44 protein-coding genes and 2 pseudogenes (2 of these 46 only partly in view) are annotated in these 57671 nt (G+C 59.9%); 24 read left to right on the top strand and 22 right to left on the bottom strand.

The window, feature by feature from the left end:
• Positions 1 to 430 carry the 5' portion of a LacI family DNA-binding transcriptional regulator gene (locus MUN79_RS15960; protein ID WP_244673671.1) on the bottom strand. It extends 620 nt beyond the left edge of the window, so the window shows 430 of its 1050 coding nt (coding positions 1-430); the start codon lies at positions 428 to 430; its stop codon lies off the left edge, out of view.
• A 396-nt stretch (positions 431 to 826) separates the two neighbouring features.
• Here MUN79_RS15960 and MUN79_RS15955 point away from each other — a divergent pair, with 396 nt between their 5' ends.
• The 5 genes from MUN79_RS15955 to MUN79_RS30130 all read left to right on the top strand — a co-directional run bounded on the left by MUN79_RS15955 (position 827) and on the right by MUN79_RS30130 (position 5055).
• Positions 827 to 2938, top strand: a complete 2112-nt coding sequence (locus tag MUN79_RS15955; RefSeq protein ID WP_244673670.1) for an alpha-L-arabinofuranosidase family protein — start codon at positions 827 to 829, stop codon at positions 2936 to 2938.
• 12 nt (positions 2939 to 2950) lie between these two features.
• A complete protein-coding gene (locus tag MUN79_RS15950; RefSeq protein WP_244673669.1) occupies positions 2951 to 3727 on the top strand; it encodes a glycoside hydrolase family 43 protein in 777 nt (258 codons plus the stop codon).
• A 5-nt stretch (positions 3728 to 3732) separates the two neighbouring features.
• Positions 3733 to 3933 carry a hypothetical protein gene (locus MUN79_RS15945; RefSeq protein WP_244673668.1) on the top strand — a complete coding sequence of 67 codons (201 nt, stop codon included), beginning with the start codon at positions 3733 to 3735 and terminating at the stop codon, positions 3931 to 3933.
• 127 nt (positions 3934 to 4060) lie between these two features.
• Positions 4061 to 4678 carry a family 43 glycosylhydrolase gene (locus MUN79_RS30135; protein ID WP_262922878.1) on the top strand — a complete coding sequence of 206 codons (618 nt, stop codon included), beginning with the start codon at positions 4061 to 4063 and terminating at the stop codon, positions 4676 to 4678.
• Positions 4639 to 5055, top strand: a complete 417-nt coding sequence (locus MUN79_RS30130; RefSeq protein ID WP_262922877.1) for a family 43 glycosylhydrolase — start codon at positions 4639 to 4641, stop codon at positions 5053 to 5055. The genes MUN79_RS30135 and MUN79_RS30130 overlap by 40 nt, the downstream gene beginning before the upstream one ends.
• 82 nt (positions 5056 to 5137) lie before the next feature.
• On the opposite strand, the gene MUN79_RS15935 is transcribed toward MUN79_RS30130, so the two are convergent.
• The 15 genes and pseudogenes from MUN79_RS15935 to MUN79_RS15870 form a co-directional block, all read right to left on the bottom strand.
• Positions 5138 to 5494, bottom strand: coding sequence for a hypothetical protein (locus tag MUN79_RS15935; RefSeq protein WP_244673667.1), 357 nt, complete (start codon positions 5492 to 5494; stop codon positions 5138 to 5140).
• Positions 5449 to 7188 (bottom strand): glycoside hydrolase family 127 protein, encoded by a 1740-nt coding sequence (locus tag MUN79_RS15930; protein ID WP_244673666.1) that lies wholly within the window; start codon positions 7186 to 7188, stop codon positions 5449 to 5451. The genes MUN79_RS15935 and MUN79_RS15930 overlap by 46 nt, the downstream gene beginning before the upstream one ends.
• 462 nt (positions 7189 to 7650) lie before the next feature.
• Positions 7651 to 9414, bottom strand: coding sequence for a family 43 glycosylhydrolase (locus MUN79_RS15925; protein ID WP_244673665.1), 1764 nt, complete (start codon positions 9412 to 9414; stop codon positions 7651 to 7653).
• Positions 9415 to 9580: 166 nt separating this feature from the next.
• A pseudogene (locus MUN79_RS15920) lies at positions 9581 to 11280 on the bottom strand (sodium:solute symporter family transporter).
• Positions 11281 to 11474: 194 nt separating this feature from the next.
• Positions 11475 to 12965, bottom strand: a complete 1491-nt coding sequence (gene araA, locus MUN79_RS15915; RefSeq protein WP_244673664.1) for an L-arabinose isomerase — start codon at positions 12963 to 12965, stop codon at positions 11475 to 11477.
• 130 nt (positions 12966 to 13095) lie between these two features.
• Complete coding sequence (locus MUN79_RS15910) at positions 13096 to 13797, bottom strand: L-ribulose-5-phosphate 4-epimerase (RefSeq protein WP_244673663.1); 702 nt, start codon at positions 13795 to 13797, stop codon at positions 13096 to 13098.
• Positions 13794 to 15506: a ribulokinase gene (locus MUN79_RS15905; protein ID WP_244673662.1), complete on the bottom strand. Its 1713-nt coding sequence runs from the start codon at positions 15504 to 15506 to the stop codon at positions 13794 to 13796. Before MUN79_RS15905 ends, MUN79_RS15910 begins: the two co-directional genes overlap by 4 nt.
• 143 nt (positions 15507 to 15649) lie before the next feature.
• On the bottom strand, positions 15650 to 16594 hold the full coding sequence (locus MUN79_RS15900; protein WP_311136495.1) for an aldose epimerase family protein: 945 nt from the start codon (positions 16592 to 16594) through the stop codon (positions 15650 to 15652).
• On the bottom strand, positions 16591 to 16833 hold the full coding sequence (locus MUN79_RS31120) for a hypothetical protein (RefSeq protein WP_311136494.1): 243 nt from the start codon (positions 16831 to 16833) through the stop codon (positions 16591 to 16593). Before MUN79_RS31120 ends, MUN79_RS15900 begins: the two co-directional genes overlap by 4 nt.
• A 335-nt stretch (positions 16834 to 17168) precedes the next feature.
• Positions 17169 to 18842 (bottom strand): family 43 glycosylhydrolase, encoded by a 1674-nt coding sequence (locus MUN79_RS15895; protein WP_244673661.1) that lies wholly within the window; start codon positions 18840 to 18842, stop codon positions 17169 to 17171.
• 65 nt (positions 18843 to 18907) lie between these two features.
• Positions 18908 to 19972 carry a glycoside hydrolase family 43 protein gene (locus MUN79_RS15890; RefSeq protein ID WP_244673660.1) on the bottom strand — a complete coding sequence of 355 codons (1065 nt, stop codon included), beginning with the start codon at positions 19970 to 19972 and terminating at the stop codon, positions 18908 to 18910.
• 122 nt (positions 19973 to 20094) lie between these two features.
• The gene (locus MUN79_RS15885; protein ID WP_244673659.1) at positions 20095 to 21651 is read right to left on the bottom strand and encodes a RagB/SusD family nutrient uptake outer membrane protein; all 1557 of its coding nucleotides are present in this window, start codon (positions 21649 to 21651) and stop codon (positions 20095 to 20097) included.
• A gap of 67 nt (positions 21652 to 21718) precedes the next feature.
• The gene (locus MUN79_RS15880) at positions 21719 to 23500 is read right to left on the bottom strand and encodes a SusC/RagA family TonB-linked outer membrane protein (protein ID WP_244673658.1); all 1782 of its coding nucleotides are present in this window, start codon (positions 23498 to 23500) and stop codon (positions 21719 to 21721) included.
• Between the two features lie 8 nt (positions 23501 to 23508).
• Positions 23509 to 23790: a hypothetical protein gene (locus MUN79_RS15875; RefSeq protein WP_244673657.1), complete on the bottom strand. Its 282-nt coding sequence runs from the start codon at positions 23788 to 23790 to the stop codon at positions 23509 to 23511.
• Positions 23787 to 24887 carry a TonB-dependent receptor plug domain-containing protein gene (locus MUN79_RS15870; RefSeq protein ID WP_244673656.1) on the bottom strand — a complete coding sequence of 367 codons (1101 nt, stop codon included), beginning with the start codon at positions 24885 to 24887 and terminating at the stop codon, positions 23787 to 23789. Before MUN79_RS15870 ends, MUN79_RS15875 begins: the two co-directional genes overlap by 4 nt.
• Before the next feature lie 485 nt (positions 24888 to 25372).
• Here MUN79_RS15870 and MUN79_RS15865 point away from each other — a divergent pair, with 485 nt between their 5' ends.
• A complete protein-coding gene (locus MUN79_RS15865; RefSeq protein WP_244673655.1) occupies positions 25373 to 26086 on the top strand; it encodes a GAF domain-containing protein in 714 nt (237 codons plus the stop codon).
• A 106-nt stretch (positions 26087 to 26192) separates the two neighbouring features.
• Here MUN79_RS15865 and MUN79_RS15860 read toward each other — a convergent pair whose 3' ends face one another.
• Both MUN79_RS15860 and MUN79_RS15855 read right to left on the bottom strand, forming a co-directional pair.
• Complete coding sequence (locus tag MUN79_RS15860; protein ID WP_244673654.1) at positions 26193 to 29606, bottom strand: PAS domain S-box protein; 3414 nt, start codon at positions 29604 to 29606, stop codon at positions 26193 to 26195.
• 281 nt (positions 29607 to 29887) lie between these two features.
• Positions 29888 to 31759: a sensor histidine kinase gene (locus MUN79_RS15855; RefSeq protein WP_244673653.1), complete on the bottom strand. Its 1872-nt coding sequence runs from the start codon at positions 31757 to 31759 to the stop codon at positions 29888 to 29890.
• A 359-nt stretch (positions 31760 to 32118) separates the two neighbouring features.
• On the opposite strand from MUN79_RS15855, the gene MUN79_RS15850 reads away from it, so the two are divergent.
• The 6 genes from MUN79_RS15850 to MUN79_RS15825 all read left to right on the top strand — a co-directional run bounded on the left by MUN79_RS15850 (position 32119) and on the right by MUN79_RS15825 (position 39485).
• Positions 32119 to 32469 (top strand): hypothetical protein, encoded by a 351-nt coding sequence (locus tag MUN79_RS15850; protein ID WP_244673652.1) that lies wholly within the window; start codon positions 32119 to 32121, stop codon positions 32467 to 32469.
• 337 nt (positions 32470 to 32806) lie between these two features.
• On the top strand, positions 32807 to 35248 hold the full coding sequence (locus MUN79_RS15845) for a TonB-dependent receptor (RefSeq protein WP_244673651.1): 2442 nt from the start codon (positions 32807 to 32809) through the stop codon (positions 35246 to 35248).
• Positions 35249 to 35324: 76 nt separating this feature from the next.
• Positions 35325 to 36032: an ABC transporter ATP-binding protein gene (locus tag MUN79_RS15840; RefSeq protein ID WP_244673650.1), complete on the top strand. Its 708-nt coding sequence runs from the start codon at positions 35325 to 35327 to the stop codon at positions 36030 to 36032.
• Between the two features lie 10 nt (positions 36033 to 36042).
• Positions 36043 to 37461, top strand: coding sequence for an ABC transporter permease (locus MUN79_RS15835; protein ID WP_244673649.1), 1419 nt, complete (start codon positions 36043 to 36045; stop codon positions 37459 to 37461).
• Positions 37462 to 37465: 4 nt separating this feature from the next.
• The gene (locus MUN79_RS15830; RefSeq protein WP_244673648.1) at positions 37466 to 38848 is read left to right on the top strand and encodes an ABC transporter permease; all 1383 of its coding nucleotides are present in this window, start codon (positions 37466 to 37468) and stop codon (positions 38846 to 38848) included.
• A gap of 238 nt (positions 38849 to 39086) precedes the next feature.
• On the top strand, positions 39087 to 39485 hold the full coding sequence (locus tag MUN79_RS15825; RefSeq protein ID WP_244673647.1) for a hypothetical protein: 399 nt from the start codon (positions 39087 to 39089) through the stop codon (positions 39483 to 39485).
• Between the two features lie 510 nt (positions 39486 to 39995).
• On the opposite strand, the gene MUN79_RS15820 is transcribed toward MUN79_RS15825, so the two are convergent.
• Positions 39996 to 41171, bottom strand: a complete 1176-nt coding sequence (locus MUN79_RS15820) for an acyltransferase family protein (protein WP_262922876.1) — start codon at positions 41169 to 41171, stop codon at positions 39996 to 39998.
• 291 nt (positions 41172 to 41462) lie between these two features.
• Between MUN79_RS15820 and MUN79_RS15815 the strand changes: the two genes are divergently transcribed.
• Complete coding sequence (locus MUN79_RS15815; RefSeq protein WP_244673645.1) at positions 41463 to 41627, top strand: hypothetical protein; 165 nt, start codon at positions 41463 to 41465, stop codon at positions 41625 to 41627.
• Between the two features lie 1944 nt (positions 41628 to 43571).
• A complete protein-coding gene (locus MUN79_RS15810) occupies positions 43572 to 44936 on the top strand; it encodes a T9SS type B sorting domain-containing protein (protein WP_244673644.1) in 1365 nt (454 codons plus the stop codon).
• Positions 44937 to 44948: 12 nt separating this feature from the next.
• Here MUN79_RS15810 and MUN79_RS15805 read toward each other — a convergent pair whose 3' ends face one another.
• The 3 genes from MUN79_RS15805 to MUN79_RS15795 form a co-directional block, all read right to left on the bottom strand.
• Complete coding sequence (locus MUN79_RS15805; RefSeq protein ID WP_244673643.1) at positions 44949 to 46421, bottom strand: T9SS type A sorting domain-containing protein; 1473 nt, start codon at positions 46419 to 46421, stop codon at positions 44949 to 44951.
• 465 nt (positions 46422 to 46886) lie between these two features.
• Positions 46887 to 47282: a hypothetical protein gene (locus tag MUN79_RS15800; RefSeq protein ID WP_244673642.1), complete on the bottom strand. Its 396-nt coding sequence runs from the start codon at positions 47280 to 47282 to the stop codon at positions 46887 to 46889.
• A 596-nt stretch (positions 47283 to 47878) separates the two neighbouring features.
• The gene (locus tag MUN79_RS15795; protein WP_262923066.1) at positions 47879 to 48502 is read right to left on the bottom strand and encodes a TetR/AcrR family transcriptional regulator; all 624 of its coding nucleotides are present in this window, start codon (positions 48500 to 48502) and stop codon (positions 47879 to 47881) included.
• 118 nt (positions 48503 to 48620) lie between these two features.
• On the opposite strand from MUN79_RS15795, the gene MUN79_RS15790 reads away from it, so the two are divergent.
• The 10 genes and pseudogenes from MUN79_RS15790 to MUN79_RS15745 form a co-directional block, all read left to right on the top strand.
• The gene (locus MUN79_RS15790) at positions 48621 to 49721 is read left to right on the top strand and encodes an SDR family oxidoreductase (RefSeq protein ID WP_244673640.1); all 1101 of its coding nucleotides are present in this window, start codon (positions 48621 to 48623) and stop codon (positions 49719 to 49721) included.
• A complete protein-coding gene (locus tag MUN79_RS15785) occupies positions 49685 to 50728 on the top strand; it encodes an ankyrin repeat domain-containing protein (RefSeq protein WP_262922875.1) in 1044 nt (347 codons plus the stop codon). Before MUN79_RS15790 ends, MUN79_RS15785 begins: the two co-directional genes overlap by 37 nt.
• An 88-nt stretch (positions 50729 to 50816) precedes the next feature.
• Positions 50817 to 51500 carry an epoxide hydrolase family protein gene (locus MUN79_RS15780; protein ID WP_244673638.1) on the top strand — a complete coding sequence of 228 codons (684 nt, stop codon included), beginning with the start codon at positions 50817 to 50819 and terminating at the stop codon, positions 51498 to 51500.
• Positions 51455 to 51952 (top strand): hypothetical protein, encoded by a 498-nt coding sequence (locus MUN79_RS15775; RefSeq protein WP_244673637.1) that lies wholly within the window; start codon positions 51455 to 51457, stop codon positions 51950 to 51952. Before MUN79_RS15780 ends, MUN79_RS15775 begins: the two co-directional genes overlap by 46 nt.
• Before the next feature lie 391 nt (positions 51953 to 52343).
• Positions 52344 to 53159 (top strand): helix-turn-helix domain-containing protein, encoded by an 816-nt coding sequence (locus MUN79_RS15770; RefSeq protein ID WP_244673636.1) that lies wholly within the window; start codon positions 52344 to 52346, stop codon positions 53157 to 53159.
• A 64-nt stretch (positions 53160 to 53223) separates the two neighbouring features.
• Positions 53224 to 54348 carry an FAD-dependent monooxygenase gene (locus MUN79_RS15765; protein WP_244673635.1) on the top strand — a complete coding sequence of 375 codons (1125 nt, stop codon included), beginning with the start codon at positions 53224 to 53226 and terminating at the stop codon, positions 54346 to 54348.
• 753 nt (positions 54349 to 55101) lie between these two features.
• Positions 55102 to 56088 (top strand): annotated as a pseudogene (locus MUN79_RS15760) (aldo/keto reductase).
• Positions 56089 to 56168: 80 nt separating this feature from the next.
• Positions 56169 to 56459, top strand: coding sequence for a hypothetical protein (locus MUN79_RS15755; protein WP_244673634.1), 291 nt, complete (start codon positions 56169 to 56171; stop codon positions 56457 to 56459).
• Positions 56456 to 57091, top strand: a complete 636-nt coding sequence (locus MUN79_RS15750) for a helix-turn-helix transcriptional regulator (RefSeq protein ID WP_244673633.1) — start codon at positions 56456 to 56458, stop codon at positions 57089 to 57091. Before MUN79_RS15755 ends, MUN79_RS15750 begins: the two co-directional genes overlap by 4 nt.
• Positions 57092 to 57575: 484 nt before the next feature.
• Positions 57576 to 57671, top strand: the 5' end (the start) of a protein-coding gene (locus MUN79_RS15745; RefSeq protein ID WP_244673632.1) for a M14 family metallopeptidase. It continues 1701 nt past the right edge of the window; only the first 96 of its 1797 coding nucleotides appear in the window; it begins with the start codon at positions 57576 to 57578; its stop codon lies beyond the right edge, outside the window.

The following is a 57671-nucleotide window of genomic DNA, read 5'->3' as shown; positions in this document are numbered from 1 at the left end:
CGAAAAACACCAGCGGCAAGCCCCGGCTGCGTACTTTCTCGAAGTGGCGCACGTCGAGGGTTGTGCGCGACAACGACACCAGGATGCCCGCGACCTGGGCGCTGAGCAAGATTTCGAGGTTGCGCCGCTCCTGGGCTACGTCCTCGTTCGACTGGCAGATAATCACGTTGTAGCCTGCTTTGCTAGCCGCCGTTTCGATACCGTGCACTACCGACGGGAAAAAGCGGCCTTCGATATAGGGCACGATAATACCGATGAGCTGGCTTTTGCCTTTGCGCAGGGCTGAGGCCAGGCGGTTGGGCTGGTAGTTATACTTTTTGGCCAGCTTGAGCACCTTCTGCTTCATGGCTGGCCCAATGCTGTGATGGTCGCTCAGGGCCCGCGAAATTGTCGTCATCGACACGCCCAGCTCCCGGGCAAGGTCGGCCATCGACACGGGACTAGAGGAAATTGGGGCCGGGGCTTGTTTTTTTCGGGGCGCCATAGAGGGAATAGACTACACAATGCTTTGTGTAAAGATAGTATTATATAGTATCCGGCAATACAAAACCGGCCTTAGCGGGTACTATTCCATAATTTTGGGTTGGTAAAACGACTTATCAACTCAAGGCTGAGCGAAGACAAACCCCAGCAGTACCAGTAAATTTTAGCGGCAAAGACGAGCATGTTGCGTTTTTCTTTTTACTTTACACAATCGATTGTGCCAGTTGTTTAGTCGTCCTCACCTAACCTGCGCGGCTGGCTTGGCAAAACCGGCTTTTTCTATGTCCTTCTGATCTGGCCTTTTCAGGGCCCGGAATTCCTTTCGCTCACTTCATCTTCTTCTATGCCCACCTTTTCCCCCACCCGATTTGTGCAGTTAGCTAGCAGCGCGGCCCTGTGCACGCTGAGCCTGGCTCCGGCCCTAGCCCAAACCAAGCCGACGGCGGCTAATACCATTACCGTGCAGGTCAACAAGCCCGGAGCACCCATCGCCAAAACGATGTACGGCCTGTTTTTCGAAGACATCAACTTCGCCGCCGACGGGGGCCTCTACCCCGAGCTGGTCAAGAACAAGTCGTTTGAGATTCCCGGGCAACACTTTATTGGCTGGAACGCTATTCGCGGGGCAGCGGCCCTGGAAACCTACACGGTCAGCAGCGAAAAGCCGATTAGCGCCACCAACAACCACTTTGTGCGCCTCACGGCCAAAACGGCCAGCCCCGACGCGGGCCTGATCAACGAAGGGTTCCGGGGCATGGGTATCAAGCAGAATGCGGAATATACTTTCTCCGTGTACCTGCGCCGCGGCCTGGGCAGTGTGAGCGGCCTGAACGTGACCCTGGAAGAGGAAGGTGGCCGCGGTGCCGGCCCGGAAGTAAGCCCCTCGGGCCGGGTGCTGGCCCAAACCAAGATTACGGGCCTCACCGCCGACTGGAAGAAGTATACCGTGGTTCTCAAGTCGGCGGGGACGGCGGCCAAGGCCCGGCTCAAGCTGACCCTGGACGGGGCCGGCACGCTGGACATGGACGTGGTAACGCTGTTTCCGAAAGACACCTGGAACAAGCGCGAAAACGGCCTGCGCACCGACCTGGTGCAGCTGCTCAAGGACATGAACCCGGGTTTTCTGCGCTTTCCCGGCGGCTGCATCGTGGAGGGCCGCACCCTGACGGAGCGCTACCAGTGGAAGGAAACCATCGGCGACGTGGCCTCCCGCGTGCCGCTGGTGAACCGCTGGAACATGGAGTTCCGCCACCGCTCCACCCCGGACTATTATCAGTCGTTTGGCCTGGGCTTTTTCGAGTATTTCCAGCTTTCCGAGGACATTGGGGCCGAGCCCGTGCCGATTCTGAACGTGGGCATGGCCTGCCAGTTCAACTCCTCGGAGCTGGCCCCCATAACCACGGCTGCCGGCGGACCGAGCGTGAATGAGGTGCCGGCCCATAATCACGCCGATGACGACCCCACGCTGGAAACCTTTATTCAGGACGCCCTGGACCTGGTGGAATTTGCCAACGGTCCGGCCAGCAGCCCCTGGGGCGCCAAGCGCGTGGCCATGGGCCACCCGAAGCCTTTCGACCTGAAGTATATCGGTATCGGCAACGAGCAGTGGGGCCCGCAGTACCTGGAGCGCTACGAGCCGTTTGCTAAGGCCCTGAAAGCCAAGTATCCGGGCATCAACATCGTGTCCAGCGTAGGCCCCAGCCCCGACGGGGACTTGTTTGACAAAGCCACCAAGCGCCTGCGCGAACTGAAGGCCGAGGTGATTGATGAGCACTACTACGCCAGTCCGGAGTGGTTCCGCAAAAACGTGGGCCGCTACGACAACTACCCCACCACCGGCTCCAAGATTTTTGCCGGCGAGTACGCGGCCCAGAGCGTGGGCATTGCTAGCCCCGACAACAAAAACAGCTGGGACTGCGCCCTTTCGGAAGCGGCCTTTATGACGGGGCTGGAGCGCAACGCCGACAAAGTGATTATGGCCTCCTACGCCCCGCTGTTCGCCCACGTCGACGCCTGGCAGTGGACGCCGGACATGATTTGGTTCGACAACCTGCGCGCTTACGGGACGCCCAACTACTACGTGCAGAAAATGTACTCCACCAACCCCGGCACCACCATGCTGCCGGTGCAGCGCGCCGATAACGGCCAAAACGGGCAGGACAACCTGTTCAGCAGCGCCGTGGCCGACGACAAAACCGGGGAAATTGTGGTGAAGCTGATCAACTACTCCCCTGAGGCCCGGCCCGTGGCCATCAACCTGCAGGGCGTGAAAAAGCTGGGCAAAACCGGCAAGGCTACTGTGCTGGCTAGCAATGACCTGAACGCCGTGAATACCCTGGACCAGCCCCTGAACGTGGCTCCCAAGGACGAGTCGTTCAAGGTAAGTTCGGCCAACCTGACTTACACGCTGGCCCCGAATTCATTCACGGTGCTGCGCATTCCCGGCAAGCGCTAAGCCTTGGCAGTCATGACAATCAACACCTTAGCCCGCCTGATTTGCCTGCTGCTGACCCCGGCACTGCTGCCAACGGCGGCGCAGGCCCAGGCCCGGCCCGAACCCGTGGCCGGCAACCCGATTATCAAAGACAAATACACGGCCGACCCGGCCGCGCTGGTGCACAAGGGCACGGTGTACCTGTACGCTGGCCACGATGAAGCTCCGGCCCGGCAGGAGCGCTACGTGATGCACGAGTGGCTTTGCTACTCCTCCCAGGACATGGTGACCTGGAAAGAGCACCCTTCCCCGCTCAACGTCAAGGCTTTTGCCTGGGCCAAGGACGACGCCTGGGCCTCGCAGGTGATAGAGCGGAACGGTAAGTTTTACTGGTATGCCGCCGTGGAGCACGGTTCCATTCCCGGCAAAGCCATTGGCGTGGCGGTGTCCGACAGCCCCACTGGTCCGTTTAAAGACGCCCGGGGCTCGGCCTTGATTACCAACGACATGACCACCGAGGCCAAAATCAGCTGGGACGATATTGACCCCACGGTGATTGTCGACGAGAAAGGCCAGGCCTACCTGTACTGGGGCAACACGATTTGCTACTGGGCCAAGCTCAAGCCCAATATGACCGAACTGGACGGGCCCATCAACAAGGTGACCACGCTGCCCAAGTTCACGGAGGCGCCGTGGGTGCACAAGCGCGGCAACTGGTATTACCTGAGCTACGCCTACCAGTTTCCCGAGAAAATTGCCTACGCCATGAGCCGCAGCATCGAGGGCCGTGGGAGTTCAAGGGCATTTTAAACGAGGTGGCCGGCAATTCCAATACCAACCACCAGGCCATCATCGACTTTAAGGGCCAGAGCTACTTCATCTACCACAACGGCAGCATCCCCACCGACGGGAGCTCTTTCCGCCGCTCCGTCTGCATCGACAAGCTGGAATACAACAAGGACGGCACGATGAAGCGCGTGGTAATGACCACCGAAGGCGTGCAGCCCGTGAAGTAGAGCCGGTTTTTACCACCTTTTTCAGACCGACGCTTCGAGCTGACGAGCATGCTTTCCACGAAGATTTCTCAACGGACTTGCCCGGGCTCAGCGCTTGGGCAAGTCACTTCCCGCCCACCCCAGCCGTATGCGCTTCTCTCTTAGCCAGCTCTGGTGCCTGGTTTTACTGCTCACCGTGCTTGGGGCCCAGGCCCAGACCGCGCCGCCGCTGATTGGGGCCCACGACCCGGTGCTGATCCGGCAGGACGGCACGTACTACATGTTCGGGACCGGGCCGGGCATTGCGGTGTGGTCGTCGAAGGACCGGCTGAACTGGACGCGGGAGCAGCCGGTATTTGCCCAGGCCCCGGCCTGGGCAGTACAGGCCGTGCCGGGCTTCCAGAACAACCACATCTGGGCCCCCGACATTTCGTTTCACAACGGCGTGTACTCGCTGTTTTACTCGATTTCCGCCTTTGGCAAAAACACCTCCTGCATCGGGCTGGCCACGAATAAAACCCTGAACCCGAAGTCGCCCGACTATAAGTGGATCGACCACGGGCGGGTAATTCAGTCGGTGCCGGGGCGGGATATGTGGAACGCCATTGACCCCAACCTGATTCGGGACGAGGCCGGCACGCCCTGGCTTAGCTTCGGCTCGTTTTGGGAGGGCATCAAGCTGGTAAAGCTGCGGCCCGACCTGAAAGCCCCGGCCCAGCCCGAGCAGTGGCGCACCCTGGCCCGCCGCCCCGGGACCCCAAACTGAACGACTCCCTGCCCGGCGACGGCGCCATCGAAGCCCCGTTTATCTTCCGCAAAAACGGCTTCTATTACCTGTTCACCTCGTTCGACTACTGCTGCCGCGGCCCCCAGAGCACTTACAAAATCATGGTGGGCCGCTCCAAATCCGTGACGGGCCCATTTGTGGACCGGGCCGGCGTGGCCCTGGACCAGGGCGGCGGCACCCCAGTGCTGGTCGGCGACAAAAACTGGTTTGGCCTGGGCCACAACTCGGTGTATACTTTCGACAATCAGGATTACCTCGTGTTTCACGGCTACGACGCGGCCGACAAAGGCCACTCCAAGCTCCGGATTGAAAAGCTTACCTGGGACGCCGCCGGCTGGCCGGTGGTACAGCCCTGAGCTGGCCGAAAGGTGAATAGAGAATCGTAAAAAAAGCCCCGTGGTAATGCTACCACGGGGCTTTTTCATTGCGGCGCAACTGTTACTTGCCTACCGTTACTTCCTGGGGCTGGCGAGAAATCAGGTCTACGTCGGTGAGCTGCTGGGGAAACCAGACGGTCATTTCGCCCTTGCCGCGGTTGGCCCAGGCGTAGTAGGGAATGGCCGTCATGGTCTGGCGCGTGGTGCTGATGCTAGTGTTGGCCGCGTCGAGCTGCACAGCGGGCACGGTGGCCTGGAGCTGCATGATGCCGTTGAGCACCTGGGGCTGAAAGCGGGCCGTGAACGTGGTAACAGCGGGCACAATCAGGTTGCTGGCCTTGCCGCCGTTGTCTTTCCACTCGGCACAGTACATTACCGGTCCACGCTGCAGGGCCACTTTGCCCAGGTCGTCCTGCACCTTGGGTTGGCTACCACCTGGCGCACGTCCATGGGCAGCTGCACTTCTACCACGTCGTTTTTGCGCCACTTGCGGGCCAGCACTGCGTAGCCGTTACGGGTGGTATACGCCACCGGCTGCCCGTTGACGCGGATGTTGATTTTCGGCTCAGTAGGGGTAGCAAAGCGGTACAAATCGGACGGCACGGCCTCACCGCGGGCCCAGCCGGGCAGGCGCACCAGCAGATTGAAGTCGGTAGTAGCCGCGGAATTCACGGTGAATTTCAGGTCGCCCTGCCAGGGGTAGTTGTTCTGCTGTGTGATGCGCACGGGCTTCTGGTTGACCAGCAAATTGGTGGTGCCGCTGATAAACAGGTTGGCGTACACGTCGCGGCCGTTTTGGGCATACACGTAGCCGGGCAAAGACGGCATGAGGCGGGCCAGGTTGGTGGGGCAACAGGAGCAGTCGAACCAGCCGGCGCGCTGGGGCTCGGTCTGGGGGAAGCTCGTGCTGTTTTTCACCTGCATGGCGTTGCTGTAAAAGAAGGACTTGCCATCCAGCCCCACGCCCGAAATCAGGCCGTTGTAGAGCACTTTTTCCAGCACGTCCACGTATTTGGCCTCGCCGTGGAGCTGGAACATGCGCTGGTTCCAGTAGATGTTGGCTACCGCGGCGCAGGTTTCGTTGTAGGCCGTGGTGTTGGGCAGCTCGTAATTGCCCCCAAACCGTTCCCCACCCGGCACCGCGCCCGTACCGCCGGTCACGTAGAGCTTCTTGCTGACCATGTTCTGCCAGATACTGTCCACGGCCGCCAGCAGCTTTTGGTCGCCGGTGAGGGCGGCCACGTCGGCCATGGCCGAGTACAGGTATTCGGCCCGCACGGCGTGGCCCTCGGCTTCTTTCTGGTCTACCACGAGCTTATGATCCTGCCAGTAGGAGCCGTTGCGCCAGGCATCGGGGCTTTTGGGGTCGTAGCCCTTAAACTGTCCCCGCTGGTCGAGGAAAAACTTGGCGGTGCTCAGGTACTCGGGCTTGCCCGTGACGCGGTAGAGCTTCACCAGACCCATTTCCACGATTTCGTGGCCGGGCGCCACGGCCCGCTTGCCCGGCCCGAATACCGAGCACACCAGATCGGCATTCTTGAGGGCAATAGTGAGCAGGTTTTTCTTGCCGGTAGCCTCGTAGTGGGCCACGGCGGCCTCGTAGAGGTGGCCCGAGTTGTAGAGCTCGTGGCTCAGCTCCCGCTCCTTCACCCACCGCTCCGGCCCGGCCCAGTTGTGCGGGTGGGCCGGGTCGATGGTACGGGCCGTGTAAAGGTAGCCGTCGGGCTCCTGGGCTGCGGCCACCTTCTTAATCAGCTCATCCATGTACTGGTCCAGCTCTTCGTCGGGATAGAGCTTGAGCGAGTACGAGGCGCCTTCGATGGTTTTGTAGATGTCGGTGTCGTCGAAGGGAAAGATGGTGGCAAACTTCCCCTGCCGGGCGGCGGCCATTTCGAAGTTCTTGACCCGATTGGTGGCCTCACAGCGCTGAAACGAAGCCGGAATGGTCACATCGGTGTTGGTCTTGAGCCGGGGCAGCCAGAAGGTATCCGCCAGCTTGACCTTGGTAAACGACACGGCCTGAATCGGGTAGTCGGAGCGTTTGAGGGTTTGGGCCCGGGCCGGCGCGCTTAGCAAACCGGCCATTAACAAAGCAGGAACGAGGCTTTTCATAGCAAAGGCAAGAGAGAAAAGAGAAAAACGATGATGGGCCGCCGGCTTACATTTTGAGAATTATAAACGTGAAAGCTTGGCCCCGTGGCGGCGGACAAACGACCAAACCAGAACCCCAGGCGGGTCTATAAGCAGCCAGCGGCTTGGGTGCATTGCGGCTGATGGCCGAAGAAAACAAGTTGAGCTGCTATCCACCGCCACGTACTTTAAACCGCTTTTCCGCCTATATTTGGCCCAATAGCAGGCCTGAAACTGCTGCTCCAGCTCATGAGCCACAGAGCCCGCTGGTGCAGGAATGTTGCGGAGGCTTGATTTTGCGTTGCGGCAAGTTGCGCAACGTCAGCCAAGCCAGGTAGTGGCCGCCAGCAGTTGGTCAAAAACCTCATCGAAACGTTGCGGCTTTCAGGCATTTGTTGCGGAGTAGAGTGGTTGAGGTGCAGAAAAATTTCCACAATAGTCTCCTTATTGTAGCACTACTTTTTGGCTGTATCCGCCCTGCGCACTGCTCACATGAAGTAAGTAGAGCCCCGTGCGCAACCCGGTTTCCACGGGTAGTGTTGTTGTGCCTGAACTAGCGCGGGTATAGACCGTCCGGCCCTGAGTATCAGTCAGCGTAATAGTTACGGACGTGTTGCGGAGTTCCTCCCCCAGGTTGACCACAAAACGGCCCAGCTCGGCGGGGTTGGGAAACACGGAAACGTTGCGGAGCACAGCTGTTTGGGCCGACAGTGGCCGAGCGGCAGTAGCCGGGGCTATGCCCCATTTCTGGCAGTTGTTGGACAGATAATCATACAAAGCCAGCTGCACGCCGGCCGTTGTGGCGCAGCCTGGCACTTCTACCACCCGCCCCCCGTTCACCGACGACACAACGTAGTTGCCCACGTTGGTCCGCTCGATTTTGAAGCGCTGCCCAGCAATGCCGCTGTAGGCGTAAAGTTGCAATTTGGCACCGTTGCTGGGGCTGTTGTTAACCACGTCGGCCGCGAGGCCCGCGCCTACGGCCGAGGTTATTTTGTACTCGCCGTTGCCGTCGGGCATCAGATTCCATTGCTGGCAGGCCAGGCCGGCGCTGTAGGTGCCCTGGGCAATGGCTTGGCCTGAAGCGCCGGTGCAGCCCCAGGCATCCCAGACGAGGTTACTACTCTGGTTGCGCAGCGTGTAGCGGCCGGTGGCCAGCCAGTCGCGGGTGAGGAAGGGCCAGGCCGCGGCGTCCCAGCCCATGTTGCCCACGCTAAGGCGGGCCCGGCCGTTCTGGTTCGAGTCGTAGTAGTGGTGGCTGAAGTAGTTAGCACCGTTTTCCTGGTACAGCCCCACGTGGCCCGGCCCGACGTAGTTGCCCTGGGTAGCCATGAGCGTAGTGCCGCCGTTGCGGTTCATATCCACGCCGTTTTTGTCGACGTAAGGCCCGGTGATGCTGGTGGAGCGGCCCACCTGGATGTAGTAGGTGCTGGCCGAGCCGTTGCAGCAGGCGCCCTTATTGATAAACAGGTAATAGTAGCTGCCGTTGCGCACGATGTAGGGCGCCTCGCTGCCGCTGTTGCTGCGACTCACCCCGTCGGCGGCTACGTTGCCGGCCAGCCAGGTAAAGCTCGTACCGGAGCGTTTGCCGGTGGTGGCGTCGAGCTTAATCAGGCCGATGCCCTTGAAAAATGAGCCGTAGCTCATCCACAGCCCTCCGCTGGCGTCCGTTACCACGGCCGGGTCAATGGCGTTGCAGGCGCTACCCGAGCCGCTCGACACCACTTCGCCCTGATCCACCCACTGATAGTTGGGGCTCGTGGGGTCCAGGGTTACGTTGGTGGCCAGCCCGATGGTCGACACGCTGGAGCCGAACGTGGATACGGAGTAGTAGAGGTAAAACTTGCCGTTGCGGTACACGCACTCTGGGGCCCAGAAGTCACCAGTGAAGCCGGGCACTTTGGTTTTAATCCAGCTCGGGTAGGCGCCGGCCGCAAACACCGGCCGCGGCCCCGATTCCCACTTCACCAGGTCGGAGGAGTACATGCCGTAGATGCCGGTGCCGGTAGTGAAAATCCAGTATTTGCTACCATCCTTGACGATGCTCGACGGGTCGTGGCAGTTGTCATTGCCTTGCAGGGCGCGGGCTGCGGGACTCAAGCCCAGCAGCGCCAGCAGCAGAAGCAGAAGGTAGCCAGGCCGGCGGCCGGCAAGGAAGCGGAAGGTAGCCCGGCGCAAGACCAGGGCAGCAGTAGAAGAATGGAACATGGTTGTGGGAATTGGTTGGAAAAAGGCAGAGCGAGGGGTCGGAAGCCAAAACGGGGACGCGACTTAAGTTCACGTCCCCGTTTTGGTGGAATCGGCGGCAGCAGTAGGCTGGCCGCGGCAAGCTGGTTTTCAGCAGCTCAGAAAGAAAATGGCGCGGGGCGTGGGGCTACCAGAACCGCACGTACAAAGCCGTGAGCAGCAGCATGGTCACCACGATGAGCGACATGGTTTGCCGGCTCACCCGGAACATGCCCGCGGGCAGGTCAATAGCCTTGGGATTCACCACCGGCCCGGCCAGACTCACGCCTATCATCAGGACCATGGTGATGGCAAATGAGAGGCCCATGCAGATCAGGAAGGGGATTTCGTAGGCTCCGGCGCTGTTGCGGAAGGCCGTGTACAGGATGGTTTCGGGGCCCAGCACCGCCGGGGCGTAGTTATTGAAGAATACCGACAGGGCAAAGCCCGCCAGAATGCCCACGATGCCCGCGGTGGCGGTGGTGCGCTTCCAGAACATACCCAGCAGGAACACGGCCAGGATACCGGGCGAAATAAAGCCGGTGTACTTCTGAATAAACTGGAAGCCCCCTTCCCCACCGATGCCCAGCAAATCCTTCCAGGTGAAAGCCACGCTCAGTACCACGGCAGCCAGAATGGTGAGCCGCCCCACCCACACCTGCTTTTTCTCGGTGGCTTCGGGGTTGAGGTAGCGCTTGTAGATGTCGAGGGTGAAGATGGTCGAAATCGAGTTGACCTTGCCCGCCAACGAAGCCACAATGGCGGCCGTGAGGGCGGCCATGCTCAAACCCTTGAGGCCGTTGGGCAAAAAGGTGAGAATGGCCGAGTAGGCGTTGTCGGAGTTGAACGAACCGGTGCTCGACATTTCGGCCTGCAAGCCGCCGTTCTTGTACAGCACGTAGGCCGCAATGCCGGGCAGCATTACAATCACCGGCATCATGAGCTTGAGCAGGCCGGCAAACAGAATACCGGTGCGGGCCGTGTGCAAATCGGCGCCCAGGGCGCGCTGGGTGATGTACTGGTTGCAGCCCCAGTAGTTCAGGTTTACAATCCACTGGCCTGCAAAGTACATGGCAATGCCGGGCAAGGCCAGGTACTTATCGACCTCCACCTGCGGGGTGCCTTGGGTGGGCTTGTCGAAAATCATGTGGAAGTGGTCCGGGGCCTTTTCCATCAGGGCATTGAAACCCGCAATAGCGCCCCCGCCCAGGCCAAACTGCTCACTGACCAGCGTCAGGGCAATGTAGGTCGTGACCAAACCGCCGACTACCAGCACCACGACCTGGACCACGTCGGTGTAGCCCACCACTTTCATCCCCCGATGGAAATCAGCAGGGAGAAAACGGCCAGCAGCACGATGATGAGGTGGAAAGTGTCGCCGCCAATCAGGTTGCTCAACGCCAGCGCGCCCAGGTAGAGAATGGAGGTCAGGTTGACGAGCACGTAGAGAAACAGCCAGAAAATGCTCATAATCAGGCTGAGCGTGCTGTTGTAGCGCTGCTCCAGAAACTGGGGCATCGTGAAGATGTGGTTCTTCAAATACACCGGCATAAAGAACACGGCCACGATGATGAGCACCACGGCCGCCACCCACTCGTAGGCCGCCACGGCCACGCCCACCTTAAAGCCCGAGCCCGACATGCCAATGAATTGCTCGGCCGAAATGTTGGAGGCAATCATACTTGCCCCGATGGCCCACCAGGTCAGGGAGCCTTCGGCCAGGAAGTAGTCTTTGGTGCTTTGCTCGGCCTTTTGCTTGCTTTTGTAGATGTAGAAACCGTAGGCCGAAACCCCGATTAAGTACACGAAAAAGACCAGCAGATCGAGCGTAGTAAGGTTATTACGCATGAATGTGGGGCGGGAAATGGAGGGAAGGAAGCGGGCTAAAAGAAAATTCGGGCTAAAAAAGAACGTCATGCAGAGGCGCAGGCGAAGCACCTGGCGCACTGTGGTTGGACGAACAATCCAACCGCAGCACGCGAGATGTCTCGCTCAGGCTCGACATGACGTTCTGTTTGATTTAATGCATTAACTGCTCGGGCTTAGCGTTGGCTGAAGGCTACCTCGTTGTAGCGCAGCTCGTTCTTGAAGGTGCGCAGCTTGGTTTCCTCGTCGATGATGACGTACTCGATGCCGGCCATTTCGGCAAAGTCCTCCAGGTACTCGGCCGTCAGGTTCTGGCTGTAACCGGTGTGGTGAGCCCCGCCGGCATAAATCCAGGCGGCGGCGCCTACGTTCAAGCTGGGCTTCACTTGCCAGAGCACCCGGGCTACGGGCAACTTGGGCAAATCCTGCTCGGGCGCTACGGCTTCCACTTCGTTGACTACCAAACGGAAACGGTGACCCAAGTCCACGATGGTAGCATTCAGGGCCGGGCCGGCTGGACAGTTGAACACCAAGCGGGCCGGGTCGGCCTTGCCGCCGATGCCCAGCGGGTGTACCTCTACTTTGGGCTTGCCTTCCGCAATGGTAGGGCAGATTTCCAGCATGTGGGAGCCCAGCACCAGCTCGTTGCCGGGCTGGAAGTGGTAGGTGTAGTCTTCCATAAAGGAGTTGCCGCCGGGCAGGCCCGCGCCCATCACCTTCATGGCCCGCACCAGGGCGGAAGTCTTCCAGTCGCCCTCGCCGCCGAAGCCGTAGCCTTCGGCCATCAGACGCTGGGTAGCAATGCCGGGCAGCTGGGCCATGCCATGCAGATCCTCGAAGGTATCAGTGAAGCCGATGGCCTTGGTGTCTTGCAAAAACTGGCGCATGCCTACTTCAATCCGGGCCGCCTCGCGCAAGGATTCGCGCTGCTCCCCGCCTTCCTTGAGCGAATCGGCCAGCTCGTATTCCTGCTCGTAAGTGGCCAGCAGCGCATTTACCTGCTCGTCAGAAGCCGCGTTGATAACGGCTACCAGGTCGCCGATGCCGTAGGTGTTCACTGAGTAGCCAAACTTGAATTCGGCCTCTACTTTGTCGCCTTCGGTTACGGCCACGTAGCGCATGTTGTCGCCGAAGCGCACGATGCGGGCCCCCTGCCAGTCGGCCCAGGCGCAAGCGGCGCGGCTCCAGATGCTCAGGCGCTCGTGCACGTCGGCACTCTGCCAGTGGCCCACTACCACCTTGCGCTTCAGCTTCAAGCGGGCCCCGATGAAGCCAAACTCCCGGTCGCCGTGGGCCGACTGGTTGGTGTTCATGAAGTCCATGTCGATATCGGCCCAGGGAATGTCGCGGTTGAACTGAGTGTGCAAATGCGCCAGGGGCTTCTGCAGAATCTTCAGGCCGTTGATCCACATTTTGGCCGGCGAGAAAGTGTGCATCCAGGCAATCAGCCCCACGCAGTTCGGCGTCGTGTTGGCCTGCTGCACCAGCTGGGTAATGCCCTCGGGCCCGGTCAGCACGTCTTTGTACACGATTTTGATGGGCAGGGCGCTTCCCAAGGCTTCGGCAATCTGCTGGGAATGCTGGGCTACTTGCTCCAAGGTTTCGGGGCCGTAGAGGTGCTGGCTGCCAGTAATGAACCAGGCTTCGTAGTTGGAGATGTTAATCATGAGTGAAGGAGCCGGGAAGAACCTGACGCTGGGCGAAGGCGCCACGCCGGCTAGGGTATGGGTTGGATTAGTCGTTAAATCGTTTTAGGCGCGGCAATCTGCGGCAACTTGCTGCCACAGATTTGCCGGTTTAGCTTTGGCCGTAGTAGGAATGCAGGCCGTGCTTCCGCTCGTAGTGCTTCTGAATCAGGGCCTGCTTGAGGCGGGGCACGTCGGGCCGCAGCGTGCAGCTGAGGAAAGCCATGCGGGCTACTTCCTCGAGCACAGCGCTGTGGTAGACGGCTTTTTCCACGGTTTTGCCCCAGGTAAAGGGCGCGTGGTTGCTGAGCAGTACCATTTCCACTTCCTCGGGCGAAAGGCCGCGGCGCTGAAACTCGTTGATAATCTGCCAGCCGGTCTGGTGCTCGTAGTCGCCGGCTATCATCTGGTCGTCCATGGGCGGGGCACAGGGAATGTCGGCGGTGAGGTGGTCGGCGTGGGTGGTGCCCAGAATCGGGATGTCCAGCTGGGCCTGGGCCCAGGCCGTGGCGTAGGTGCTGTGCGTGTGCACGATGCCGCCGATATGCTCCCAGTGCGAGTAAAGCACCGCATGGGTTTTGGTATCGGAGGAAGGCCGTTTCTCCCCTTCCACGATGTTGTTGGCGAAGTCCACGATGACGATGTCTTCGGGCTTGAGCGTGGCGTAGGGCACCCCGCTGGGCTTAATGGCAAACACCCGCTTTTCGCGGTCCACGACGCTGGCGTTGCCGAAGGTGAAGAGCACCAGCCCCAACTCGGGCAGCTGCATGTTGGCCGCGTAGCAGGCCTGCTTTAATTCCTGAAACTGGCTCATGCTTGCTCGATCAACTCGGTTTCGGCTACTTCGCCGCGGCGCAGCTCGGTAGCCTGTTCTACATACTGCCCAAAGGCCTGATACTGCTCGTAGCGGCGCTGGTAGTCAGCCACGCGCTGCGGGTTGGGCTCGTAGGTATCGGCAAAGCCGTTGCCCATGGCCCGCTGGGCCGACACCACGTCGGGGTGAATGCCGGCGGCAACGGCCGCGTACATGGCTGCGCCCAGAGCCGGGGCCTGGTCCGACTCGGCTACTTTAATGGGGCGGTTGAGCACGTCGGCCAGGGTCTGCATCATAAAGGCCGACTTCTTGGCCACGCCACCCAGGCCGATGACCTGCTTGATAGGAATGCCTTCCTGCTCGAAGCGCTCCACGATTTGCTTGGAGCCGTAGCAGATGGCCTCCACCAGCGCCCGGAAAATGTGCGGGGCGGTGGTGCCCATCGTGAGGTTCATAATGGCGCCCTTCAGGGCCTGGTTGGCGTCGGGGGTGCGGCGGCCGTTTACCCAGTCGAGGGCCAGTACGGCGGTTTCCTCGGGGTCGATGGCCGCGGCGGCTTGGTTGAGCTCCACCATAATTGTGTCGCTCATTTCCTGGCGCAAGGCCTGCTGCTGCTCGGCACTCAGCACTTTGGAACCGGCCAGCATGGTGTTCAGCGGCCACTCGATTACTTGGCGGAACCAGGCCAGCAGGTCGCCCACGGCCGACTGCCCCGCTTCCAGGCCCAGCATGCCCGGAATCACCGAGCCGTCGACCTGCCCGCAGATGCCGGGCACAAGCTTCTCCCCTACTTCGTCCATGGGCGCCACCACGATGTCGCAGGTGCTGGTACCCATGACCTTCACCATGGAATACGCCTCGATTTCACCGGCTACAGCCCCGGCATGAGCGTCGAAAGTACCCACGGCCACCACGGTTTTGGTGGTCAGGCCCAGGCGGGTAGCCCACTCTTCGGAGAGGTGGCCCGCTACTTCGTCGGCCGTAAACGTGTCCTGGTAGAGGTGGCCGCGCAGCAGGGTAAGCTTAGGCTCCAGCTCCACGATGAAGTGCTCCATCGGCAGGCCGCCCCAGCTGTGGTGCCACATGGCCTTGTGGCCGGCGGCGCAGCGGCTGCGCTTGAAGGTGTGCAGGTCCGCGCCGGTGAGCAGCAGCGTAAGCCAGTCGCAGTGCTCCATCCAGGAGTAGGCGGCCTGGGCCACGGCCTCATCCTGGCGGGTTACGTGCATGATCTTGGCCCAAAACCACTCCGAGGAGTAGATGCCGCCCTCGAACTTCGTGTAATCGTCGCCGCCCCAGGTGCGGGCTTTCTGGTTGATTTCGGCCGCCTCGGCCAGGGCCGTGTGGTCTTTCCAGAGCACGAACATGGCGTTGGGATTCTCGGCGAATTCGGGCAGCAAGGCCAAGGCCACGCCCTGCTCGTTTACCGGGCCGGGCGTCGAGCCGGTGGTGTCCACGGCCAGGCCCACAATCTGCTCGGCGGGTACGCGACTGGCCACCTGCCGCACCGTGGCTTCGAGGCCTTCGATATGGTCGAGTGGGTGTTGGCGGAACTGGTTTTTGGCCGCGTTGCAGTAGCGCTGCTCTTTCCAGCGGGCGTAGGGATGCACGGCCTGCGCTACTTCGGCGCCGGTGCGGGCATTCACCAGCAGGGCCCGCACCGAGTCGGTGCCGTAGTCGATGCCAATAACGTATGAGTCGGAAGTTTGCACGGGGAAGGTAAAGTTGAGAAGTGGTGAAATGGTGAAATGGTGAGTTTGCGAGATGGTGAAATGGTGAGCTGTGGTGCTGTAGCGCACAACGCGCTGTCAAACTCCAGTTTACAACTTCACCTTTCTCAACTTCACCATTTCTGCTACTTACGCACGCCAAACTGGTAGGTAGTAGTGGAGCGCAGGGTCTGGCCGGGCTGCAGGGTGGTGGAGGGGAACTTAGGCTGGTTGGGCGAGTCGGGGAAGTGCTGGGTTTCCAGGCAGAAGCCCGCGTGCTTGCCGTAGACCCGGCCGCCCTTGCCCGTCAGGCTACCGTCGAGAAAGTTGCCGGTGTAGAACTGCACCCCGGGCTCGGTGGTGCTCACCTGCATCGTGCGGCCCGACGTGGGCTCGTAGACCGTAGCGGCCGGATGTTGCCCCTCAGTAGCCGCATTTAGCACCCAGTTGTGGTCGTAGCCGCCGGGCACCTGGGCAATCCGCTCACCGATGGCGTGGGCCGTGGTAAAGTCGAAGGCCGTACCCTTCACCGCCCGCAGCTCGCCGGTGGGAATCAGGTCGGCATCGACCACGGTGTAGCGGTCGGCGGGCAGCGTGACCTGGTGGGCCAGCACGTCCGGGCGCTGGCCCGCGCTCAGGTTGAAGTAGCTGTGGTTGGTCAGGTTGACGGGCGTGGCCTTGTCGGTGGTGGCCGAGTAGTCGATCTGCAGCGCGTCGTCTTGGGTCAGGGTATAGACCACCGTCACGGTCAAATTGCCTGGGTAGCCTTCTTCCCCGTCCTTGCTTTGGTAGGTCAGCTTCAGCGTTTGGCCCGCCGCTGAACTGCCGGGCTCGGCCTGCCAGATGACTTTGTCGAAGCCCTTGAGCCCGCCGTGCAGGTGGTTGGGCCCGTTGTTCTTGGCCAGTGTGTAGGTTTTGCCCTCCAGGGTAAACTGGCCCTTAGCAATGCGGTTGCCGTAGCGCCCGATCAGGGCCCCGAAGTACGGGCCCGATTTCTGGTATTCGGGGCTCTGGTAGCCACTTACATTGTCGAAGCCCAGCACGATGTCGCCGAGTTTGCCAGCTTTGTCGGGCACAAGCAGGCTGGTCACGATGCCCCGTAGGTGCTGATGGTGGCTTGCAGGCCGTGGGCGTTAGTCAGGGTAAAGAGCTGCACCTCGGTGCCGTCCGAGGTTTTGCCGAAGGAAGCAGATGTAGGCATGGCAGCTGTAGCTCCGTTTTGGGCGCTGGTCGTGTCAGAGGCTGCTGTTGTGGCAGAGGCCGCGCCCTGTTCCGGGGAAGAGGTTTGGTTGCAAGCGCCCAGGGTCAGCAGACTGGTTATGGCAGCCACGCTCCCCAGAAATCGGCCGGCAGTATTTTTAGCGTTGGTCATGAGCGGAAAAAAGGTGGGATTGCAAGAAGTAAGAGGCCGCGCTAGTAGCAGTCATAAGCAAGGCATTCCGTAGCAAAAAGAACAACAATGGATTGTGCAGGCCAAAACCAAGCATATCCTCTTTAATTACAGGGTATTAATGCATATCATTCGACCCAGAAAATAAGTAGTAGCTACTTTCCTAGCCGGCAATATGGTGCGTAAAGTAGATAAACTTCCGGAGTTACACAATCGTTTGTGCATTACGTAATCTGTTTCAGTCGCTCTTTTTACCCATTGCCAGTCTATAATTGCTACTGAACCGTGATTTTTTGGGTACTCACGTGCCCGCCACGTTCCACTTGCACCACATACAAGCCGGCCGGTAGCGCCACTGCCACCTGTAACACCTGCTGTTGGGAGCCAAAGGAACCCTGGTAAAGCCGCCGCCCGGCCACGTCGGCTACGCTGACCTGCGTGGTTCCGGTACCGGAGGAGGCGCTGAGCTCAACGGTAAAGCCTGTGCGCGAGGCCGGAACTGGATACACAGCTACGCCCGGCAGTTGCCGCTTGGCGGTAGCCAGCGTACCGCTTACCGCAGTCAGGCTCCAGCGTTGACAGGGGCAGCCGTTGTAATCCCACAAGCCCAGCTGCTGCCCGGCGGTAGTGGCCGCGTTGGGCACTTCCACTACCCGGTTGCCGTTGGCCGAGGCCAGCACCAGCGTACCATCGTTGGCCCGGTCGATGCGGAAACGTTGGCAAGTGGCCCCGGTGTAGGCCGCAAGCTGTAGCTTGGCCCCAGCCGCGGCCGAGCAGCCCGCTACGTTGGCGGCCAGGCCCCCCAGGGCGTTGGTGATTTTATACTCGCCGTTACCCAGCGCCGTAAAGTCCCAGCGCTGACAGTCGAGGCCGGCCGGGGTGCCCTGGGCAATCATCTGGCCCGCCGCGCCGGTGCAGCCCCAGGCATCCCAGATCAGGTTGCTGTTCTGATTCTTGATTTCGTAGCGCCCGGCCGCCACCCAGTCGCGGCTGACTACGGGCCAGCCAGCCGCATTCCACGTAAGGCGGGCCAGGCCGAGCTTGGGCGCGCCGTTTTCTTCGCCATCGTAATAATGGTGGGAAAAGTAGTTGACGCCGCCCTCGGTAAAGATGCCCGCGTGTCCGGGCCCGATAAAGCGGCCGGCGCTGCCCAGCACCAACGTACCGCCGTTGCTGTTCAGGCTGGTGCCGTTCTGGTCGAGGAAGGGCCCGGTGGGCGACGAGGCGCGCCCAACGCGGATGTGGTAGGTGCTGTTGATGCCGTTGCAGCAGCTGCCGCGGTTGATAAACAGGTAGTAGAAACTGCCTTGCTTGGTCAAAAATGCCGCTTCCACGTCGCCGTTGGCCAGCGCGTACGAAGTAGAGTTCAGAGGCTTGCCGGTGGTGGCATTAAGCTGTAAGCTGCGCAAGCCGCCAAAAAATGAGCCGTACGTCAGCCAAACGTCACCATTAGTGTCCTGAAAAATGGCCGGATCAATGGCGTTGGCCGAACTCGACGCGTTAGAGGAAACTACTTCGCCTTGGTCTTCCCAGCGGTAGTTGGGACTGGTGGGGTCCAGGGTAACGTTGGTCGCCAGCCCGATGGCCGACACCTTGGAGCCAAACGTGGAGCACGAGTAGTACAGGTAGTATTTCCCGTTCATAAACACGCACTCGGGCGCCCAGAAATCACCCTGGAAGTTGGGCACCTTGGTGTTGATCCAGCTGGGGTAGGCGTTGTTCACGAACACGGCCCGGGGGCTGGGCGTCCAGTTTACCAGATCCGTCGAATACATGTTATAAATGCCCCGACCGGTGGTGAAAATCCAGTATTTGTTGCCTTCCTTGACAATGGTGGAAGGGTCGTGGGCCCCGGGAAACCCTTGCAGGGCCTGGGCCTGGGGCCGGGCCAGCAAGGTGAGCAGCAGGACCAGCAGGATGAGGCCGCAGCCCGACCCGAGACGGCGCAAACGGAGTAGTAATGAAAGCATAGCAGGTGGGATTTGGGGTTGAGGAAAAGGTCAGGTAGTGGCCGCTATTCGCCGCCGGGCTTGGCAATGGGCGTGTTGATGGCTACTGGGGTGCCGAAGTTCGGCGTACCATCGGGATTCCAGGTAAACTTTTGCATGCGCGGATTGCGCTTTTCCACGCAACCCTCATTGGAGTTGGAGTTGGCGTGGTAGATAATCCAGTCCTCCTGCCCGTCTTTCGACTTGAAGAAGGAGTTGTGCCCCGTGGCGTAGGCCCGGCCGGCGGGGTTCTGGACAAACACCGGCTTGGTCGACTTCTGCCAGGAGACGGGCAGCAGCGGGTCGGCAGTGGCGGCGGCCGTGAGCATGCCTAGCGCGTACTGGTCGGTGCCGCAGAAGCTGGCCGAGTACACCAGAAAGGTTTTGTCGCCGTGCTTCAGGATTTCGGGGCCTTCATTCACGTAGGGCGGGCCTACGTTTTCCCAGTTGTACTCGGGGTGGGAAAGCTCTACCCGCGGCCCGCTCAGCGTCCAGGGGTTGCTCATGGCCGAAATGTAGATGCGCTGAATAGCATCCGTGCCGTTGTGGCCCGACCAGACAAAGTAGCGCCGGCCGTTTTGCTCCAGCACCGTGCCGTCGATGGCCCAAAAGTCGGCGCCGGGGCTGAAAAGCTTGCCTTTATCTACCCAGGTACCGGTGGTGGGGTCGGCGGCAGCATTTTCCAGCACCCAGGTCCGTTGTCGGCCCAAATCGGGGCCAGCCGGGCCGGCCGAGTAGTAGATGTACCACTTGCCGTCCAGAAAGTGCAACTCCGGGGCCCAGAGGTTGCTGGAAGCCGGGCTGCCGGCCACTGGCGCCCAGGCCAGCACGCTGGAAGTGGCACCCAGGTCCGACATCTTCGCCGTTTTCCAGATGCGCAGGTTGGTGTTGGTCGTGTGCAGGTAGTAGTAAAAACCGTCCTTCTGGTATACCCATGGGTCGGGCCCGGAGGGCAGCAGCGGGTTGGTGAAGGTATTGGCCGCAGTGGGCGGCGGGGCGGGGCCGGCGGTTTCGCTCCCGCTTTTACAGCCCAGCGCTACGGCCAGCAGCACCGGCAGCAGCCGCCCGATTCTCAGAGTGTTCCTTTTCATTTGCAGCAGCTAGCAACGTGACAAGCAGATAATGAAGCTCGGGCTAGCCCCGAAGCACGACAGCCGCTCCAAGCACGGGGCCGGAACGGCTGTCGGGAAGGGCGTGGCACGGGCCGGAGGGGTTAGTAGCCGGGGTTCTGCCGCATGTTGGGGTCAATGTCGATGTCGCGCTGCGGGATGGGCAGCAGCTTCGACACGCCCAGGCGGAAGTTGACAAAGTCCGCGTCCCGGGTTTTGAGTTCTTCAATGCCGGTCTGGTTGTCCATCAGGCCCCAGCGCAGAATGTCGAACCAGCGGGTGCCTTCACCAGCCAGCTCCTTTGCTCTTTCGCTGCGGATAATCTGGCGCATCTGCTCCCGGCTATAGGTGCCGGTAAGCGGGGCCAGGTTGACGGAAGCCCGCTGGCGCACCCGGTTGATGAGCGGCACGGCCGTGCTCGTCTGGTTGAGTTCGATCAAGGCCTCGGCCTGCATCAGCAGCACGTCGGCAAACCGAATCACGCGGTGGTTGATGCCCGAGGAGAAGTTCTCATTCTGCTGGCCGGGTGCCGTGCGGGTCCGGTCATTGAGGTACTTGCGCCAGTACTGCTGATCCGGGTTCCAGTTCCATTCGCCAAAGGTCTTGCCATAGAACTGGTCAGGGTTGCCGGCATGAATGATGCTGATGTCGCGACGCGGGTCAATTAGGTGCTTGGTGGTGCTGCCGGGAGCAAAGGCAACGGTCGAGTCCTTGTACTCATCCAGCAGCCAGCGCCGGGGCTGCACGTCGGCATACGTAGGGCCGGGAGGTCCGAAGAAGTTGGGTCGGTCGTGGGTTTCGGCCGAGGAGGCTCGGTCTTGCCCCTGGCCCAGCTCCAGGCGGGTGTTGTTCAGGTTGGTAAACTGTACCTCAAATACCGACTCGCGGTTGTTTTCGTTGGCTTCGGTGAAGTTGTCGAGGTAGCTGGGCACAATATCGTACTGCCCCGAGCTAATCACCTGGGCTAGCAGCGCCGAGGCTTCCGACCACTTACGCTGCTGCATATACACCTTGGCCAATAACGCCTGCGCGGCGCCTTTCGTCACCCGGCCTTTCTCGGCATCGGAGTACGACAGGGGCAGGTCGGGAATAGCGGCCTGCAGGTCGATGATGAGTTGCTCCTCGGTCTGGGCCTGGGTGGCCTGGGGCGCCCGGGTCGTTACCACGGGCTCCACCAGAATCAGGGGCACGTTGCCGAAGAAGTACGTCAGGTCGAAATACGACAGGGCCCGGATAAAGCGGGCTTCGGCCACGATCTGCTTGCGCAGCCCCTCGTTCATCTGGATATCGGGCACGTGGGTGATTACCTGGTTGGTGCGGTAAATCGTGCGGTAATAGTCGTTCCAGGCAAAAGACGAAATGAAGAAGTTGTTGTCCGGCGTGATGAAGCGCGTAAAGTTGGCCAGCTCCACAAACGGGCTCTGGCTGTACGACTCATCGGAGCGGTGAGCCATAAAGTGGAAGCTGCGGTAGTAGCAGGCAAACTGCTGCAAACCGGAGTAGCAGGAATAAATGCCCTTGGTGGCGTCGTCCTGAGTTTTCCAGAACTGGTCCGTCGTCGGAGCGTTGGGGTTGGCTTGGTCCAGCAAGTCTTTTTTGCAGCCCGAGGCGGCAAAAAGGCTTCCTGCCAGCAGCAGGGTTGCTATCTTATTTACTTTCATGATCGGAGAGAAAAGTCGGTGGGAATGGGCGGGGTCAGATGCGCGTCCGACACTGCTCGCCTTGAGTTTAGAAGTTCACCTGCAGGCCGCCAATGACACTGCGCACGTTGGGATAGGCACTCACGTCGACGCCACGGCTGTAGAAGCCGGTACCGGTTACTTCGGGGTCGAAGCCGGTGTAATCGGTGATGGTGAACAGGTTACGACCCGTTATATACACCCGTACGCTGCCCAGGCTGGGTACTTTGCCGGTCAGGCTCTTGGGGATGGTATAGCCCAGCTGCACGTTGCGCAGCCGGATGTAGGAGCCGTCTTCCAGCCAGCGCGTGGTGTTGAAGCGGGCATTGGAAGCGGCGGCTTCGCCCAGCGCGCCGGCTCCCCCACCCTGCAGCAGGCGTGGCGTGGTGTTGGAGCGGTTCTCCGGCGTCCAGGGCGTCACGTCGGCGTTGTAGTTGTTGGGGCCGAGGTAGCCTTCCAGGTCGCGCCGGGCCTGGTTATAGACCTTGTTGCCGCTCACCGAGTTCAGGAAAATGGCCAGGTCAAATCCTTTGTAGGCTGCATTCAGGTTGAGGCCCATCTGCAGATTCGGAATGGCCTGCCCCACGTACGTGCGGTCGGCGTTGTCAATCTTGCCGTCGTCGTTGAGGTCTTTGTAGCGCACGTCGCCGGCCGAGGCGTTGGGCTGAATCCGGACGCCTTTCGAGTTCTTGTAGTTAGCTGCCTCGTCATCCGATTGGAAAATTCCGTCGAACTGAATCAGGTAGAACTCGCCCAGCGACGAGCCTACTTCCGAGCGGGTCAGGTCGGCGCCGTTGAACGACTGGCCTTGCACCGGCACGGCCGTCAGCTTGTTTTTGATGGTCGTCAGGGTAAAGTCGGCCCCGTAGGTGAAGTCCTTCTTGGTGTCGTGGTAGCCCAAAGCCAGCTCAAAGCCTTTATTCTCGATGTCGCCAGCATTCTGGAACAGGTCCTGGCCGAAGTGGCCGAGGTAGGTAGCTACCTGCACGGGGGCCAGGGCGTTGCGGGTCTGCGAAATGTAGTAGTCGGCCGACATCGTAAGGCGGTTGCTGAGCACGCTCACGTCCAGGCCCAGGTCCTTGGTATAGCGCTCTTCCCAGCGGATATCGGGGCTGGGCAGCGCCAGCTGCGCCGCGCCATTCACGATGCCCTGACCGGTGCCTATTACGTAGTTCACGTTTTGACCAATCACCGCATACGGCAGGTAGGCACCGCCAAACGGGCCACCCAGCGCGTCGTTGCCGTTCGAGCCGTAGCTGGCGCGCAGCTTCAGGTTGTTGACTTGGGGCAGCGCGCCCTTGAAGAAGCTTTCCTCACTGATGCGCCAGCCCAGCGAAGCCGCTCCGAAGTTGCCCCAGCGGTTGGCCTTGGTAAAGCGCGACGAGCCGTCGCGCCGGCCGCTCACCGTCACCAGGTAGCGGTTGTTGTAGTCGTAGCTGGCCTGGGCAAAGAAGGAGCGCTTGGTGTAAATGAAGCTGGAACCGTCAATAACGCCCTTGTCGGGGCCGGCGCCCAGCTGAAAGTAGTACTGGGGCGAAGACGTGAAGCCGGTGGTACCGCCCTGGACGTTGTGCGACCGGAAGCTTTGCTCGGAGTAGCCGCCCAGCGCGTTGAGGTTGTGGTTGCCGAAGCGCTTATTGAAGTTCAGGGTGTTTTCGCCCAGCAAAAACAGGTCGTAGCCCAGAAACTCATTCAGCGAGGCGGTAGAAATTTCGCTGTTCTGACGGATGATGCCCACTTTCTGTGCATCGGCGTTGCTGTAGGTATGCCCGTCCAGGGCCACATTCAGCCGGTAGGTCAGAAAGTCGAAGATGGAGAAATCGGTGCTCACGTTGCCCGCTAGGCGGTTGTCCGACTGGGTGCGGCGCAGCAGCTCCTGAGCCCCACCGGGTTGGTAGCAAATGTGTTAATGGTAGGTGAGCCTGACCCGAAGCCGCCTTTATTAGCCGGGTCATACACCGGAATGGTCGGAATCATGATCAGCACATCGATAAACGGGGCGCCGTTGAGCAGCGTCACGTCGAGGTGAGTAAGCTGCACGTTCTCCTGAAACTTAAACCGGCCGCGGGTTAGGCCCGAGTTCAGACGCAGGCTGTAGCGCTTGAAGTCGGGGCCTTTCACGATGCCTTCTTGGTGAAAATACTCCCCGAAATCAGGAAGTTCGTGGCATTCTTTTCGCCCACCGAGCCGCCCGAAAACGACACGTTGTAGTCTTCAAGCGTGCCGGTCTGGAAAAACTCTTTCTGCCAGTCCGTATCCACGTTGGGGTTAAAGGCTCCGCCGGGGCCTTTCACGGCCCCGGCCAGGCTGTTCTGGCCGGCACTCAGCGGATCTATTTTGGCATTGGCGTAGGCCTGCACGGCACGGTCGGCCCATTCGCTGGCATTGGTCAGGTTGTAGCGCTTATAGATCTGGTCTACGCCCCGATACGCATTAAAACTGATGCTGGGCGCGCCGGCCCGGCCTTTTTTGGTGGTAATCTGCACTACCCCGTTGGCTCCCCGGGAGCCATATACGGCCGTTGAGGAAGCATCCTTCAGCACGTTTAGGCTTTCTATGTCATTGGGGTTCAGGTCGCGGATATTGTCGGTCCAGAGGCCGTCAATTACGTACAGCGGCGCGCTGCTGGCATTGCCAAGCGTACCGATGCCGCGGATATTGATAACCGGCGCGTCACCGGGGCCGCCCGAGCCGGTGACCTGCACGCCGGGCAAACGGCCCTGTAGCGCCTGGGTAGCCGTAGCCACGGGAGCTTTGGTGGCCTGTGCCACGTCCAAGCTACTCACCGAACTACTCAGATTCTGGCGGTTTTCTGTCAGGTAGCCCACCACCACTACTTCGCTCAGGGCAGTCATGTCCTCGGCCATGGCAACTTCCAGCGTCTTCATGGCGTCAGTTACGGTTATTTCCCTGCGCACGTAGCCTACATAGCTGAACACCAGCACGCTGCCAGTGGGAGCCGTAATCAAAAAGGTACCATCGGCGTTAGAGGAGGTACCGGTAGAAGTGCCTTTCACCAGCACGGTCACGCCGGGCAAACCGGCCCCAGTCGCGTCAACGACGCGGCCACTGATGCTGATATCCTGCAGAGCGGAAGACGTTGCCCGCTCGATACTGGCATCAACCCTGGTCACGTCGGCTAAGGCAGACTGCAGGGGTAGGCAGCAGAGCAAAGCCGGAAGCGTAATCCGACCCATTTTGGGTACTGACTTTTTCATAGAAAAAAAATTGTGGGAATTGGAGAGGTGTTAACACAATCGTTTGTGCGTAAAATGATTTCACAAACGATTGTGTAAAGGGTCAAAAAAAAAGCTCTGGTTAGAAAAACGCGTTTTGGAGGCTCTCAGAGGGGTTTTTGAAAAAATCAGGCAGCGGTCCTCAACGCTTCAGCGGGCATTGGTGAGTAAGGTTAAGGAAATCGCACCAAATAACCAACAAATTATTATTGCCTCCACAGCTGCTTCAAATCCCGATTGTGCTTTTGAGGGCGAAAAAATTACTGCTCCCACTCGACCCGCAAACAGCGTTATCCGGCAGGCTTGACTCGGCTGCTGGTGTTGACAAAAAGCTCCTGCTTATTCAGCGCAACGCCGACATCTGCCAAGCTAGCAGTAGGCATTTTGTGGCCACAGAGTAGGATGCAGGCATTTTTCTAGTACATTGTTTTAATCATATACTTACCGTTCAGCTTGCTACACCTTATATGGATAGTAGACTTATCCCTGCTAATGAAGCTGCCCGGCTCCGGGCTGTGGCCCGCTACCGCAGTCTAGGAAACCTCCACGAGCGGGTTTTTGACGAGTTAGTAGCCCTGGCCGCGTGCTTATGCGGAGTTTCCATCTCGTTTTTATCCTTGGTTGAAGCCGAGTCGGTCTGGTTTCGCTACACCACCGGCTGGACCGGCACCGAGCACTTGGCCCGCGACTACAGCCTGTGTTCGGTAGCCATTCTGCAGGATGAGGCCACGGTGTTTGAGAACCTGCGCAAAGAGCCGTGTCAACTGATTCAGTCGGGCGAAATTGAACTGCTCAACCTACAGTTTTTCGTGGGAATTCCGCTCAAAACGGCCGACGGCTTCAACATTGGCGTGCTGGCCATTGCCGACCACTGCCCCCAAAAAACCACTATTGAGGACCAGCTGCTGCTCGAATCCTACTCCCGCCTGACGGTCGTTTTGCTGGATCTGTACCGCGCCGAGGCCCAGAGCGCCCCGATTGCGACGGGCGTGTACGAGGCCGTGGAAGATTCCATGCGGTGGATGCAGACCCTGAGCGCTACGCTCACGCGCCAGGCCCAGCCCTCGGCCGAGCAGGTTATCAAGGTCAAACAGGCCATCGGCCGGGAAGCCGACGACACAGCCCAGCGCCTGCGCCGCGAGCTGGGCGCCTGGCATTCTTCTTGGCCCGGCGCCGCTTAGGCGTATGCGCGGCCCTGTTACCCCGGCCCCACGCTTAGGCGGGCATCCTGCAACTCCATGTTCAGGTGGGCAATCAGACGCTGCAACACGTGGCTGGTGCGGTCAATCAGGGGCTGAGATGAGCCTCGTCGTAGGCTTCGCGCCACGTGTCGAGCTGTTGCACCACGGGCAAAATCAGGTGCACCTGTAGATGCTCCAGGCTGGGCTTGAGTTTGTGGGTAGTGGCCCGCAGCAGCTCGACGTTCCGGGTTTGCTGGGCCTGGCGCAGGTCGCGCACGGCCTCCTCGGCGCCTTCGATAAACGATTCCAGCATCAGCACCGTGAAGTCGGGGTCGCCCTGCCCAATCTGGTAGATCAGGTTCAGATTGTAGAGCGGAGCGACCAGCGCGGGCGCCCCCGGTTCCTGCACGGTATTGCTGCCCACCAGCGGCTCGCCCAGGGTCCAATAGCTGATGACTTTAAGCAGGTCGTCTTCCTGAAACGGCTTGGAAAGATAGTCGTTCATGCCCGCGCGCAGGCACTTTTCCCGCTCCCCCTTAATGGCGTTGGCCGTCAGGGCAATAATGGGTGTGGTCAGGCTCAGGGTTTCCCGCAGCTGGGCTGTGGCTTCCAAGCCGTTCATCACCGGCATCTGCACGTCCATCAGAATCAGGTCGAAAGCTTGGTGCCGGGCCAGCTCCACGGCCACGGCCCCATTTTCGGCTTCCGTTACCTGCAGGGCTGCGTTTTGCAGAAAACCCTTGGCAATCTGGCGGTTGAAAGAATTGTCTTCGGTAAGCAGCACCCGCTTGCCGCGCAGCCGCTCCCGGATGTCGGCCGTAATAGCGGCCTTGTGGGGCAGGTCTTTTTCCGTGCCAACGGGCAGTAGCAAGGTGAAGGAGCTGCGGGTTCCCTCGTTTTTTTGGCTGACAATAGTAATTTCCCCGCCCATCAGGTTTACCAAGCTGCGGCTAATGCTCAGGCCCAGCCCCGTGCCCCCAAACTTGCGGGTCACTGACGAGTCTTCCTGGCTGAATTCCTGGAAGATGTTGCCCAGAAATTCGGCGTCGATGCCAATGCCGGTGTCGGCCACGGTGAAGCGCAGCTCTACGTGCCCGGGCAGCTGGCGCAGCAGCTCGCAGGCTACCGACACCTCCCCCTTTTCGGTGAACTTGATGGAGTTGCCCGCCAGGTTCAGCAGCACCTGGGTGATGCGGTACGGGTCGCCGAGCAGCACCTGGGGCACCTGGGCATCGGTTTGAATCAGGAAGCGCAGGCCTTTTTCCTCGGCTTTGAAGTGCAGGCTCTTCTCGATTTGCTGAAGCAGGGTAGTCAGGCTAAAGCCAATTCGCTCGATGAACAGCTGGCTGGCCCCGATTTTGGACAAGTCGAGAATGTCGTTGATGATGACCAGCAGGTTTTCGCCCGAAGTGGCAATGGCCCGCAGGTAGTTCTGCTGCTCGGCGTCGAGCGGAGTTTTGGCCAGCAGCTGCCCCATGCCCAGAATGGCATTCATGGGCGTGCGGATTTCGTGGCTCATGTTGGCCAGAAACAGCTCCTTGCTGCGCGCCGACTCCTCGGCCGACTCCTTGGCCGTGCGCAGGTTGTGCTCCAGCTCCTTGCGGTCCGTAATATCGAGGGTGATGCTAATGGAGCCGTACACCTCCCGGGCATCGTTGTACACCGGGGCCGCACTGATAAGCAGCCACTTGCGCTGCCCACTCTTGCTGGTAATCGTCAGCTCATAGGTATCGGAGATGCCCCGGGCCCGGTCCGCGGTTTTTTGCTTCAGCAGCTGCAAATCCTCGGGGCTGACCACGCGCTGCATGGCCTGCTGATGCAGGAACTCGTCGGACTCAAAGCCGGTAATGTCGCAGAAAGCCTGGTTAACGTAGGTAATTACTCCATTCGCGTCCATTTCTACCAGACCCAGCTTCATGTATTCGATAATGCTGCGGTACTTTTCCTCGCGGCGGCGCAGCTTGTCTTCGCTGATCTGCCGCTCGGTAATGTCCTGAAACTTCCACAGGTAACCTATGTACTGCTCGTCGATGTGGATGGGCACAAAGTCGCCTTCCAGGGTGCGGCCATCTTTCAGGGCGAAGATTTCCCCGGTTACGAGCTGCTGCTGCCGAATCAGCTGGTCGTAGCGTGCCACAAACCCGGCTTCGTCGCGCAGGCGGTTTTTGGCCTGCTGCCCGAAAAGCCGGGCGTCGAGGCCGACCAGTTCGGCCCCGCTAACCATCGTATTGAACAGCCGGCAGATGGCCTCGTTGGCCAGCATTACGCGGTGATGCTCATCGACCAGCAGAATGCCTTCCTGGAAGTTGGCAATGGTAGTGGAAAGCCGCAGGCGCGAGGCTTCCACGGCTGCATTAGCCGCCTTAATGGCCGAAATGTCGGTGTGAACCCCGGTCATAATCAGGGGCTTGCCCTCGGCATCGACTTTGGTAACCAGGCCGCGGGTAAGCACCCATTTGTACTCGCCGTTCTGGCAGCGCAGGCGGCGCTCCACGGCATAGATAGGCTCCCGGCCGCTCAGATAGGCATCTGAGGCCTGCAGGCTGATGGCAATATCGTCGGGGTGCACGTGGGACAGCCAGGTCTGCTGTAATTTGGCAAACTCCTCTTCGCTGTAGCCCAGCATGGCCCGATAGGCCGAGGAGAAATACTCTTCCCCCGTCTGGTAATTGAACTCCCAGGCTCCGTCGCCAAACCGCTCCATGGCCAGCTGCCAGCGCTGCTCATTGACGCGCAGGGCTTCCTCGGCCCGCTTCAGGTCCGTAATATCCACCAGAATGCCGCTGTGCAGACTGCCCTCGGCATCGGTAAGGGAGCGGACGGCCGTGCCGCGGCACCAGCGCACGGGCTGCCCCGGCACCAATAGGCGGCCTTCGAAGGTCCAGTTGTCGCCCTGGTGGCGGGCCTGCTGTATGGCTGCTTTCCAGCGGGGCCGGTCCTGGGGGTCAATAAACTGGTCGAGGTCCTGCTCCGGGGTCAGCACAATGCCGAAGATTTCGCGCAGGCGCGGGCTGACGTACACCAGGCCAGAAGGCTTGCTATGGTTTTCGCGCCACTGAAACAAGACTCCGGGCACGTGCTCGGTCAGGTAGCGGAAGCGCACTTCGTTTTCCGCCAACGCTTGCTGAACCGCCTGAGAATCGGCTACCAGCTCCAGCAAGGCCACAAACTGCCCGGGCGCAGCCGTGGGCGGCAGGGGCTGCATTTTAACCCGTACCGGCTGGGCCGAGCCATTGGAATGCCGCAGCAGGGCCTCGTAGCGAAAGGGCACCCGGAGGCGCAGCTGCTCCTGCAGGAAGGCGGCTTCAACCCGCCCCGCCCCACTGCCGCCCAGCACCGCCCACGCCGACTGCTGCCGCAGCTCGGCGGGCGAATAGCCCAGCAGACTGGTCAGACCGTCGTTGCTCCACAGGATGCTACCGTGCTGATCGAGTACTGCCACCGCGTCAAAAACCTGCTGCACCAACTGCAAGTCCGTCTCCCAGGGATTGGTGGAGTTAGTAGAAAATTGCTCGTTCACAACAATCGTCGGATGGGAGGTGTAAGGGCAAGTAGCATAATTTTCCCGAACCCTCGACAATATAGAATTTAGCCCAACGGCGCCACAACACAGCCTGCCTGCCCTTCTTCTGCGCTACCGCTGCCAGTGGGCAGGCGGCAGCGGCAGTAAGTAGTTAGTGCTCAGCTTTCCCGCAAATTTAGCGACTAAGCCCGACATGGTCCCCAACCCTGGTGCAAACCTGCCCAGAAATCAGCCTCGGCACTCGCTCAGCCTAGCTTAGCCAGAACCTTTCCGGCCTTTTATGCCAGCCCGGGCTCAGGTGGCAGCCCTACCCCCAACGGCACGGGCTGGTGCGGAATCCGGATTCGTACCTGCGTGCCGTAGCCGGGCGAAGAATCGATGGTAAGCGTGCCGCCCAGCAGCTCTACCCGGTCGGTAAGCATTTGCAGGCCCAAGCCCCGGTCTGGTCGCGCCGTTGCGCTGAAGCCGCGGCCGTTATCATCGGCCCAGAGCTCTAGCCAGCCGGCCGGCGCGCGCAGGTGCAGCGTGGCTTCCGAAGCCTGGGCGTGCTTGACGATGTTGTTGGCCAATTCCTGCGCCATGCGGTAAAAAGCCAGTTCCAGGGCCGGCGGCAGAGTCGGGAATTGGCCTACTTCACAGGTAAAGCGCAGCTGCGGGGTGGTAAAGTCGCGGCAGATACCCTGCAGAACCGCCACGAGTCCAAAATCCTCAAGCTCCGTGGGAATAAGCTGGTGGGAAAGGTCCCGGGTTTGCCAAACGGCCGTCCGCAGCAGCTGCAGAACCTGACTTTTACACTCGGCAAAAGCGGCCGGATTATCGGTGCGGGCCAAACCATCGAGGTGCAGCTGGGCGGCGTAGAGCTGCTGGCCCACCCCATTGTGCAGGCTCTCGGCAATGCGCCGCCGCTCGGTTTCCTGGGCTGCCAGCACGGCATTGGCCAACTGCTGCTGCTGCACCCGCTCCAGACGCAGCAGCTCAGCCGTGTCCTGCTTGCGGGCCGTGATATTTTCCACGGTGGAGGCCACCCCGTCGCCGAGCTTGACGGCCGTCCACCGAAACCAGCCCTGAAACCCGTCGCCATCGAAGTAGTGCTCCAGATCCAGGGGCTGGCCGGTTTCGACGGTGCGCCGTATTCCATCAAAGAGGCCTACTTTCCGGCTATGGGGCCAGTCGACCAGCATCCGCCGGCCCACCACGGGGCCCTGGGCCTCCACTTCCGCTGCCTTGTTGGCCAGCACTACTTCGAAGTCGATGATGCGGCCGGCCGCGTCGCGCACGCTCTTGAGCACGTGCAGGGCCAGCGTGGAGCTGTCGAATACGGCCTGCAGCCGATCCTTGCCCGCGCGCAGCTCCTGTTCCAGCTCTTTGCGGGCCGTGATGTCGAGGGAGGCGTTGATCAGCCCGTCGCCGAGGCGGGCGTAGTACACGTCGAGCCACCGCACCTGGTTACCGAAGCGGTGCTCCAGCTCCAGGCGCTGTGGCTCCCCGGTGCTCACAACCTGCGTAATGGTTTGCCAGACCGGCAGCTCCCGCAGGCCCGGCACCAGGACCGACATGAGCTCGGCTCCGGGGCGGTCAGATAGTTGCATAAGGGTATTGGAAGCTCGGTTTATGGCCACCGAGCGCAAATCGATGAGCTGGCCCTGCTCGTCGCGCACGGCCTGGTAGTAGCCCAGCTGGGCCGGAACAGCTTCAAAAATTGCTTCCAGCTGCGCGTAAGCCTGCTGCAACTCCTGCCGGGCCTGCTTGGCCTGGGTAATGTCCTCAATGGTCAGCAGCAGGCCGGCTTCCAGCGGAACGCCCACCCAGCAAAACCACGCGGCCCGGCCGGGCTCGAAATACTCCAGTTGAAATTTTTCTCCCGCAGCTCCGGCCTGCTGCAGCTGCTCATGAAGCTCGGCGGGCAGCGCGGCATACAAGGGCTGCCCTAGCAGGGCCGCCGGCTGGCACCGGAGCAACTGCGCCGCGGCCGGATTCACCAGCTGCACAATGCCCGAAGCATCGAGGACCACAACGGCCCCGGGCAGACTCTGCAGCACCTGCAGCGGCAGGGCGGCAGGCAGCGGATGCGGCAGCCCAGAGCCCGGAGAAAGAGAAGAAGTATCGGGGACTGGGTAGGCAACATACAACGCGGGAAGCTTCAGGGACACAGCAAATAGCAAGTTCGGCGGCCGCACCGGCTGGGCTAGAAGCAATGTTGCCTACCCCCTTGCGTTGCGGAGCTAACGTAATCCGTCCTTGCGTAAGGCTCACTTGCCAATACAACACTTACCACGCTTTTGCAAAGTAACCGAAACCCGTGTATTTCGGGCTGGCAAAGCGCCTTTAAGACACTGGTACAGGAGTAAATTCGTCCCCGGTTGTCGACGACCGGACGGCCCCGTGTGCGCACAAGCCAGCCTGGCCCCGGCCCGAATGAAATCCGGCCCGCCGCATAATTTTACAGATGCAGCAATGCTGCATGTAGGAAATTGTGCCTACATTTGCTCATCACCAACTCAGGGAACGAGTGCAAAAAGGGCGTCAAATTGTAGCATGGTGGCTGTTAGTGCTGCTAGTGCGCGTGCTGACGCCCGAGGCTGCCGTGCTGCGCCTGCACCGGCACCAGCACACCGACGACAAGCCCCAGGTGAGCTACTCGGCCAAGCCCGGCACCAAGGCCGCGCTTTCGCCCCAGCACCAGCACTGCCACGTCGAGCAACTCTTCAACGCGCCTTTTCAGCCCGCCGTACCAGTTGCCGTGCCCGCTCCCGTACGCCTGCTGACTTACGCCACGTACCGGCCGCAGGCCCCCGTTTGCCGGGCTTCGCACCTGCTCGACGGCGCTTCCCTGCGTGGCCCGCCGGCCCGGCGCGCCTAGTCGCACCCGGCAGCCTCAGCTGCCCCGGGCGGCCCTGCCCACTCCTATCTAGCCCTGCTGCTACTACCGCAGCCCTGCCCCGGCCCCTGTAGCCCAGGCTGGCAGCTGTGCGTGCGTATGGCCAGCGGGTTTCAAGCGGGCCTGGTGCCCGGGTAGCCCTGTTGTGCGCCCTTTTATTCCCGAGCCGGCCGCAAGTCTGCCACTGGCATCCAAGCCCTTTTGTGCGCTTACCAGCCCCTTCACGCTCGGCTGGCAAGGGCTGGGCTCCCCTCTCCTATTTTCTGACTTCAACCCGTCGGGGCTACGGCCTTCCATGACCGGGTATGCTCATTCTTGTATGCAGCGACTTATTCTGTTTGTGTTGCTTTGCTGGCCGTTGCTGGCCGCTGGTCAAAACCTGACTGGCCAATCATCCGGCCATATCGACGGCCATATCACCAACCCGGGCGGCCGGGGAATCGAGGGAGTTTCTGTGCTGGAGCCGACCGGCCGGTTTTCGGCCTTGAGTGGCGCCGACGGCCATTTTTCGCTGGACCTGCCCCTGGGTGAACATACGCTCATTACCCGCAGCCTAAGCCACCAGGAGCAGCGCCGCACCGTGGTCCTGACCGCCGAAACGCCGAATCTGACGGTGGATTTCAGTTTGCAGCCCATGGTAACGGCCTTGCAGGAAGTGGAAGTGCTGGGTCGTAAGGAAACCACTTACAAGAGCGACTACAGCTTTGTGGGTACCAAAACGGCCACTCGCCCCATCGATGTGCCGCAGTCCATTTCGACGGTTACTAAAGAGCTGATGGAGGACCGCCAGGCCCTGCGCCTGCCCGACGTGGTAAAGAATATTGCCGGCGTGACGCAGTACTCCCACTACGACGATTTGACCATCCGGGGCTTCCGCAACGGCTACGAAAGCGGCTTCCGGCTGCTCAACGGGCTGCGCTCGGGCTTCAGCTACGGCAACTCCTTTACCCAGGCCCCGCTCACGGTAAACCTGGAGCGGGTGGAAGTACTGAAAGGGCCCGGAGCGGCGCTGTACGGCGACATCAACCCCGGCGGCACGGTAAACATGGTGACCAAAAAGCCCCTGGACGTGGCCCGGCAGGCGTTGACTTTCTCTACCGGCTCTTTCAACACGATGCGGGCCACGGCCGACCTGACGGGTCCGCTCAATGAGCGCAAAAACGTGCTCTACCGCTTCAATACGGGGTTTGAGAAATCAAATACGTTCCGGTCGGTAAACGATACCCGCTCCCTGATGGTAGCGCCCACGGTGACCTTCCTGCCGACGGATAAAACGACGATTAATGCCGAGCTGGTTTACACCCACATCGACGGCTACCTGGACCGGGGCCTGCCCATCCGGGGCGGTGAGCTGTTTGCCCTGCCCCGCTCCTTTACCTTGAGCCAGCCCAGCGACTATTTCCGCACCAGCACCTATTACCTCAACGCCTCGCTCAACCACAAGTTTACCGACTGGCTTTCCTTTAATGCCTCCTACCTCGACTTCACCTACCACGAAGACCTGAGTGAGCACCGCACCCTGAACACGTACGCCGACGCGCCGGCCAACACGGTGATGAACCTGCGCTACTTCGACCGGCGCGCCGAGGAATACACCAAGAACTTGGCCGCCTACTTTGCCCTGAACCGCGCCACGGGCTCGGTGCAGCACAAAGTGGTGGCGGGCGTGGACTATATCCGCTACAACACCGACCCGCAGAGCACCATGTTTGAGGCCCGGCAGAAGACGGTGAACGGCGTGGCAACCCCGCTCACGTTTGATCTGAAAAAGCCGCTCTACGAAATTCAGGACCCGACCAAGTACATCCGCCGGCCCCTGCCCCAGTTTTTCATTGACTACATCAACTCGGTGTACCACACCACCGGCCTCTACGTGCAGGACCAGATTGACGTAACCTCCCGTCTGGGGTTGCTGCTAGGGGCCCGCTACGAGCTGTTTGCCGACGAGCGGGACTACGGCGACGGTTCCCAGAACATTCAGCAGCGTCAGCTGCTGCCCCGCGCCGGCCTGACCTACGCCCTGCGCGACAACCTGAACTACTTTGCCTCCTATAGCGCGGGCTTCCGGCCGCTCAAGCCCGAGTACATCCGCTTTCCCGAGCGCTACGGCCGCAGCACCGCCTTCGACCCCGAAACCAGCTACCAGCTTGAAACTGGTCTGAAGGGCGAATTTTTCAACAAGGGCCTGCTGGGCACGGTAGCCATCTACCAGATTATCAAGCGCAACCAGCTGGTAAGCACCGGGGCGCTAACTCCCGATGGGGCGCCCGTGTACCGGCAGAATGGGCAGGCCCGCTCCCGCGGGGCCGAAGTGGAACTGGTGGGCAACATTCTGGCGAATCTGAGCTTGAACGCCACTTACGCCTTCAACCACTCCGAAGTGCTGGAGGCTGATCTGGCCGTAGAGAACGGGCAGCCCCTGGCCAACGCGCCCAAGCACTCGGCCGGCCTGTGGACCAAATACACCTTCGTCCTGCCCGCCTTGCGCGGACTCGGGGTGGCCGTGGGGGGCAACTACGTCAGCCGCCGCCGCACCGAAAACCAAGTAGTAAACACCACTACCGGGGAGCTGTACTGGGCGCACTGGCCGAGTTACACGGTGCTGGACGCGGCCTTGTTCTACACCACCGGCAAGTTCAACTTTCACCTGAACGTGAACAACCTGCTGGATAAGTACTACTTCGTGGGTGGTTACGACTTCTTCCGGGCCAGCCCCGGCGCCCCCCGCAACTACATGGCTACCGTGGGCTACAGCTTTTAGAGCCAATCATCTGCCTCTCTGGTGCCTGCTTTACGCAGCTTGATTGACGACTTTTCTCATTCCCCATTCCTTTCTTATGTCCTACCTTCTCGAAGCCCGGGAGCTGCGCAAGCAGTACCCGGACAAGCTGGCCCTGCGCGGGCTGAATCTGCAGATTGCCCCGGGCGAAATATTCTGCCTGCTGGGCCAGAACGGCGCGGGCAAGTCCACGACCATCAACCTGTTTCTGGGCTTTGTGCAGCCCACCTCGGGCGCGGCCTTTGTGAATGGGCTGGAAGTAGCGGCTAATTCGCTCGAAATCAAGAAGCACCTGGCTTATATCCCGGAAAACGTGATGCTCTACCCCCACCTGACGGGCCAGGAAAATCTGGCTTTGTTCAGCAGCCTGGCGGGCTTTAAGTATCGGGAGAAAGAGCTGCTCGACTACCTCACCGACTCGGGCCTGCCGGCCGAAGCAGCCCGGCGGCGGGTGGGCACCTATTCCAAGGGCATGCGCCAGAAAGTGGGCATTGCCATTGCCGTAGCCAAGCACGCCCAGGTGCTGCTGCTCGATGAGCCCACCTCCGGCCTCGACCCGAAAGCCTCCAACGAATTCTCGGAACTGCTACGCCGCCTCAGCGCACAGGGCACGGCCGTGCTCATGGCCACCCACGACATTTTCCGGGCCAAGGAAGTGGGCACCCGCGTGGGCATTATGCGCGAGGGCGAGCTGGTAGACGTGCGTGCCACTACTGCCCTCAACGCCCAGGAGCTGGAGCAGCTCTACCTCACCTACATGAACTAGCCCCGCCCCGATGATTCAAAGTATTGCCCAGAAAGAATTCGTCAGTACCCTGCGCGACCGGCGCTTCGTGGTGCTGAGCGCGCTGGTGCTGGCCCTGCTGCTAGCGGCCACGCTGGTGGGCCGGGCCTCCTTCCGCACCCTGCAGCAGGAACGGCACCTGGCCCAGCAAACCGTGAATGACCAGTTTCGCAACCAGCCCGCCCGGCACCCGCACCGGGTAGCCCACTACGGCTCGTTTGCCTTCCGGCCCAAGTCGGGCCTGAGTTTGCTCGACTCCGGCGTGGACTCGTTTACCGGCAGCGCCGTGTATCTGGAGGCTCACCAGCAAAACAGCGTCAACTTCAGCCAGGCCCAGCAGTCGGGCTCCCTGATTCGGTTCGGGGAAATGACCGTGGCCTTCGTGCTGCAGCTGCTGGTGCCCTTGCTCATCATCTTCCTCTGCTTCGGGGCCTTCACCCAGGAGCGCGAAACCGGTACGCTTAAGCTGCTGCTCAGCCAGGGCATCACGCTGCGGCAGGTGGCCTGGGGCAAAATCCGGGGCTACAGCCAGGCCGTGGCGCTGGTGGTGGCCCCGGCGCTGCTGCTGGCGGCCGCCCTGCTGTTTACGGGCGAGGAGTTTGCCTCCAATGCCGACCTGCTGGCCCGCTTGGCCTTGTTTGGGCTTAGCTACGCGCTGTATTTCTTCCTGTTTGTAGTGGGCTCGGTGGTCGTGTCGGCCCGGCAGGCCAGTTCCCGGGCGGCCTTGGTCACGTTACTCGGCCTCTGGATTCTGGGCGGCATTATTCTGCCCAAAGCCACGGCCAACCTGGGCGCCTCGCTCTACCCCACCATCACCAAAGCCCAGCTCGACGCCGAGGTGCACGAGCAGGCCCAGCACGGCGTCAACGGCCACGACCCGCAGGACAAGCGCGCCGCCGAGCTCAAAGCTGGCTTGCTAAAAAAATACGGCGTGGACTCCGAGGAAAAGCTGCCCGTGAGCGTGGCGGGCCTGCAAATGGCGGCCGGGGAAGAGTACTCGGCCCGGGTGTACCAGCAGCATTTCGCGGCCCTGAATGCCACGTACGAAAAGCAAAACCGCCTGTCGGACTGGGCCGGTCTGCTGAATCCCTACCAGGCCATGCGGCCTTTGTCGATGGGCCTGGCCGGCTCCGACTTTGCCCACTACGTGCACTTCCAGCAAGCCGCCGAAGCTTACCGCTACGGCCTAGTGCAGCGCCTCAACCACTTGCAGGCCGGCATGGGTTACGGCGATAAGGAGCGGCGCCTGGATGCCCATACCTGGCAGGAGCTGCCGGTGTTCAGTTACCAGGCGCCACCGCTGAGCTGGGCCTTGCCCCGCCTGCTGCTGCCGGTAGCCGCCCTGTTGCTCTGGGCCGGGGGCTTGAGCTGGCTGGGCTTGCGGCTGATTTCCAAAACGACTGTTGCTTAATCTGATGCGCGTATTTCGAATTCTGTTTTCCTACGAGTGGCGGCACTTTCGCGCGGCCAAAGGGCTGGTGCTCTTGTGCAGCCTGCTGCTGGCTACGGGCCTCTACAGCATCTACTACGGTACCACCGAAATTGAGCGGCAGCGCCAGCACCTGGCCACCCTGCCCGAGCTGACCCGCCGCAACGTGGAGGAGCTGCAGGTGAAGTTTCCCGGTCCCGCCGACGCCGGCGACATCGGCTACTACCACACCACCTTCGCCGTGCACCATCCGGATGCCTGGGCAGCTCTTTCCCTGGGCCTGCGCGACGTAAACCCAAGCTACGTGAAGCTGCGCCTGCTGGGCTTGCACAACCAGCTCTACGCCGCCGACAACACCAACCCGATGAAGACGCTCAGCGGCAACTTCGACCTGGCCTTCGTGCTGGTGTACCTGCTACCGCTGCTCATCATTGCCCTGAGCTTCAACTTGCTGTCTGCTGAGCGCGAGGAAGGAATTCTGACCTTGCTGCTGGCCCAGCCCATTCGGCCCGCCACGGTTATCGGGGCTAAGCTGGCCTTCCGTACCGCGCTGGTGCTGGGGCTGGCCGGGCTGCTCTCGGTGGTGGGCATGGGGTGGGCCCAAGTGCCGCTGGATGGCCGCGTGCTGAGTTGGCTGGCTTTGACCACGCTCTACTGCCTGTTCTGGTTTGGGGTGGTGTTGGTTGTCACGGCGCTGCACCGTTCTTCGGCCGTGAATGCGGTGGCTTTGCTGGGCGCGTGGCTGCTGCTGGTCGTGCTGGTGCCTAGCCTGCTCAACCTGGGCGTAGCCGCCGCCCGGCCCGTACCCCAGGGTATTGAGCTGACGATAAAGCAGCGGGAGGAAATCCACGCCGGCTGGGACCGGCCCAAAACCCAGACCATGAACCGTTTTTTTGCCCTCTACCCGCAGTGGCGCGACACGGCCACCATCCGGGAGCGGTTTGTGTGGCGCTGGTACTATGCCTTCCAGCACCTCGGCGACCAGGCCGTGGCCCGGGAGGCGGCCGCCTACGCCACTGGCCTGCAGCAGCGCTACGATTTGGTGGAGAAGCTCAACCTGCTTTCCCCGGCCATCAACGCCCAAAGCAGCCTCAATGCCCTGGCCGGCTCCGACCTGCCCACCCACCTGGCCTTTCAGCGCAGCGTCACCCGCTACCACGATTCGCTGCGGGCCTTTTACTACCCGTTTCTCTTCCGCAAAGTCGAATTCACCCACGCCGACTACGCCCGGGAGCCCCGGCACACGTTCACCAGCACGCCCGAACTGCCTACCGCCTGGCGCGGCTTGGGCAAGCTGCTGTTGAGCGTGGTCGTGGTCTACAGCCTGGGCTTGGTGCTGCTCACCCGACGGCCGGTTGCGGCCAGCTAAAGCAGTCAACATGGCGTTAGGGGCTGCTTTCGTTTCAGGGAATACGCAGTACGTCCGGGCAGTAAGCTAGGCTTGCGGACCTGCTGTACTGGCTGGCAATGCTGTACCTAGACGGGCAGAAAGGCTTGGGTAACTTCATTATAGCGCTTGCCGGCATAAGCTATACCTTTGCCGCCGTTAACAAAGGAGCCGGTATTGGGTTACGGATACCAGCGTCCTTTTCCCACGAATCAACTTTATGCTGCTGCTCGCTTCCTATCCTCATTTACAGCTATTCTTACACGAGGGCAGCTCCCGGGCCATCGAAGCTCAGTGGAAAGGTTTTGTCAGCAGCGCGCTCTTGCGCCAGTCCACGCTGGAATGCGTAGCGCTGGCCCAGCAGCACGGCATCTCCGGCTGGATTGCCGACGACCGGCTGCTGGGCCCGGTACGCCCAATCGACCTGGAGTGGATTGGTGTGGAAGTGCTGCCCGAATTGGTTCGGGCTGGAGTCAAGCGGTTTGCCCGCATCGAGGCAATTGACCCACTCAACAAACTCTTAATCGGTCAGGCCCAGGAAACGGCCGAGCAGCAGCTGCCCTTCGAGCTGCGCTCCTTCCAGGATTTGTCGGCCGCCCGGGCCTGGGCGTGCGGGTAAGGTCCCGACGCAGGCAGGAGGTTTCTTGTTGAAGAAATTTGGCACCCTGTTATAACCTGACTATGAAAAAGCTACTGCTCCGCTTTTGAATTTTATCAAGCCACAGGCCCCCATTCCCGCTCGGTTGGGTGGAGTGGCAGACCGTTCTGGATGGGCCACAGGAGGATGACGAGAAGGACGGCCAGCCGGCATAAGTAGAACTAGCAGCGCCTGTGCGGCTAGCTCCAACGCCGGTACCATAAGAGGAAGAGCTAGCCAGCCTCGCGTATCAGGGTTGAGTAAACTCCCGAGGTATGTTGCCTAAGAAAAGGCGACCCTACCGGCCCCAAGCCTACAAACCGAACCGGAGTGTAAGCGACCAAGTAGCGTTGGCCCTGTTGCTCTCATTTCCTTATTTCTGATCGGCGCCGTGTCGCGCTATGGATGAGTATCCTTCACCATACAAATGCCCTGGTTATTCTGGCCAGGGCATTTGTATTCTTATGGTCGCCACTATGACTATAGTGTGCGCTATGCAGCACAACTTTTTACAACCACAAAGCGGGACTTTATTTTTAAAAATGGCTGCTCGATGAATTGGTAAGACAACCAAGAAACTAGGATAGTGGCCGGCACTACCGAGGTGTACAGCATCCAATTAATGGTAGCATGTTGCGTAATAGCGAATGTCTTGATGGCGAATTGTGCTAGAGCAATAACGGCCATATGCCACATATAAATGCCATAGGACAGTTTGCCAAGCCAGTCCCAGGTCTTTCCCTTAAGCTGCAGAATGGATCCGGGCTTACAGGAGCCGCTCAAGATAACGTAGCAAAACAGCACACTATAGAACTCGTGGTGTATGTAGGGGATAAAGGTATCCCGCGAGGCCAGTACCAGAACGGTTATGAGGACTACGATATCCACGTAAACGCTCGATATAAACCGGTGTACCCACTGCGGATGGTAGTAGAGCGCGTAGGCGCCCAGGCCGCCAATGGCCATACAGTCAATCCGGGTAATGGTCAGCAGGGCAATAAATCGATAAAGCACCTGGTCATACTCTGGCAAAAACCAAATGAGCAGAGCCGTCCCATTGCGAACCAGCACGAAGCCGACAACCAAAGCCAGCATGCTATAGAACTGGCCACTTCTGCCCAGGCGCTTCATAAACAGAGGCCACACCAGATAAAATTGCTCTTCCACGCCTACCGACCAGAGCTGGTTGGCATACAGGATTTGCATGTTGTAGGTGAAAGCTAATGAGGGTAGCAGCACTAAGTACAGCGCAATGTTGGTTGGGGCTTGCTTGTACACTGCAGGGTCAGCAATGCTAGGCAGAAGCGCCCGATTATTCAGAAAAACAAAGGCTAGAAATAAAATGAGGTAGTAGAGCGGCCAGATGCGCAGAATGCGCCGCCAGTAGAACTTTCCAACGTCCACCGTGCCACTCGCCGCCCTCTCGTGTAAGAGCAGATAGGTGATTAGGAAGCCCGACAACACAAAGAAGAAGGTGACAGCCAGGCCGCCTACACTCTGGGGTATGGGAACAAGGAAGGAACTGATTCGGAGTTCTTTCTGCACCAAGGCGATATGAACCAATACTACGACGGTAGCAGCCACAAAGCGAAAGGCATTTAAGCCAGGAAAATGAACTGTCGCGGTAGACTTGCGAAGCTCTGCTACTCGTGCTGTATTTCGTACCATAACTGTTGATATAATATATAAAATATTATATAAATTACGGAACAACCTGCTGTACTGATGAAACAGCAGGCTTTTTCTATCTTACCCGTATGGGCCTCTACTGTCAGAACGACTACAAAGCTTCCAATAGTATGCCTTAGTGGGCTAAGGTGCCGGGCGTACTCATGAGCGTGGGTCGACTGCTGCGTGTGGGCCGTGTCGTGTTAGAGTAAGTAGTAAGATGAATCTATCCTGCCCAACGCACTTTCGCTAGACTCTTCTACTAGCGCTTGCGCTGCAGCAAGCAACCGTATGAAATCTAACGCTCGACTTCTCGTCTCGGCCAGCATGGTCGGGCGAACCCATACAGCTACCCTGCTGGAAATAACTGCCGGCTTTGGGAAAGAGCCGGAGCGCATGGAGCTGGCCCACCGCATTGCCGAACCAATGGGCCGAAAAAAGCAGCCGACTATGTGACTGAGCGGTACTTCATTGACCACCCCACCGCGTTAACTGTGATTCGGCGGGACGTTATGTCGGCGGCCGTCCTATTTGCGCTTACTCCAGCAGACGAGTGGCCCAAAGAGCTGCAGGAATTGTAGATACGCGCACACCAAAAGAAAACCCCGAATAAACGGCGTTTAAGCGTTCTAGCAGAGCACAGTCTAGGTAGTCAAGTGAGGTATATTGGACTTAGCGAACAGGCGCAGTACGCGTAACGAAAGAAAAAGAATAGGAAGGCGTATATCGCTCTCAAATGTGTTTAACCAAACGGTCCGAAAAGCGAAAATGGGGCATTCGAGCCGATAAAGGCCCTCCTACATCAGTATTTTGCTCGACATTACTTCCTTGCACCGTAAGCCACTCGCCGTCAACTCATCAGTTAGAAGTATTTTTGACTGGGCCCTGTTACAAGGCGCTATACGGTCTTCTACTACTCTTCTTCCTCTGCACCGGCGAGTCTTAAACTGGTAGTTTATAATTATACGCTTTGGCTTACTTTTTCCTTTTTCCCGCTCAGTCATCGTCGCTTCCTAGCTGTTTGAAAAGAAGCACTTTACTCCTCCTTTTTTTTCTTGTCGGCCTACGAGGTGCTTACGCCCAGGCACCGGCCTGGCAAGCAGCCTTCGCTCTGAGCCAAGCACCTTCTACCTCATATATCGAATCGGCTGTCACTGCCAACGGAGAAGTGTTTCTGACAGGTACCTTCTATGGCACCCTGCAGTTGGCCGGGGTCACCCTGGTCAGCGCTGGGGAAGGCGACATTTTTGTCGCCAAGTGGAGTCCGGTCGCCAACCAGTTTCTGTGGGTTCAGCGAGCAGGCGGTACGGATTCTGACACCCCTATGGCCATAACCGTCAGTGGTGCCAACGTTTATATTGCGGGGAAATTTTCGAGTGATGGGGCTCAATTTGGCTCCTCACGGCTCACTAGCAATATCGGCAGTGATGATGGCTTCGTCGCCAAGCTAGTTGACGCCGGCTCGTCCAGCACATTCGCCTGGGTGCAGCAATTTGGTGGTGGATACAGTGATATTGCCACTTCGTTGGCCGTCAGCGGCACGAGCGTATATGTTGGCGGGCATTATCTGAGCCCCACCGCCACTTTTGGTACGCTAACGCTGACAAATCCTAGCGCAGGGTCCCGGACGGATGGGTATGTGGCCAAGCTTGAGGATACTGGCACCACGGCCTGGGTGGTGTGGGCGCAACGCATCGGGGGCCGGGGTAGTGAAGCCGTGCAGGCACTGGCCGTGCAGGGCAACAGCCTGTACCTGACTGGAACCTTTGGGCAGGAGGCGGTAGCCTTCGGTTCCACCGTGCTGTCCGGTGTTGGTCAGACAGACGTATTCGTCGCTAAACTGACCGATGCCGGCCCATCCAGCACCTTTACCTGGGTCCAGGCAGCGGGAAGCAACGGGGACGAGTCTGGCCTTAACCTGGCCGTACAAGGAACGAGTGTATATGTCGGGGGCTTTTTTACCGGCTCGCTCATACGGTTTGGTCCGCTTTCCCTAGCCAACCAGGGAGGCACCGGCTTTGACGGCTTTGTGGCCAAGCTCACCGATGCGGGAGCTACCGGTCGCTTTGTGTGGGTGCAGTCGATTGCTGGCCCAGGCAGACAGCGTCATGAAAGCGTATCGGCGTTAGTACTGCACGGCAACGGCGTCTGCATAACCGGCTCTTTTGGGAGTCCTTCAATCTCGTTTGGCACTACTACGCTGCTCAATGCGAGCAATTTCGACTCGGGGGATATTTACGTGGCTCAACTAGACGACCAGGGAGCGACGGCCGGTTTTGCCTGGGCCCAGTGGGCCGGCAGTCCCAACAATGACCGGGGAAACGCCTTGGCCATTATCGGTACTGATGTGTACGTAGGCGGATACTTGTTCACCCCGGTCAGCTTTGGTACGCTGCCCCCTTGGGCACACCCACGGACAGGGTCACGGGTTTTTTGGCCCGCCTGGGCGAGGCTTCAACTGTGCGCATTGGCGGGGGCACGGAAATTTGCGCCGGGGGCCAATTACAGTTACAGGCGTTGCCTTCTGCGCCGGCGGCCACCTACGTCTGGAACACGGGAGCTACCACGGCCTCCATTACCGTCATCCAACCGGGCAGCTATACCGTTACGGCTACCTTCCCCGGCGGGGCTACCGCCACGGCCACGCATCAGGTCCGCGCCCTTCAGCCCGTGGTGCAGATTCTTGGCGACACGTTGCTGTGTCCGGGCGGTATAGTTCGCCTGACGGCTTCCGCGCCGGGAGCATCTTCCCTGCTCTGGAGTACCGGCTCGCCGCTTTCCACGCTGGAGGTCACCCAAGCCGGCGTTTATGAGCTGACGGCTTCCTACGGGGCGGGCTGCAGCGTAACGCGCCGCGTCACCATCGTGCTGCCAACGGTGACTATCAATGGCCCGGCTGCCTCTTGCGTTAGCCCAAGCAGTCCGGCGCTGCTGATGGCTTTGGCACCGGGAGCCACGGCTTTCCGCTGGAGCACCGGGGCTACGACGGATGGCATAACCGCCACGCAGACCGGAACTTACCAGGTAACGGCAACCTTTCCCGCGGGGTGCACCGCTACGGCAAACTACTCGGTCCTGGCTCCGGTCGCTTCTATTACGGGCAACTCCCTGTTGTGCCCGGGAGCTACGACAACGCTTTCCGCCCGGGATGCCTCGGCCACTGCCTACCGTTGGAATACGGGGGCCACGGGGCCGGAGCTCGTGGTCAGCCAGCCAGGCACGTATTCGGTCCGCGTATCATACTCCGGGGACTGCAGCAGTGAGGCCCGGCACACCGTGCAGCTCCTGCCCGGTAATCCGCCGCTCTCGTTGGGAGCCGATACCACGCTTTGTGAGGGACAAACGCTGACTTTACGATTACCTGGTCCACCGGACCAGGCAGGCACCACGTACCGGTGGTCGGATGGTTCTACCGGGGCCACGCTACTGGTGCAGGCGGCAGGCACATACTCGGTAGAGCGCCGCAACAGCTGCGGAATTCAGACAGCCAGCCGACGCATTGAGGCCCGGCGCTGCTGGCTTATCCCGAATGTCGTCACGCCGAACGGTGACCAGAGAAATGACCGGTTTGCGCCTCAGGGCTTAGTGGGTGAATGGTCGTTGGTGGTGTTCAACCGCTGGGGGAAACAAGTGTATACTGCCGATATCTACCACAATGAGTGGGGAGACGTACCGGCCGGCATCTATTACTACACCTTGCGCCAACCGGCTACCAACCAAGTAATACGAGGATGGGTGGAGGTTATGGGTAGCTCGCGCGACTAGCGTAGCTCTGGTTTATTCCAGTACTATCCGGTGCATAGTCTTAGTGGTTCCTACCTGTAGCTGCAACAGGTACAGGCCCCGCGGTACGTCTGCCACATTCAGGCTCGTCGCTGGTGCATCCCACTGCCGAACCGGGCGGCCCAGCGCATCGAGCAAGATTGCAGCGTGGATCGGGCTTCCGGTTGTGGAGCGAAGCTGCAAGGTCGTATGGGCCGGATTGGGGTAGACCGTGGCCAGCTGCTTGCTCTTAGCTGCTTGAGCAGACAGCACCACGCTTTGGTTGTAGAATAGATGCACCGTGTTGTCGCCGGGGCAGGCCACAGCCAGATCGAGCTGCCCATCGGCGTTGATATCGGCCAGGCGCAGATACGCTGGGCGGCTGCCCGTGGCTAACAGAATAGGGGCATCAAACAAGGCCTGTCCGCTCTGGCCTGTGTTGCGGAATACCTGCACCAGCCCTGTAGTGAGCAGCACCAGCAGGTCAGGGCGGTTGTCGCCGTTCATATCCTGCAAAATGACCTGCCGCGGGGCGCCGAGCAGCGGGTAAGTAAGCTGGGTAGGAAACAACAGATCGTACGGGGTGACGGGGTTCGGTTCCCGCAGCCGGATGACGACGTTGGGGTTGGTTTCGTGGGCGGCCACCAAGTCGGCATCGCCGTCGCCGTCGACGTCGGCCCCGGCCGCGGCCACGGGGCGCGTACCGCCCGAAGCCGTTTTGCGCTGGTACCCGGAGGTCCACCACCCGTTGCTCGGCTGGCTTTTCCCGGTCGTGGATACAATAATGATTTCGTTAGTCGTGGGCGAAGCCAGCAGGGCGTTGTATGCGTCGGGCACGTACATGCAGGCCAGGCTGGCATCCACCGGGCGAAAGGGAGCCTGGTAGAACAGCGGAGACGCAATGTTGTCGGGCGGAGTATTGCGAAATAGAATTCCGTTGCCGCCGAGCCCGGCCTGCACCGTGCCGATGGGATTGTATAAGTAGGCAATATCGGGGTAATCATCGCCGTTGAGCGGGGCCGTCAGCAGACGCGGGTCAGTGGGTGGGCTGCCACCGAGGGGACCCCAGCGCAACGCAGGGCGCGCCACCAGGGACAGCTGTCCGGGCGCGGTACCCATATTGTCCAGCAGATACAGCTGAATTGACTGCCGGGCCCCCAGGACCAGATCATCGGCGACGGGCACCGGGGAGCCGGACGCACCGTAGCCGTTCAGGGCCAGCGGGACAATGGTGTGCGGGCCCCGGCTGAAGAAGTAGCGCGCCGAGGCCTTGGCGGGAAAGCCACCGCTGGCTGTCTGCACGAAAATGGCCAGCGTATCCAGCGCCCGCTCGGGAATGGCCAGGTCGGGCCGTCCGTCGTGGTCCAGGTCCGCTACGGCTATGTCGTTAACATCAGCCCCGGTAGGCAGTTGGATGGTAGGGCCATAGCCGAGGGTGAGCGGCGGGACAGATTGGGCCTGAAGATCATAAGCGTGAAAGTAAGTCAAACCTATGACCAATTTATTTATAATAGAAAGATGCTTAAACATTGCTGATTTAGTAAAATCACATACTGTGCCTAGGGGTGTCAGATATTAATTAACCCATAAACCAATACATATAAGTTGTGCAAAGTTTGTTTATCAAAAAAATCAAAGCAAATCCAACTATAAAAGTCAATATATTGAACCAGCCTAATCGTATTCTTCTAAGTTTTGTAATAATTAATGCAACTAGCCATGCTCCACCAATAAATGGAGCGAGTAGTATTATTACGATACCTATGAAATTCAAAAATGCATAATCTGACGCTACCGCAGGTGCCCTAATACCAGAATACTGGCTATATACAGGGCGTGTATAGGTTAAAAAATAGAACAATATTATTACCGAGAACCCAATCATGGGGATCCAACTTATAGTTGAGAAGAACTTAGAAAGTCTTTTCTCGGTGGGCGATTTTCTGAATAATGCTACCAAAACGGGGTTGTTATTTGATTAAACAATGCATCCCAGGTATGATCTCCATGTTCGAAATCATCATTAACAACAGCATGACGTTTTTGCTGCCAAGAACGCCCCAGCCGTAAGCCCCGAACCTCCCGACTTAGATGCGGCACGCCGGAGAGGGACCAGCCAACACCTACTATGCCCCCCTGATCATCGGCCTGCAGACCGGTGGCGGTATAAGTAAGACCAATAGGAACGGTAACACCCTGAATCGTAGCGGCCGTTAACGGGATGCTCACCGAAGCGGTGCCCGTGAACTGGTCGACCGAAACCTCCTGTTGGGCTTTTGCTGAAAGAGTAAAGAGTGTTGCAAGAGCAATGAGCACACTGGTTTTCAACGTACTGGACGAAGTGAGCATATGAAGGAAGTAGATAGAAGACACCAGTACCCCGGGCGCACGGATATGCGGGTAGTACCTGCTCGGTAAATTGTATAGGAAACTAATGGTGGCCGACTAGGCGTACAAATCCATCGCCAAAGGCAGATAATCAAAGAGCGAGGGAGGATGTCCTGCTTACAAAAGCTAGAACAGTATAGGAAAAAGGTAGAGTGGCGCTAGTATCATTAAGTCACCTAAAAAGCAGCAGAAAGCACACTCGGATTTTCCGAATGCGTGCGATGCTGGAAGAGGTGTGATAAGTAGAGGGGCGCGAGTTCAGGGGTGCAAACCACCAAGAGGTATGCAAAGCTACCTGCAAAAAATACAAGCAGCAAAGTTTATTGTCTGGATTGTTCAGCTTATAATTGTGGTTCTTTAATATTCTAGAAAGCCGATCGGAATACCGTTAAGCGAGTAAGCGAATAGACTACTATAGTTCACAAAAACGGTCGTTTAAGCCACTATTTTCCAGCTGGCCGTTATCATAACTTGACTTACCGGATAGACTAGTAGTTACCTTGGTTAAAGGGTTGGTCCAAAGGTCGCACCTGGGCTTGCCGCCACTATATCTGCGTTTAACGATGAGACGAAGATAGGAGCAGGCCACCCTGAATTAAGGAGGAGAAGGTCGTGGCCGCTTCCCGCTCACTGCATTGCCCACTCAGCATCAGGACGGAGAGGGCCTCCCCGGCACCCACCAGCCCGACGCAGCACCGATGAAGCGCAGCGGGAGATAACGAGCTGTGGGGAGCCAGGGTAGTGCTAAACAACTCAACGTAGCCGGCCAGTAACTCCTGCTGCACCACGCCCATTTCTTCGCTGCCCGACAAGGCCGCCCTGACCGCGTGCCATTCGCCTCCCGTGTCTACTGAACAATGAATATAGGCGGTGGCAAGCACGTCCGCTGTATCCTTTACATGCTGCTGCACGCTCAACAGCGCTTCCTGCAAAGCCTGCAGTTGCTGCTCATCCAGGAACTTATAGAGCGCAGTCAAGAGCCCCGAACGCGTGCTGAAGTGTTCGTACGTGATGGGCTTCGACACGCCGGCCCGGGCTGCTAAATGACCCAGGGTTAGGCGGTCAGCACCTTCTTCACGAATGATACTAAGCGCCGTGTCAAGCAATTGGCGCCGGCGCTCTGCCTTAGATAGTCTGCCACCAGATCGTTTAGGTGCTGCTGCGTCCGAAGAGTGCGTCATAATCAGGATGTCTGCTTGCAAGGTCCGTTTGTAAAGCTACCAAACGTAACCTACTTTTGGTAACTTACGTTTGGTAGCTTATGTTTGCCAAAAATACGCACTAACCTCCTGCATCTTCATGACACAACACCCCGTTCTCCTGGTGGGCGGCTCCGGCACGGTTGGCCGCTGGGTCGCCCGCCTCCTGCATGACGCCCATCCCGAGGTACCCTTGCTACTTGGGGGCCGTGACCTGGCCAAAGCGCAGGAAGCTGCGGCCGAGATACCCAGCGCCGAAGGTATTGCGCTGAATCTTGCGGCTGAAGACTTAGGCCTGGGGCAACGACTCGTCAGTGCCGTGGTGGTCCTGTTTACGGACCACCAGTTGGCCACGCTGCGGTTTGCCCAAGCCCACGGTATCCCGCACCTGAGCATTTCGGCAGGCGTTTTCGAAATGGGCCCCGAGGTAGCAGCCTATATGCACCAGCCGCGGGCGGCCCCCGTTGTCCTGGGTACGGAATGGCTGGTCGGTGCTACTACGGTCCCCACGCTGGAATTCGCCCGGGCGTTCGGCCGACTCCACACCATCACGATTGGGGCGCTGCTGGATGAACAAGACGTTTCCGGCCCAGCCGCCTATGCTGATTTTGAGCGCCAAACCACGATCATGCCCGCAGCGCTTGTTCGGCGTGATGGGGCCTTTGTCTGGCAAGTGGGCGATGAGGCTAAGACTGCCTTTCGCGCCGTGGATGGCACCGAGCAAAAAGCCGCTACGTACTCCTTTTATGACGTGCTCGGCCTAGCCACGGCGACCGGTGCACCGAACGTGCAGTTTATGCTGGCCTTTGGCGTCACTTCTACCCGCCGCCAGGGTGGGCCGATGTCCACGGAGATACTTATCGACCTTGCCGGCGAAGACCATGCAGGTCAGCCGCTACGCACCCGGCACGCGGTGGTGCATCCGCAGGGACAAATGCCCTTAACGGGCCTCGGCGTCGCCCTGCTGCTGGAACGGCTGCTCGGCCTGGACGGCCAGCCCGCAGTTCCGGCGGGACTGTATTTCCCCTACCAATTACTGGAGCCCCGTACGTATCTGGCCCGTCTCCAGCAGATGGGTGGTCAGGTGCTGACGTTAGCGGGAATGCCAGAGCAGGAATCGCCTCCCCATCCCCCCGCTCCCAACCCGCTGATGGCCCTGGTGACGTGGCTGCCCTTCCGGTTGACCCACCAACGGCCCTGACGCTGGAGGCCGCCATCCAAGCCGGCAACCTGCCGGCTGTGCTAGAGCAGCTACGTGCCCGCGCCGACGTCAACCGGCCCGGCCCTGATGGCCTGACGCCGCTCATGCTGGCGGCGGGCCGTGGCGAGTTTCACCTATCTCAGCTCCTACTAACGGCGGGCGCGAGCGTGCATGCGATTGAACCGCGCATGGGAGCCACCGCGCTCCATAAGGCGGTGCAAGCGGGCAACCCGGATGTCGTGGCGCTGCTACTCGACCACGGGGCCTTCGTCGACCAGCAGACCCCCATCCTGGGCAACACGCCGCTGATGGACGCGGTACTGCATAAGCAGCAGGCGGTGGTCGAACGGCTCCTGCAGCGCGGTGCCCGGATGACGATTGTCAGTCATTGGGGGCAGACCGCCCTCGATATGGCCCGGGCCGATGGACTCGCTGGAATTATACGTTGCCTGGAGGCGCAACAGCAGGCAAACGCCGATGCCGTCGCCCGGCTGAAGTTGGTGGCCGCCGTTAAAGCAGGCGACAGCCGGGAAGTCGAGCGGCTACTTGCGGCAAACTATCCGGTGGACGAGCAGGTACCCATGATTGGTAGTGTGGACGACAACTACACGCCCCTGGGCATCGCCGCGCGGGAAGGGCATGTCGATATCGCCCGTCTGCTGCTGAACGCCGGGGCCGACCCACGGCGCCTGATTGGCCTGATGGGCGGCATGGCCCTCCACGACGCGACCTATTTTGGCCACGCCACTATCGTTCGGCTGCTGACGCAAAAAACCGTGCGGCCGGATGCGCCGGCCGCCGGGTTGCAGGTGCAAGGGGCGTACAACGGCTACTCCGCCCTACACGACGCGGTGTGGCATGGGTACCTGGATGTGGCCCAGGCTCTGGTTGAGGCCGGTGCTTACCTGGATCAGAAGAGCCACACGGGCCTGACCCCTCAGGGGTTGGCCCTGTTGTACGGGTACGATGAACTCGCGGCATTTCTGGCGGAAGCCGAGCGTAAGTAGGCCCCCTAGTCAAACCTACCCCAGACAATTTCTTCTTTCGAGGTGCGCGTCCTACGCTTCGCCTGACAATTTATAGCCTTTGCCCACTATGAATCATCCCTTAGACACCACTATCTACCCCCATCCGTTTGCCTTCCCGGACGCCGCACTCGCGGATTTACGCCAGCGGCTGGCCCACACCCGCTGGCCGGACCGCGAGACGGTGCCTGACTGGAGCCAGGGCGTACCGCTGGCCACGATGCAGGCGCTGTGTGCCTACTGGCTCGATGGTTACGACTGGCGCGCCTGCGAGGGCCGGCTGAATGCGCTGTCGCCCTCAAGGACGCGGATTGATGGACTCGACATTCATTTCCTCCACCTACGCTCACCCGAACCCGACGCGGTGCCCCTGGTCCTCACGCATGGCTGGCCGGGTTCCGTCATCGAATTCTTAAAAGTCGCGCCGATGCTGGCTGATCCACGGGCGCATGGCGGCGACCCAAAGGATGCGTTTCACGTCGTCCTGCCGACGATGCCCAACTTTGGGTTGTCCGAGAAACTCACGACGCCTGACTGGTCCCCGGAACGGGTCGCCCAGGCGTGGGTTGAGCTGATGCACCGGCTCGGCTACGAGAGCTTCTTTGCCCAGGGTGGTGATTGGGGCTACGCCGTCACCAATGCGCTCGGCGGCATTGGCCCCCCGCCGTACGCGCCGTCCACTTCAATATGTTTCCGATTTTTGCGGGCATGCCAGCGGGCGATGCGCAGGAGGAGCAGGCGCTGGAGCGGCTGAAGGCATTCGCCGAAAACGAGAACGGCTACATGACCGAGCAGATCCAGAGTCCGCAGACGCTCAGCTACGGGCTCACGGATTCCCCGGTCGGCCAAGCGGCCTGGATTTATGAGCTGGTGGCCAAATACACTGACGGCAACGTGCAGGAGTTGATTGGCCGCGATGCGATTCTCGACAACATTACCCTCTACTGGCTCACGGGCACGGCCGCCTCCTCGGCGCGCATCTATTGGCAGAGTATGCGCACTTTCAGAGAACACCCGATTCAGGTACCCGTCGGCTTCAGCCAGTTCCCCCGGGACATTCATCAGACCAGTCGGCGCTGGGTGCAGGAGCGTTACCCTAGCCTGGTTTACTATAACGAGCTGCCGGAAGGCGGCCATTTTCCGGCCTGGGAACTACCCAAGATCTTCGTCGAAGAAGTGCGCGCCAGCTTTCGTCATTCACGGTAAGGGGATGATGACCAAGTGGCGCTGGTCCGCCTGCACCCTGGCCGGCGCATCCACTTGCTGGTGGGTCCAGTGCTGGCCGTTACCCATCGGAGAAAAGCACGTGTAGCTTTGGCGAACCGGCCATAGGTGTTGTGTTGATAGGTTACAGTAAATCACCGAAACGGCTTGCGCTGAGCTAAGCTCAGCGCAAGCCGTTTCGGTTTTCCAGCCGGCCGTTGCGCAACTACGTAGCGTTTGAACTACCCAAGGAGTGCTGCAACCGCTACCGCACCCTAACCTGAATGAGCCACCAAGATAATAGTATCTTTATCCGGTAAGCCGCTACATCAATAACCGCGTTAGCTGAACACCGCGTAAGCAGCTGGCCCCGCGCATTCGCCTATTTTGTTGCATGCAGCATCAAGAAGTTGACCCACCCGACGCATTACGGGATACTGTCCAAGACTTTTGGTATCTGAGCCGAGACTTCCACGAAGAGCACCCTCACTGGCAGGTAGTACCCGATGGCTACGCCGAAATCATTTTTTATTTCGGCAGCACCTGCCGCGTGGCCACCCCGGACGGATGGCAGCTGCTGCCCTCGCCGTTTTTGGTGGGGCTGCTGCCGCAACCCGTGCTTTTTCAAGCTGAAAGTCGAATAGAGTTTCTGGGTATCAAGTGCTTTCCCTGGACTGTGTTTGAGCTGCTCGGCCTGCTCCCTGGTAAAGAAGGCGTGCGCGTACTAACGCATCCCCTCGCCCAGTTGCAAGCGCCGTTGGCGAAGTGGCTTCAGGCGGGCAACGTGGCGGAAGCGCTGGCTCAGGTGGCTCAGTATTTCGAGCAGGCGCAAGCGCAGGTGGTTCAGAACCGTTTGCTCGGCCAAGCGGGCCGGGCAATGCGAGCGGCCAACGGTACCCTGCCCGTCAGCCTAGTCGCGGCGGCGGCGCAGGCCACGGTGCGAACCTTGGAGCGCAAGTTCAAGCAAGCGGTGGGCCATACGGTGAAAGACGTGTCGGGGCGACTGCGCGTGGAACAAGTCCGCCGCCTCTGGTTGCACCCCACCGCTAATCTCGCCGGCTTGGCGCACGAGTTCGGTTACGCCGACCAATCCCACCTGGGGCGGGAGTTCAAACGCTACAGCGGCACGACCCCGGCGGCCTTCGCCCGCAAAGCCGCGCGTTGGCAACAAACGGTCGGCACCGATATTGTCGCGTTTGTTCTAGCCTAAGGCCGACGCATCCGAGAATTTTGTGGGGCAATCAGGCTTGTACCAGCCCCCAAATTATCGGAAAATGAAATCGGAAAACGAAAAAAAAGCACTCGTCTCGGGCGCCAGCATCGCAGGCTTAGCCACCGCTTATTGGCTGACTAAATTAGGCTACCACGTCACGGTGGTGGAACAAGCCCCCAGGCCTCGCCTGGGCGGGGCGGCACTCAATATCCAGGGAGAGGCCCTGGCCAGCGTGAAGCGGATGGGCATTTTTGCCCAGCTCCAAGCCCATCAACTGCGCCTGGAGCGGTGGGATTTTAAAAATGCCGACGATGTGACGGCAGGCGTGATGTGGCTCCAGAACGAGGGGGTGCCCATCGCAGATGATGACGTGGAGATTGAGCGCGCCACCCTCGTGACGGCGTTACTGGAGGCCGTACAAAACCAGGTGGAGTTTCTGTTCAACAACCGCATCAGCGCGTTGCGCGAAACCGCTAGCGCAATGCACGTGACCTTTAACCAGGGCGCGCCCCGTACCTTCGACCTGGTCTTCGGCTGCGACGGGTTGCATTCGGCAGTCAGGCAATTGTGGTTCGGCCCCGAAGCCGACTACGCGCATTTTATGCGCCACTACTTTTCGCTCACCACCGTCAACCGCCCGTTGATACCGCAAAATACCACCCAATTGTACAATGCGCCGGGCCGGCTCATTATGCTGAACGCCTACCACGGCAAGACCGATATTGTCTTTTGTTTCTTTTCCCCAAACGAAATCCCGTACGACTACCGGAACGCCGAGCAGCAACAGCAGATTGTCCGGGACCACTTTTCCGGACACGGCTGGCGAACCGCCGAACTGCTGGCGGAAGTTAAGCAGGCAGACATTTCGTACTTCGATAAGTTATGTCAGATAAAGATGCCGTCCTGGACCAAGGGCCGTGTAGCGTTGGTGGGCGACGCCGGCTATTGCGCGTCCCCAGCAGCGGGCATGGGGGGATCCTTGGCCTTGTATGGGGCCGTAACCGTGGCCGATGCATTGGAAAAACACCACGGCAATTTTGACCTAGCGTTTCAAGCGTACAACCAAGAATTGCGGCCGTTTATTGAGGAAGTGCAAGCCACCGCCCTCACCACGTTAAGCGACTATTTGGTTCCCAGCACCGAAGAAGCCATTCACACCAGAAATGTGCAGGGAGTACCGCTTTAGCCAGTAAGCTTTTGCGCGGGCCAGTTAAGAAAAGCTACCTAAGACCAGAAAGGGTTCACGCTGGGTGCGACGGCCCTGCGCATTTAACTGCAGCAGTCGTCTGGGGCGTTCAACGCCCTGAATTGGACTCGATGCGGCAAGCGTTTTGTTACGGAAGCGCGGTTAGCCCGAAAGCAGGTCACTCTATTCGGTAAGACTCAAAAACGAGCAGTCTGGTTAAATGGTCCGAATAGCGAAAGGAGCGTTTGTAGCCTTTTCCAGCGTAGCTATTCTTCCGAAGCGTTTGAATTGATGGGTTCCCGGTAAAGCACTGGCCTTGCGCTTCGGAATTTCAACTGTTCGCTTATAGGTGTGCCTGTTCCGTAAACCACATCATGGTGGTTGAGGCACAGCAGCCATTGATACTTTTGAGAGCAGGTAAATTTCAAATGCTTTGTTAGCTAAGGGCAAACCAGTGCAGAGAGGGTTTTTCTCTCTTAGGCCGCCTGATTCTCAGGAAAGTAGAACTTGGTGCCGAAGGGCAGGGCGGCTAGGATGGGGTCGGCTTGGGAGAAGCATTCAAACTGACTAGCGGTTCAGACTACCATGGCTGGGATTAGTGTTAGATATCCGGGGTTTTGTGTGGTTTCGGGCCGTAGTACCCTCCCGAACTTTGTGGGGTAAAGCAGAAGCGGCTTTCGCACCGCTAAGCGGAGGGGTGTGGGGCGCCCTGCGCTACCCCCACCCTTTTTTTCACCTTGATACTCGTTTCCCATGAACACCATCAAACAAGTAGCGTTGGGCAGCCAGGGCCTGCAGGTATCCAGCCAAGGTCTGGGCTGCATGGGCATGACGACCCTGGCCGGCACGGACGTGTACGGCCAACCCGACGAGGCCGAAGCCATTGCCACCATCCACCGGGCCCGCGAGCTGGGCGTCACCTTGCTGGACACAGCCGACCTCTACGGCCCGCTGCTCAACGAGCGGTTGCTGGCCAAAGCCCTGGCAGGCCGGCGCGACCAGTACACGATTGCTACCAAATTTGGCTTCGAGGTGGACGACCACGAGCAGCTCACCTGGGGCTACAACGGCCGGCCCGAGTACGTGCGCAAAGCTGCGGAGCGCTCCTTGCAGAACCTGCAGACCGACTACATCGACCTCTAATACCTGCACCGCCTCGACCCCGCCACGCCCATTGAAGACACGGTGGGTGCCATGAGCCGGCTGGTGGAAGAAGGCAAAGTGCGCTACCTGGGCCTGTCCGAAGTGCCGGCCGACGTGCTGCGCCGGGGGCACGCCGTGCACCCCATCACGGCCCTGCAAACCGAGTATTCGCTCTTCGACCGGGGCGTGGAGGAAGACGGGGTGCTGCAAGCCGCCCGGCAGCTGGGCATCGGATTCGTGGCGTACTCGCCGCTGGGCCGCGGGTTCCTGTCGGGAGAGATTACCAAATTCGAGGACTTCGCCCCCACCGACATCCGCCGGAACCTGCCGCGCTACCAGGGCGAGAACTTCCAGAAAAACCTGGCGCTGGTGCAGAAGCTGCAGCAGCTGGCGGCACGCAAGCAGGTGACGGCCGCCCAGCTGGCCCTGGCCTGGGTGCTGGCCCAGGGCGTTGTGACCATCCCCGGGACCAAGCGCCGCACGTACCTGGAGCAAAACGTGGCCGCGGCCGCGCTCGTGCTCAGCCCCCAGGAGGTAGCCGAGCTGGACGCGGTGCTGCCCGTGGGCAGCACCACTGGCGCGGCCTACGCCTCCTAAGCGGCGGCCTGGTTCGGGGCCGGGGCCAGGGAATCGCCTGGCGGGGCCCCGGGCTACGTCGTCTACCGTATCTTCACCGGATGAAAGCTACTGATTTTCAAGTGCTGCACAGCGTCACGGAATACACCCGCTACTACGGGTTGCCCGACCCGGCGCACCCCTTGCTCACGCTCATTAATCTGGCTGAGATTACTGCGCAGACCCTCCCTGCCCCCATAGTGGCGCAGCTCTACACCGTGGCCCTCAAGCGCGGCCTGAAGGGCACGGTGTACTACGGCCGCCAGACCTACGATTTCCACGGCGGCCTGCTCACGTTTCTGGCCCCGGCCAGGTCGTACAGGCCGATGCGAGCCTCGACATTTCGGAAATGACCGGTTGGGCCCTGGTATTTCACCCCGACCTGCTGGGCAAGTATCCGCTGGGCCAGAAAATGAGCGGCTACGGCTTTTTCTCCTACCAGGTGCACGAGGCCCTGCACGTCTCGGCCCAGGAAGAAGCCCTGCTCGAGGGCGTGCTCGGCAGCCTGCGGCACGAGTACGAGCACGCCCTAGATGCCTTCAGCCAGGACCTGCTGGTGGCGCAGCTGGAGGTGCTGTTGGGGTATGCCAACCGGTTTTACCACCGCCAGTTCCTGACCCGGCGCGGGGCCGAGCACGACCTGCTCAGTCGCTTCGAGGACCGGCTCACGGCCCATTTTGCCCAGGCCGGCAACCCGGCCCTGCCCACGGTGCAGCAGTTTGCCGAAGCGCTGCACGTCTCGCCCGCCTACCTGAGCGACATGCTCCGCGCCCTCACCGGCCAAACGGCCCAGCAACACCTGCACCACGCGCTGATAGAACGGGCCAAGCAGTTGCTCCTCAGTACGTCGCTTACGGTCAGCGAAGCCGCCTTCCAGCTCGGATTCAACTATCCGCACTATTTCACGCGCTTGTTTAAAAGCAAAACGGGCCTCACGCCGGCCGCCTTCCGTTCCTCGACCACCATTTCGCACGGCCCGGCATAGGTAGGTTGCGGCAGGATTGAGCCGGATGGACAGCCGTTTCCGTTCCTAACGCCCGCTACCCCGGTTGTAGAATTAAAGGAGGTTTTTGATGTGTACATCCACGCTGGCAGCTTCGCCGGTTTGTTGGGCAGAAGCGTTCTGATCTGCTTCTACCTGAGTGCGGAGCTCCTTGCTCCCGAAGCTCATCTAGGCTGCGTCATATGGTGGATTCTGCAGGGTGGCCCGACTACCAGTAGTTGGGGTAATAGTGTCCTTGTGGCGTGGTTGACAACGCCGAATACCGTCCGAATTAGGACTCATACTGCTGGAAGAAACGGGTGCAGCAGAAGTAGCAACCCGGGTTATCAAATGCAACTTTGATGCAAATATCTGGACCCTGCCTACCTTTGCAAGCAGTTGACCAGCCTCACGAGTATGCTGATGACCCTTAGGTCCTGGTTGGTCAGGCGTGTTTGCCCGTACCCTTTTCTGCTTTGTTTGAAGGATGATATTGCTGAATACCGTTTGTCGTGTGATAGCGCTTGGGATGGCGTTGATGGGCTTAACTTGTCCGAACCTGATGGCGCAGGATGTTCTGACT

It is taken from the genome of Hymenobacter cellulosilyticus (assembly GCF_022919215.1).
In the GTDB taxonomy this organism is placed as follows: domain Bacteria; phylum Bacteroidota; class Bacteroidia; order Cytophagales; family Hymenobacteraceae; genus Hymenobacter; species Hymenobacter cellulosilyticus.
The sequence above is the reverse complement of the archived record's forward strand: the minus strand, read 5'-3'. Positions and strand labels throughout refer to the sequence as shown.

What these genes read in the sequence shown, in the direction of transcription:
- MUN79_RS15955 (WP_244673670.1), top strand. Translation starts at nt 827, where the DNA reads ATGCCCACCTTTTCCCCCACCCGATTTGTGCAGTTAGCTAGCAGCGCG.
- MUN79_RS15950 (WP_244673669.1), top strand. Translation starts at nt 2,951, where the DNA reads ATGACAATCAACACCTTAGCCCGCCTGATTTGCCTGCTGCTGACCCCG.
- MUN79_RS30135 (WP_262922878.1), top strand. Translation starts at nt 4,061, where the DNA reads ATGCGCTTCTCTCTTAGCCAGCTCTGGTGCCTGGTTTTACTGCTCACC.
- MUN79_RS15930 (WP_244673666.1), bottom strand. Translation starts at nt 7,188, where the DNA reads ATGAAAAGCCTCGTTCCTGCTTTGTTAATGGCCGGTTTGCTAAGCGCG.
- MUN79_RS15925 (WP_244673665.1), bottom strand. Translation starts at nt 9,414, where the DNA reads ATGTTCCATTCTTCTACTGCTGCCCTGGTCTTGCGCCGGGCTACCTTC.
- araA (WP_244673664.1), bottom strand. Translation starts at nt 12,965, where the DNA reads ATGATTAACATCTCCAACTACGAAGCCTGGTTCATTACTGGCAGCCAG.
- MUN79_RS15910 (WP_244673663.1), bottom strand. Translation starts at nt 13,797, where the DNA reads ATGAGCCAGTTTCAGGAATTAAAGCAGGCCTGCTACGCGGCCAACATG.
- MUN79_RS15890 (WP_244673660.1), bottom strand. Translation starts at nt 19,972, where the DNA reads ATGAAAAGGAACACTCTGAGAATCGGGCGGCTGCTGCCGGTGCTGCTG.
- MUN79_RS15885 (WP_244673659.1), bottom strand. Translation starts at nt 21,651, where the DNA reads ATGAAAGTAAATAAGATAGCAACCCTGCTGCTGGCAGGAAGCCTTTTT.
- MUN79_RS15870 (WP_244673656.1), bottom strand. Translation starts at nt 24,887, where the DNA reads ATGAAAAAGTCAGTACCCAAAATGGGTCGGATTACGCTTCCGGCTTTG.
- MUN79_RS15865 (WP_244673655.1), top strand. Translation starts at nt 25,373, where the DNA reads ATGGATAGTAGACTTATCCCTGCTAATGAAGCTGCCCGGCTCCGGGCT.
- MUN79_RS15845 (WP_244673651.1), top strand. Translation starts at nt 32,807, where the DNA reads ATGCAGCGACTTATTCTGTTTGTGTTGCTTTGCTGGCCGTTGCTGGCC.
- MUN79_RS15840 (WP_244673650.1), top strand. Translation starts at nt 35,325, where the DNA reads ATGTCCTACCTTCTCGAAGCCCGGGAGCTGCGCAAGCAGTACCCGGAC.
- MUN79_RS15835 (WP_244673649.1), top strand. Translation starts at nt 36,043, where the DNA reads ATGATTCAAAGTATTGCCCAGAAAGAATTCGTCAGTACCCTGCGCGAC.
- MUN79_RS15830 (WP_244673648.1), top strand. Translation starts at nt 37,466, where the DNA reads ATGCGCGTATTTCGAATTCTGTTTTCCTACGAGTGGCGGCACTTTCGC.
- MUN79_RS15825 (WP_244673647.1), top strand. Translation starts at nt 39,087, where the DNA reads ATGCTGCTGCTCGCTTCCTATCCTCATTTACAGCTATTCTTACACGAG.
- MUN79_RS15820 (WP_262922876.1), bottom strand. Translation starts at nt 41,171, where the DNA reads ATGGTACGAAATACAGCACGAGTAGCAGAGCTTCGCAAGTCTACCGCG.
- MUN79_RS15815 (WP_244673645.1), top strand. Translation starts at nt 41,463, where the DNA reads ATGAAATCTAACGCTCGACTTCTCGTCTCGGCCAGCATGGTCGGGCGA.
- MUN79_RS15800 (WP_244673642.1), bottom strand. Translation starts at nt 47,282, where the DNA reads ATGCTCACTTCGTCCAGTACGTTGAAAACCAGTGTGCTCATTGCTCTT.
- MUN79_RS15795 (WP_262923066.1), bottom strand. Translation starts at nt 48,502, where the DNA reads ATGACGCACTCTTCGGACGCAGCAGCACCTAAACGATCTGGTGGCAGA.
- MUN79_RS15790 (WP_244673640.1), top strand. Translation starts at nt 48,621, where the DNA reads ATGACACAACACCCCGTTCTCCTGGTGGGCGGCTCCGGCACGGTTGGC.
- MUN79_RS15780 (WP_244673638.1), top strand. Translation starts at nt 50,817, where the DNA reads ATGAATCATCCCTTAGACACCACTATCTACCCCCATCCGTTTGCCTTC.
- MUN79_RS15775 (WP_244673637.1), top strand. Translation starts at nt 51,455, where the DNA reads ATGCCAGCGGGCGATGCGCAGGAGGAGCAGGCGCTGGAGCGGCTGAAG.
- MUN79_RS15770 (WP_244673636.1), top strand. Translation starts at nt 52,344, where the DNA reads ATGCAGCATCAAGAAGTTGACCCACCCGACGCATTACGGGATACTGTC.
- MUN79_RS15765 (WP_244673635.1), top strand. Translation starts at nt 53,224, where the DNA reads ATGAAATCGGAAAACGAAAAAAAAGCACTCGTCTCGGGCGCCAGCATC.
- MUN79_RS15755 (WP_244673634.1), top strand. Translation starts at nt 56,169, where the DNA reads ATGAAAGCTACTGATTTTCAAGTGCTGCACAGCGTCACGGAATACACC.
- MUN79_RS15750 (WP_244673633.1), top strand. Translation starts at nt 56,456, where the DNA reads ATGACCGGTTGGGCCCTGGTATTTCACCCCGACCTGCTGGGCAAGTAT.